Source organism: Bradyrhizobium sp. MI1.4 (assembly GCF_055811315.1).
Genome location: NZ_JBVVPP010000004.1, coordinates 130236 through 186650 on the forward strand (window position 1 = coordinate 130236; position 56415 = coordinate 186650).

Annotated in this window: 54 protein-coding genes and 1 tRNA gene (2 of these 55 running past the window's edge); 37 read left to right on the forward strand and 18 right to left on the reverse strand. The window is 63.3% G+C overall.

All coding sequences use genetic code 11. The features are described from left to right. The 5 genes in view from dctA to AC0L23_RS06610 are tightly spaced (at most 39 nt apart) and all read left to right on the forward strand, a layout consistent with a single transcriptional unit that may run on beyond the window. Positions 1-1294, forward strand: the 3' portion of a protein-coding gene (gene dctA, locus AC0L23_RS06590) for a C4-dicarboxylate transporter DctA (protein WP_018459298.1). It extends 8 nt beyond the left edge of the window; 1294 of the gene's 1302 nt are visible here — the last part of the coding sequence; the start codon falls outside the window, past its left edge; it ends in the stop codon at positions 1292-1294. Positions 1295-1333: 39 nt separating this feature from the next. Further along, positions 1334-2047 (forward strand): PIG-L deacetylase family protein, encoded by a 714-nt coding sequence (locus AC0L23_RS06595; protein WP_018459297.1) that lies wholly within the window; start codon positions 1334-1336, stop codon positions 2045-2047. Next, positions 2044-2727, forward strand: a complete 684-nt coding sequence (locus AC0L23_RS06600; protein ID WP_085352765.1) for a 4-carboxy-4-hydroxy-2-oxoadipate aldolase/oxaloacetate decarboxylase — start codon at positions 2044-2046, stop codon at positions 2725-2727. The genes AC0L23_RS06595 and AC0L23_RS06600 overlap by 4 nt, the downstream gene beginning before the upstream one ends. 21 nt (positions 2728-2748) lie before the next feature. Further along, a complete protein-coding gene (locus AC0L23_RS06605) occupies positions 2749-3618 on the forward strand; it encodes an ABC transporter substrate-binding protein (RefSeq protein WP_018459295.1) in 870 nt (289 codons plus the stop codon). Further along, positions 3618-4541, forward strand: a complete 924-nt coding sequence (locus AC0L23_RS06610; protein WP_085352766.1) for an NAD(P)-dependent oxidoreductase — start codon at positions 3618-3620, stop codon at positions 4539-4541. Before AC0L23_RS06605 ends, AC0L23_RS06610 begins: the two co-directional genes overlap by 1 nt. A gap of 12 nt (positions 4542-4553) precedes the next feature. Here AC0L23_RS06610 and AC0L23_RS06615 read toward each other — a convergent pair whose 3' ends face one another. Together AC0L23_RS06615 and AC0L23_RS06620 are read right to left on the reverse strand one after the other, a co-directional pair. After that, positions 4554-4865 (reverse strand): hypothetical protein, encoded by a 312-nt coding sequence (locus tag AC0L23_RS06615; RefSeq protein WP_085352767.1) that lies wholly within the window; start codon positions 4863-4865, stop codon positions 4554-4556. A 213-nt stretch (positions 4866-5078) separates the two neighbouring features. Continuing rightward, on the reverse strand, positions 5079-6320 hold the full coding sequence (locus AC0L23_RS06620; RefSeq protein WP_085352768.1) for an amidohydrolase family protein: 1242 nt from the start codon (positions 6318-6320) through the stop codon (positions 5079-5081). Positions 6321-6463: 143 nt separating this feature from the next. Between AC0L23_RS06620 and AC0L23_RS06625 the strand changes: the two genes are divergently transcribed. Beyond that, on the forward strand, positions 6464-6883 hold the full coding sequence (locus AC0L23_RS06625) for a nuclear transport factor 2 family protein (protein WP_018459291.1): 420 nt from the start codon (positions 6464-6466) through the stop codon (positions 6881-6883). Positions 6884-7061: 178 nt separating this feature from the next. Beyond that, positions 7062-7970, forward strand: coding sequence for an amino acid ABC transporter substrate-binding protein (locus tag AC0L23_RS06630; protein WP_085352769.1), 909 nt, complete (start codon positions 7062-7064; stop codon positions 7968-7970). Positions 7971-8181: 211 nt separating this feature from the next. On the opposite strand, the gene AC0L23_RS06635 is transcribed toward AC0L23_RS06630, so the two are convergent. Further along, a complete protein-coding gene (locus tag AC0L23_RS06635; protein ID WP_085353044.1) occupies positions 8182-9393 on the reverse strand; it encodes an acyl-CoA dehydrogenase family protein in 1212 nt (403 codons plus the stop codon). 41 nt (positions 9394-9434) lie between these two features. Next, positions 9435-11060, reverse strand: coding sequence for a long-chain fatty acid--CoA ligase (locus AC0L23_RS06640; protein WP_085353045.1), 1626 nt, complete (start codon positions 11058-11060; stop codon positions 9435-9437). Positions 11061-11238: 178 nt separating this feature from the next. On the opposite strand from AC0L23_RS06640, the gene AC0L23_RS06645 reads away from it, so the two are divergent. The 14 genes from AC0L23_RS06645 to AC0L23_RS06710 all read left to right on the forward strand — a co-directional run bounded on the left by AC0L23_RS06645 (position 11239) and on the right by AC0L23_RS06710 (position 23107). Beyond that, positions 11239-13092, forward strand: coding sequence for a flavin-containing monooxygenase (locus AC0L23_RS06645; protein ID WP_085352770.1), 1854 nt, complete (start codon positions 11239-11241; stop codon positions 13090-13092). A gap of 38 nt (positions 13093-13130) precedes the next feature. Continuing rightward, positions 13131-13949 carry a lytic murein transglycosylase gene (locus AC0L23_RS06650; RefSeq protein ID WP_085352771.1) on the forward strand — a complete coding sequence of 273 codons (819 nt, stop codon included), beginning with the start codon at positions 13131-13133 and terminating at the stop codon, positions 13947-13949. 196 nt (positions 13950-14145) lie between these two features. Beyond that, the gene (locus tag AC0L23_RS06655; protein ID WP_085352772.1) at positions 14146-14367 is read left to right on the forward strand and encodes a hypothetical protein; all 222 of its coding nucleotides are present in this window, start codon (positions 14146-14148) and stop codon (positions 14365-14367) included. A 12-nt stretch (positions 14368-14379) separates the two neighbouring features. Next, a complete protein-coding gene (locus AC0L23_RS06660) occupies positions 14380-14802 on the forward strand; it encodes a hypothetical protein (RefSeq protein WP_018459285.1) in 423 nt (140 codons plus the stop codon). Between the two features lie 370 nt (positions 14803-15172). After that, positions 15173-15622, forward strand: coding sequence for a MaoC family dehydratase (locus AC0L23_RS06665; RefSeq protein ID WP_085352773.1), 450 nt, complete (start codon positions 15173-15175; stop codon positions 15620-15622). 62 nt (positions 15623-15684) lie between these two features. Continuing rightward, positions 15685-16197 carry a hypothetical protein gene (locus AC0L23_RS06670; protein WP_085352774.1) on the forward strand — a complete coding sequence of 171 codons (513 nt, stop codon included), beginning with the start codon at positions 15685-15687 and terminating at the stop codon, positions 16195-16197. 320 nt (positions 16198-16517) lie between these two features. Beyond that, the gene (locus AC0L23_RS06675; protein ID WP_085352775.1) at positions 16518-17675 is read left to right on the forward strand and encodes a helix-turn-helix transcriptional regulator; all 1158 of its coding nucleotides are present in this window, start codon (positions 16518-16520) and stop codon (positions 17673-17675) included. A gap of 229 nt (positions 17676-17904) precedes the next feature. Continuing rightward, positions 17905-18876: a helix-turn-helix transcriptional regulator gene (locus tag AC0L23_RS06680; protein WP_085352776.1), complete on the forward strand. Its 972-nt coding sequence runs from the start codon at positions 17905-17907 to the stop codon at positions 18874-18876. Positions 18877-18957: 81 nt separating this feature from the next. Beyond that, positions 18958-19206: a DUF6894 family protein gene (locus tag AC0L23_RS06685; RefSeq protein WP_085352777.1), complete on the forward strand. Its 249-nt coding sequence runs from the start codon at positions 18958-18960 to the stop codon at positions 19204-19206. Between the two features lie 150 nt (positions 19207-19356). Beyond that, positions 19357-20475: a helix-turn-helix transcriptional regulator gene (locus AC0L23_RS06690; protein WP_085352778.1), complete on the forward strand. Its 1119-nt coding sequence runs from the start codon at positions 19357-19359 to the stop codon at positions 20473-20475. 113 nt (positions 20476-20588) lie between these two features. Next, positions 20589-21707: a helix-turn-helix transcriptional regulator gene (locus AC0L23_RS06695; protein ID WP_085352779.1), complete on the forward strand. Its 1119-nt coding sequence runs from the start codon at positions 20589-20591 to the stop codon at positions 21705-21707. Between the two features lie 230 nt (positions 21708-21937). Further along, entirely contained in the window at positions 21938-22195 is a 258-nt protein-coding gene (locus AC0L23_RS06700) for a hypothetical protein (protein WP_085352780.1), read from the forward strand. Next, on the forward strand, positions 22188-22364 hold the full coding sequence (locus AC0L23_RS06705) for a hypothetical protein (protein WP_240543388.1): 177 nt from the start codon (positions 22188-22190) through the stop codon (positions 22362-22364). Before AC0L23_RS06700 ends, AC0L23_RS06705 begins: the two co-directional genes overlap by 8 nt. A gap of 14 nt (positions 22365-22378) precedes the next feature. Beyond that, entirely contained in the window at positions 22379-23107 is a 729-nt protein-coding gene (locus AC0L23_RS06710; RefSeq protein WP_085352782.1) for a sulfite exporter TauE/SafE family protein, read from the forward strand. On the opposite strand, the gene AC0L23_RS06715 is transcribed toward AC0L23_RS06710, so the two are convergent. Both AC0L23_RS06715 and AC0L23_RS06720 read right to left on the reverse strand, forming a co-directional pair. After that, positions 23104-26292, reverse strand: coding sequence for an efflux RND transporter permease subunit (locus AC0L23_RS06715; RefSeq protein ID WP_085352783.1), 3189 nt, complete (start codon positions 26290-26292; stop codon positions 23104-23106). The genes AC0L23_RS06710 and AC0L23_RS06715 overlap by 4 nt on opposite strands. Before the next feature lie 150 nt (positions 26293-26442). After that, complete coding sequence (locus tag AC0L23_RS06720; protein ID WP_085352784.1) at positions 26443-27684, reverse strand: efflux RND transporter periplasmic adaptor subunit; 1242 nt, start codon at positions 27682-27684, stop codon at positions 26443-26445. Positions 27685-27883: 199 nt separating this feature from the next. Between AC0L23_RS06720 and AC0L23_RS06725 the strand changes: the two genes are divergently transcribed. After that, entirely contained in the window at positions 27884-28489 is a 606-nt protein-coding gene (locus AC0L23_RS06725) for a TetR/AcrR family transcriptional regulator (RefSeq protein ID WP_018459270.1), read from the forward strand. A 24-nt stretch (positions 28490-28513) separates the two neighbouring features. On the opposite strand, the gene AC0L23_RS06730 is transcribed toward AC0L23_RS06725, so the two are convergent. Next, a complete protein-coding gene (locus AC0L23_RS06730; protein WP_094183362.1) occupies positions 28514-30016 on the reverse strand; it encodes an amidase in 1503 nt (500 codons plus the stop codon). Between the two features lie 264 nt (positions 30017-30280). Here AC0L23_RS06730 and rnz point away from each other — a divergent pair, with 264 nt between their 5' ends. Then, positions 30281-31183 carry a ribonuclease Z gene (gene rnz / locus AC0L23_RS06735; RefSeq protein ID WP_085352786.1) on the forward strand — a complete coding sequence of 301 codons (903 nt, stop codon included), beginning with the start codon at positions 30281-30283 and terminating at the stop codon, positions 31181-31183. 61 nt (positions 31184-31244) lie between these two features. Here rnz and AC0L23_RS06740 read toward each other — a convergent pair. Beyond that, positions 31245-31318: transfer RNA gene (locus AC0L23_RS06740), tRNA-Gln, on the reverse strand. A 299-nt stretch (positions 31319-31617) separates the two neighbouring features. Here AC0L23_RS06740 and AC0L23_RS06745 point away from each other — a divergent pair. From AC0L23_RS06745 to AC0L23_RS06770, 6 genes are all read left to right on the forward strand, one after another. Then, the gene (locus AC0L23_RS06745) at positions 31618-31980 is read left to right on the forward strand and encodes a DUF1428 domain-containing protein (protein WP_085385621.1); all 363 of its coding nucleotides are present in this window, start codon (positions 31618-31620) and stop codon (positions 31978-31980) included. Positions 31981-32160: 180 nt separating this feature from the next. After that, positions 32161-33414, forward strand: a complete 1254-nt coding sequence (locus AC0L23_RS06750; protein ID WP_085352788.1) for an ABC transporter substrate-binding protein — start codon at positions 32161-32163, stop codon at positions 33412-33414. A 64-nt stretch (positions 33415-33478) separates the two neighbouring features. Then, positions 33479-34342 carry a branched-chain amino acid ABC transporter permease gene (locus AC0L23_RS06755; RefSeq protein WP_473356803.1) on the forward strand — a complete coding sequence of 288 codons (864 nt, stop codon included), beginning with the start codon at positions 33479-33481 and terminating at the stop codon, positions 34340-34342. A 13-nt stretch (positions 34343-34355) separates the two neighbouring features. Beyond that, positions 34356-35327, forward strand: a complete 972-nt coding sequence (locus AC0L23_RS06760; RefSeq protein ID WP_085352789.1) for a branched-chain amino acid ABC transporter permease — start codon at positions 34356-34358, stop codon at positions 35325-35327. Next, on the forward strand, positions 35317-36084 hold the full coding sequence (locus AC0L23_RS06765) for an ABC transporter ATP-binding protein (protein ID WP_018459263.1): 768 nt from the start codon (positions 35317-35319) through the stop codon (positions 36082-36084). The genes AC0L23_RS06760 and AC0L23_RS06765 overlap by 11 nt, the downstream gene beginning before the upstream one ends. Beyond that, entirely contained in the window at positions 36081-36800 is a 720-nt protein-coding gene (locus AC0L23_RS06770) for an ABC transporter ATP-binding protein (RefSeq protein ID WP_085352790.1), read from the forward strand. Before AC0L23_RS06765 ends, AC0L23_RS06770 begins: the two co-directional genes overlap by 4 nt. Positions 36801-36879: 79 nt before the next feature. Here the strand turns inward: AC0L23_RS06770 and AC0L23_RS06775 are convergent, their stop codons facing one another. The 3 genes from AC0L23_RS06775 to AC0L23_RS06785 form a co-directional block, all read right to left on the reverse strand. Beyond that, entirely contained in the window at positions 36880-37452 is a 573-nt protein-coding gene (locus tag AC0L23_RS06775) for an invasion associated locus B family protein (protein ID WP_085385622.1), read from the reverse strand. A 66-nt stretch (positions 37453-37518) separates the two neighbouring features. Continuing rightward, on the reverse strand, positions 37519-40665 hold the full coding sequence (locus AC0L23_RS06780) for an efflux RND transporter permease subunit (RefSeq protein ID WP_018459260.1): 3147 nt from the start codon (positions 40663-40665) through the stop codon (positions 37519-37521). Next, on the reverse strand, positions 40662-41834 hold the full coding sequence (locus tag AC0L23_RS06785; RefSeq protein WP_085352791.1) for an efflux RND transporter periplasmic adaptor subunit: 1173 nt from the start codon (positions 41832-41834) through the stop codon (positions 40662-40664). Before AC0L23_RS06785 ends, AC0L23_RS06780 begins: the two co-directional genes overlap by 4 nt. A 374-nt stretch (positions 41835-42208) precedes the next feature. Between AC0L23_RS06785 and AC0L23_RS06790 the strand changes: the two genes are divergently transcribed. From AC0L23_RS06790 to AC0L23_RS06815, 6 genes are all read left to right on the forward strand, one after another. Further along, entirely contained in the window at positions 42209-42448 is a 240-nt protein-coding gene (locus AC0L23_RS06790) for a hypothetical protein (RefSeq protein ID WP_085352792.1), read from the forward strand. Between the two features lie 228 nt (positions 42449-42676). Continuing rightward, positions 42677-45070, forward strand: a complete 2394-nt coding sequence (locus AC0L23_RS06795; protein ID WP_085362163.1) for a TonB-dependent receptor — start codon at positions 42677-42679, stop codon at positions 45068-45070. A 2-nt stretch (positions 45071-45072) separates the two neighbouring features. Continuing rightward, on the forward strand, positions 45073-45762 hold the full coding sequence (locus AC0L23_RS06800; RefSeq protein ID WP_085352794.1) for a Fe2+-dependent dioxygenase: 690 nt from the start codon (positions 45073-45075) through the stop codon (positions 45760-45762). After that, a complete protein-coding gene (exbB, locus tag AC0L23_RS06805) occupies positions 45759-46679 on the forward strand; it encodes a tonB-system energizer ExbB (protein WP_085352795.1) in 921 nt (306 codons plus the stop codon). The genes AC0L23_RS06800 and exbB overlap by 4 nt, the downstream gene beginning before the upstream one ends. Positions 46680-46682: 3 nt before the next feature. Further along, the gene (gene exbD / locus AC0L23_RS06810) at positions 46683-47138 is read left to right on the forward strand and encodes a TonB system transport protein ExbD (protein WP_018459254.1); all 456 of its coding nucleotides are present in this window, start codon (positions 46683-46685) and stop codon (positions 47136-47138) included. A 9-nt stretch (positions 47139-47147) separates the two neighbouring features. After that, positions 47148-47963: an energy transducer TonB gene (locus tag AC0L23_RS06815; RefSeq protein ID WP_085352796.1), complete on the forward strand. Its 816-nt coding sequence runs from the start codon at positions 47148-47150 to the stop codon at positions 47961-47963. Here the strand turns inward: AC0L23_RS06815 and AC0L23_RS06820 are convergent. From AC0L23_RS06820 to gntR, 7 genes are all read right to left on the reverse strand, one after another. Further along, complete coding sequence (locus AC0L23_RS06820) at positions 47951-48373, reverse strand: hypothetical protein (RefSeq protein ID WP_085352797.1); 423 nt, start codon at positions 48371-48373, stop codon at positions 47951-47953. The two genes, AC0L23_RS06815 and AC0L23_RS06820, sit on opposite strands and share 13 nt — an antisense overlap. 62 nt (positions 48374-48435) lie before the next feature. Beyond that, complete coding sequence (locus tag AC0L23_RS06825; protein WP_026233763.1) at positions 48436-49116, reverse strand: site-2 protease family protein; 681 nt, start codon at positions 49114-49116, stop codon at positions 48436-48438. 161 nt (positions 49117-49277) lie between these two features. Beyond that, complete coding sequence (locus AC0L23_RS06830; protein ID WP_085362164.1) at positions 49278-49670, reverse strand: GFA family protein; 393 nt, start codon at positions 49668-49670, stop codon at positions 49278-49280. 7 nt (positions 49671-49677) lie between these two features. Beyond that, positions 49678-50424 (reverse strand): SDR family NAD(P)-dependent oxidoreductase, encoded by a 747-nt coding sequence (locus tag AC0L23_RS06835; protein WP_018459249.1) that lies wholly within the window; start codon positions 50422-50424, stop codon positions 49678-49680. Between the two features lie 15 nt (positions 50425-50439). Next, positions 50440-51171 carry an SDR family oxidoreductase gene (locus AC0L23_RS06840; RefSeq protein WP_018459248.1) on the reverse strand — a complete coding sequence of 244 codons (732 nt, stop codon included), beginning with the start codon at positions 51169-51171 and terminating at the stop codon, positions 50440-50442. Positions 51172-51284: 113 nt separating this feature from the next. Further along, positions 51285-53114, reverse strand: a complete 1830-nt coding sequence (locus tag AC0L23_RS06845; protein ID WP_085352800.1) for an IlvD/Edd family dehydratase — start codon at positions 53112-53114, stop codon at positions 51285-51287. A 122-nt stretch (positions 53115-53236) separates the two neighbouring features. Continuing rightward, positions 53237-54337 (reverse strand): HTH-type transcriptional regulator GntR, encoded by a 1101-nt coding sequence (gntR, locus tag AC0L23_RS06850; protein WP_085352801.1) that lies wholly within the window; start codon positions 54335-54337, stop codon positions 53237-53239. A gap of 201 nt (positions 54338-54538) precedes the next feature. On the opposite strand from gntR, the gene AC0L23_RS06855 reads away from it, so the two are divergent. Next, positions 54539-55600: an ABC transporter ATP-binding protein gene (locus AC0L23_RS06855; protein ID WP_007592328.1), complete on the forward strand. Its 1062-nt coding sequence runs from the start codon at positions 54539-54541 to the stop codon at positions 55598-55600. A gap of 78 nt (positions 55601-55678) precedes the next feature. Next, positions 55679-56415 carry the 5' portion of an ABC transporter substrate-binding protein gene (locus AC0L23_RS06860; protein ID WP_018459245.1) on the forward strand. The gene runs 577 nt beyond the window's last position, so only the first 737 of its 1314 coding nucleotides appear in the window; the start codon lies at positions 55679-55681; the stop codon falls past the right edge of the window.

Consider the following 56415-nt stretch of genomic DNA (forward strand, 5'->3'; position numbering starts at 1 on the left):
GCTAGCGATCGACAAGCCGCGCGGCCGCGCCTGGTGGAAGGAGCTCTGGATCCAGGTGCTCATCGCCATGGCGGCCGGAATCGCGCTTGGGATCGTCAATCCCGAGGGGGGCGCCAGGATGCAGCCGCTTGGCGACGCCTTCATCAAGGCGATCCGGATGCTGATCGCGCCGATCATCTTCTGCACGGTCGTCAATGGCATCGCGCATATGGCCGATATGGCCCGTGTCGGGCGCGTCGCCGTCAAGGCGATCGTCTATTTCGAGATCATGACCACGATCGCGCTGATCATCGGTCTCATTGCGGTGAACTTGCTCAAGCCCGGCGTCGGCATGAACATCGATCCCGCCAGCATCAATGCCAGCGCGATCGAGCCCTATGTCAAGCAGTCGGGCGTGATCGGCTTTGTGCCGTTCCTGATAAACATTGTGCCCGCGACGTTCGTCGGCGCCTTTGCCGAGGGCAACATCCTCCAGGTGCTCTTCATCGCCGTACTGTGCGGATTTGCGCTGGTGCAGCTCGGCGAGCGCGCCGCGCCGCTGGTCCATCTCATCGACATCGCCGCCAAGATGGTATTCACCATCGTCGGATTCGTGATGTGGGCTGCGCCGATCGGCGCCTTCGGCGCCATCGCCTTCACGGTCGGCAAGTTCGGCGTCGGCTCGCTGGCCTCGCTGGGCAAGCTCCTCGGCGGCTTTTATCTCACCTGCGTGATCTTCATCATCGTGGCGCTCGGCCCGGTCGCGCGTCTGTGTGGCTTCTCGCTGCTCAAGCTGATCCGCTACATCTGGGAAGAGCTCTTGATCTGCATCGCCACGACATCGTCCGAGACGGTGCTGCCGCGGATGCTAACCAAGCTGGAGCAGGCCGGCTGCGAGCGCAGCGTCGTTGGGCTGGTGATCCCGACCGGCTATTCCTTCAATCTCGACGGCACCTGCCTCTACCTTGCCGCCGCCTCGGTGTTCCTGGCACAGGCGACCAACACGCCGTTTGGGCTCGCCGAGCAGATCGAGCTGCTTCTGATCCTGCTCGTGACCTCCAAGGGCGCGGCGGGAATCGCGGGCGCCGCCTTCGTCGTGCTGGCGGCAACGTTGTCCGCCACCGGCAGCATTCCGGTGACGAGCGTGGCGCTCGTGCTCGGCATCCACCGCCTGATGTCGCAGGGGCTGACGCCAACTAATCTGATCGGGAACGCGGTCGCGACGATCGCGATTGCCAAATGGGAAGGCGCACTCGATGCCGACCGCCTGAGGCGCGTGCTCGACGGCGAGGAATCCGCTGTCGCGACTCGATGAACCGATGACGTTGACGAACGATAGAGGGGAGTTTGTCCCATGAAAACAGGTCTCGTGATCACGGCCCATCCGGGCGATTTCGTCTGGCGCGCCGGCGGCGCCATCGCGCTGCATGCGAAGAAGGGCTACCGCATGAAGATCGTCTGCTTGTCTTTCGGCGAGCGCGGCGAGAGCCAGTTCGCCTGGAAGGAGAAGGGTGCGACGCTGGAATCGGTCAAGGCCGGCCGCAAGGACGAGGCGGAGCGGGCGGCCAAGCTGCTCGGCGCCGAGATCGAGTTCTTCGATTGCGGCGACTATCCGCTGAAGCTCGCCGAGGCCCATTTCGACCGCATGGTCGACATCTACCGCGAGCTCAATCCGCGCTTCGTGCTGACGCACGCGCTGGAGGATCCCTATAATTTCGACCATCCGAACGCGGCGCATTTCGCGCAGGAAACCCGCGTGGTCGCGCAGGCGATGGGCCACAAGCCCGGCGCGCAGTACAAATATTCGGCCCCGCCGGTGTTTTTGTTCGAGCCGCACCAGCCGGAGCAATGCAACTACAAGCCGGACCTGCTCCTCAAGATCGACGAGGTCTGGAAGGAGAAGTACGAGGCGTTCCAGATCCTCGCCGCGCAGAAGCACCTGTGGGGATATTACGAGCGCGTCGCGCTCAACCGCGGCATCCAGGGCAGCCGCAACACCGGCGTGTCCATGACCTATGGCGAGGCCTATCAGCGGCTGTTTCCGACGGTTGCGGAGGAGCTGGCATGAAGCCGGTCGTCGTTCGCAACATCAAGCGTGCCGATCCCGCTGGGATGGCGGAGTACGGCGTCTCGACCGTGCACGAGGCCTATGATCGGCTCGGACTGATGAAGCCGTATCTGCGGCCGGTCTGGGCCGGCGCGGCGATCGCCGGCCCCGCCGTCACCGTGCTGGCGCAGCCCGGCGACAACTGGATGATTCATGTCGCGGTCGAGCAGTGCACGAAGGGCGACATCCTCGTCGTGGGCTGCACCACCGACAACACCGACGGCATGTTCGGCGAGCTGCTCGCAACCTCGCTGCAGGCGCGCGGCGTGCAGGGATTGATCATCGATGCCGGCTGCCGCGACATCAGGGCACTGCACGAGATGAACTTTCCGGTGTGGTCGCGCGCGGTCTCGGCCAAGGGCACGGTGAAGGCGACGCTCGGCTCGGTCAATGTCCCCGTGGTCTGCGCCGGCGTCAACGTCGATCCCGGCGACATCATCGTGGCCGATGACGACGGCGTCGTGGCGGTGCCGAAGCGCTACGCGGCCGAGGTCGCCGAGAAGGCGAGGAAGCGCAACGCGGACGAAGGCGGCAAACGCAAGCGGCTGGCTTCGGGCGAGCTGGGCCTCGACATGTACAGCATGCGCGAGGCCTTGGCGAAGGCCGGGCTCGTCTATGTCGACAATCCCGAGGACGTCTAAAACAATCAGCGGAGTGGGCCGATGGATCGTCTCAAGCTGAAGGCCGTGCTCGGCAGTCACCCCCATGTCCAGGCGGTGAAGAGCGGCGAGCTCCGCTCCAACCGCTTCGACCTCGACTTCATCGAATACACGCCGACCAACACTGCGTTCAAACCGATGGTGCGCGAGCAAGCGTTCGACGTCTGCGAGATGGCGATCGTCACCTATCTGATGGCAAAGGCGCAAGGCAAGCCCTTGGTGCTGCTGCCTGCCACAATGCTCGGCCGCTTCCAGCATTCCTACGCGCTCTATAGTCCTGCGCAGGGAACCCTCGGGCCGTCCGATCTCGAAGGCAAGCGCGTCGGCATCCGTTCGTTCACGACTACGACCGGCGCCTGGATCAGGGGCATCCTCGCCAACGACTACGGCGTCAACCTCGACAAGATCCGCTGGGTCACGTTCGAAGACCCGCATGTCGCCGAATATGTCGACACCACCGAGCGCGCGCCGAAGCACAAGAAGATACTTCAGATGCTGCTCGACGGCGAGCTCGACGTCGTCCTTGGTGAGGCCTCGAACGATCCCAAGCTGAGGCCGCTGTTCCCCGATCCGGCCGCGGAAGCCGCCATATGGTACGCGCGCCGCGGCGTCGTGCCGGTCAACCATCTCGTGGTCGTGACCGAGCAGCTAGCGAAATCGCGTCCTGACGTAGTTTCGGGCATTTATGATCTCCTCAAGCAAAATAAGGCGCAGGCGGGGCCTGCGGCAACGCCGGACCTGGTTCCGTTCGGAATCGAAGCGAACAGAAGGTCGCTGGAGTTGATCGTCGACTACGCGTTCCAGCAGGCGCTGATCCCGCGCCGCTATGCGGTTGAGGACCTGTTCGACGCAACAACGCGAGGACTGAACTGATGGCGGGCGATCCCAAGCGATGGCAGGTCGGGCTGGTCGGTTATGGCGAGGTCGGCAGGATTCTGGCCGAGGATTTGCGCCAGCAGGACATCAAGGTCACAGCCTTTGACATCAAGCTCGCGGGCGAGCAGGGTGGTTCGCTGCACGAGCATGCTGAAAAAGTCGGTGTGGGGCTCGCAGCCTCGCACGCCGAGCTGACCGCCAAGTCCGATTTCATCATCTCCGCGGTCACCGCGAGCCAGGCCGTGCCGGTGGCAAAGGCCTGCGCGGCCGCGATCAATCAGGGCACCTGGTTCCTGGATTTCAATTCGGCGTCTCCCGCCGCCAAGCAGCGCGCTGCCGCGCTGATTGATGGCGCCGCCGGACGTTATGTCGAGGGCGCGGTTATGACGTCGGTGCCGCCTTATCGCATCAAGGTGCCGCTGCTGCTCGGCGGTCCCGGGGCCAGGGAGCTGGAGCCGCTTTTGAACGCGATGGGTTTTGCGGCCAAGGTTGCGAGCGACAAGCTCGGTGTTTCATCGGCGGTGAAGATGTGTCGCAGCATCATGATCAAGGGGCTGGAGGCCATGGTCATCGAAAGCTTCACCACCGCGCGCGCCCATGGCGTCGAGGATGCGGTGCTGGCTTCACTGGCGGAAACCTTTCCCACGATCGATTGGGAGAAGCAGGGTGCTTATTGCTTCCAGCGTGTGATCGAGCATGGCCGCCGCCGCGCCGAGGAAGTACGCGAGGTCGCCGAGACCGTGCGTGAAGCGGGGCTGACGCCGTGGTCCGCGCAGGGCACCGCCGAGCGGCAGGCCTGGGTGGCGGACCTCGCCGACGAGGGCCTGTTCGGAACGAAGGGTACCAAGGAGTTCGCTCGCAACGCTGACTGGCGCATCGAGGCGGACCGAATCCTGGCGAAGATCAATCGCGAGAAATAGGGCGGCTCTTGCTCAGGATTTTACGGTGCAACAGCCCGTGAACTCGTCGCGGACGTGTTCGATCAACGCCATCAGGTCTTCGGACTTGCGGGCCAGCCGATCGTTCGCGACTTGGGTCCGGAATTCCGCGCGGATCACCCGAATGCACTTGTCGGCGGTGTCGAGCGTCAGGAGCATGCGCGTCAAGTCATCTTGGGTCCGGATGCTCGCCAGATCGAGGTTTGACAGGACATGCCCGATGCCGTCGAGCCGTTTTATAGCGGCATCGCCGGGCGTTCTCGCTCGAATGGCGCGATGGTCGATGCTGCTGAATGCGCTGAACATGTCGATGCTTCCCCGTTGAATGCAGACTTCAGTGCAGGTTCTGCTTTGAACGGCACCGCGGGACTGGCAATACGCTCAGCTATCGGCAATCAGCGCGGATCGACTATCCGGTATTCTACCGGATTCGGAATATGAGAGCGATCGACGGTAACATCTAACGGAAATAACGCGGCAATTCGCCCCGCTTCAATGCAGATATGCGTCCAGAGCGGCTCAGGAGCCGGGGCGGAACACAGTGGGCCGTTGCCGCGCAAAAGTCTGCCGGCCGCTCTTGAAGCCCATTACGACATCCGGCAGCTCGGCGACGGCGAAGCGGCTGTCTTGCGTATCGAGCACGATGAGATCGGCGGGGTTTCCGACCTTGATGCCGTAATCCCCAAGGTTCATCAGCCGCGCCGGCAGCTCGGTCACGAGATCAAGGCAGGTATCGAAGTCGTTCACCGAGGCATGCGCGACGTTGGCGTAGAAATTCGCCATTCGCAGCAGTGAGGCATCGCCGAACGGCGTGAAGGGATTGAGCACGTTGTTGGTCGCGATCGAGCACAGCACGCCGTCGGCGGCGAGCTTGTGGGCGAGCGTCAGCCCGCGTGGCGCGTTGTGGGTCGCTTCGCGCCCCATCAGGTACAGATCGGTTGCCGGCAGCACGGTGACGGCAACGCCAGCCTTGGCCAGCTGCGCGGTGGCGGCCCTCAGCCGCTCCGGTGGCAGTACGGAGAGTTTCGTGGCGTGGCCGATTGCCACGCGCCCCCCATAGTTGCGCCGCTCGGTCTGCCGGCAGACCTCGTCGAGGTGCCACCAGGAGGGATCGAGATCGAAATCGAGATGGAGATCGACGTCCAGGTCGAACGCCTCGGCGAGGTCGAAGATGCGTGCGAGATGGGCGTTCGGGTCGGTGTCCGTGTAGGGGCAGCCGCCGATCACCTCCCCACCATCGCGCAGCGCCTGGATCAGAAGCTCCTCGCTGCCGGGATCGTTGGTGAGGCCTTCCTGCGGAAAGACACAGAGCGACAGGTCGATCGCCCAGGCATAGTCACGCTTCAGCGCCTTCACCGCCTCGAAGCCGCGCAATCCGATGCGGGGATCGATCTCGACGTGGGTTCGCATGCGCGTGGTGCCGTGGACGATAGCACGTTCGAGTACCCGGGCGCCGCGCGCGTAGACGTCCTCGACCGAGAAACCCTTCTTCATCTCGGAGACGGCGCGGATCGCTTCGGAGACGCTGCCGTGATCATGCCCGCAGCGGCCGAGCAGGCAGGCCTTGTCGAGATGGATGTGGCTGTCGACGAAGCCGGGCAGGGCGAGGCGTCCGCCGACATCGACTTCGGCGGCCTCGCAAGCGAGCGTCGGTTCGATGGCGGTGATCCGGCCGCGCGTGACGCCGATGTCCATCGGGTCGGCGGCACCACGCAGCAAGGCGTTGCGAAAGATAAGGTCAAAGGCGGATTGGGCGGTCATGGCTCTTGCGGAAGGAATTTAGTGCATTCGGCCGCGTTTGGCGGCTCCAGATTGTCGGCAGTGTAGCGACGGAAATGTTCAAAATATATGCACGTATTCCCCGAGAGCGGCGTTAGTATTCCGCAAGCCCTGGAGAATGAGCCATGTCCGCTGCCGCAAAAGCCGAAGCCGGTCCGTCGTCCGACGCCGAGATCGTGGAAGCCTATCTCACGGCGTCGATGATCCCCGATCCGGACGCCGCGGCTGCCTATATGGCGCCGGGCACGGTGATCACCTTTACCGGTGGGCGCGAGTTCGATCATCCGCGCGGCCCGACCGCTTTCAACGCCAAGCGCTACCGCTGGGTCAAGAAGAAGATGGACCGTTTCGACGTCTGCCCCGGCGACGGCGAGACCGTGGTCTATAGCGTCGGCACGCTCTACGGCGAATGGATGGATGGGTCCGCGTTCGAGGGCAACCGCTATGTCGACCGCTTCGTGGTGCGGAATGGCCAGATCACCAAGATGGACGTCTGGAACGACAGCGCCGAGCGGATCCTGGTCCAGCGCGGCATCGACGCGTAACAGCCATCCTGGCGCTTGAGCGCCCCGACTCCAGGGGGACAAAAGGCCGGTCCACCATATCGCAAGCCGCGATACCTGATAGATGCAAGCTCGTGTGGCGGCTGCCGCGCGCCTGCGCTATCAACGGTGCGATTGCTGCGCCCGGCATGGGGGCGCAAGCCTCCTCGAGGAGTTCCCGATGCGTTTACCCACCGTTGTCCTGGCCCTCACATGCCTTGCAACTGCCGCCTCCGCCGAAGACCTGTCGGGTACGCTTCAGAAGGTCAAAGAGACCAAGAAGATCACGCTGGGCTACCAGGAGGCCTCGGTCCCGTTCAGCTATCTCGACGGCAACCAGAAGCCGGTCGGCTTTGCCATGGATATCTGCCTCAGGATCGTGGATGCCGTGAAGAAGCAGCTCGGTATGCCCGACATCGCCGTCGACACCCTCGCCGTGACGTCGTCGAACCGGATTCCGCTAATGGTCAACGGGACGCTCGACCTGCATTGCTCGGCGACCACCAACAATGCCGATCGCCAGAAGCAGGTCGCCTTCACCAACACGCACTTCCTCAGCGCAACGCGATTTGCGGCCAAGAAAGCCGCAAAGATCAACACCATCGACGATCTCAAGGGCAGAGCGGTGACGGCGGTGGCCGGCTCGGTCAACCTGACACAGCTCGCCAAGGTCAACACCGAGCGCAATCTGGGCATCAATGTGATGCCGGCCAAGGACCAGGCCGAAGCCTTCCTGCTGCTGGAAACCGATCGCGCCCAGGCCTACGCGCTCGACGACGTGCAGCTCGCGGTGGCGATCGCGCGCTCGAAGGAACCACAGCTCTTCATGATCAGTGAGGAGACGTTCTCGAAGCCCGAGCCTTACGGGATCATGTTGCGGCGAGAGGACGCTCCATTCAAGGCGCTCGCCGATCGCGCGACTGCGGAGCTGTACGCCAGCCAGGAGATCGAGGTCCTCTACAAGAAGTGGCTGGAATCGCCGACTCCGCCGAACGGCCTCAACTACAACGTCCCGATGTCGGGCGCCTTGCGCAACGCCTTCAAGAAGCCGAGCTCCAGCTTCGATCCCGATGTGTACGTGGTGAATTGAGTGAGGGCGCCACGGCGCTGGTTGTAATCGGGCTGCGTGTCAGCGTGCCCTCGCCCCTTGCGGGAGAGGGCAGCTCCGCTGGTTGATGCAGACTCACTGGGGTGAGGGGTTTGTCTCCGCGGAAGCAGACCCCTCATCCGGCGCTTCGCGCCACCTTCTCCCGCAAGGGGAGAAGGAAAGAGAGCGAGCCGCACGAGCGGAATGCTTCGTCCTACGCATTCGAATATTTCTTCAGCTCGAACCGCGCAATCTGGTTCCTGTGCACCTCGTCCGGCCCATCCGCAAGCCGCAGCAAGCGCGCGGTCGCATAGGCCTGGGTTAATCCGAAATCGTTCGACGTGCCGCCGCCGCCGTGGGCCTGGATCGCCCAGTCGATGATCTGGCAGGCCATGTTGGGCACGGCGACCTTGATCATCGCGATCTCCGCTGTCGCCACCTTGTTGCCGACGGTGTCCATCGCGTATGCAGCGTTGAGCGTCAGCAGCCGGGCCTGCTCGATCATGATGCGGGCCTCTGCGATGCGCTCCTGCGTCACCGTCTGCTCGGAAACCGGCTTGCCAAAGGCGACGCGGCTGCGCACCCTCCGGCACATCTTCTCCAGCGTGCGTTCGGAAAGCCCGATCAGCCGCATGCAATGGTGGATGCGGCCGGGGCCGAGGCGGCCCTGCGCGATCTCGAAACCGCGGCCTTCGCCCAGCAGCATGTTCTCCTTGGGGACACGCACGTTGGTGAAGACGACCTCGGAGGCACGGTCGGGCACGCCGTAGAAGCCGAACACGGGCAGGGCACGCTTGACCTCGACGCCCGCTGTGTCCATCGGCACCAGGATCATGGATTGCTGCTTGTGGCGGTCCGCATTGTCGGGATCGGTCTTGCCCATGAAGATGCAGATCTTGCAGCGCGGGTCGGTCGCGTTGGTGGTATACCATTTGCGGCCGTTGATGACGTAATGGTCGCCCTCGCGAACGATCGAGCTTTCGATGTTGGTCGCATCGGATGAGGCGACGGCAGGCTCGGTCATGGCGAAGCAGGAGCGGATTTCGCCTGCGAGGAGCGGCTTCAGCCAGCGCTCCTTGTCCTCCTTCGTGCCATAGCGCTCCAGCACCTCCATGTTGCCCGTGTCGGGCGCCGAACAGTTGAAGACTTCGGGTGCGAGATGCGAGCGGCCCATGACCTCGCAGAGCGGGGCATATTCGAGATTGGTCAAGCCGGCACCGTGGCTGGAGTCCGGCAGGAACAGATTCCAGAGGCCTTCGGCACGTGCCAGCGGCTTCAGCTCCTCGACGACCGGATAGACCTTCCAAGGCCCCAGCTCCTCCGCCTCGCGATAAAAGCGTTCCTCGTTCGGATAGATGTGCCGGTCCATGAAACTGTCGAGCCTGCGCTTGAGCTCGACGACTTTGGGCGACATCGGGTAGAGCATCTTTGTCTCCTTGGTCGATGGACAGGCCGGGCGCAATCGGCTCAGGCGACGCGATACCCTTTAAATTTCTCGCGCAACGCTGATTTGAGCACCTTGCCGGTGCCGGTCATCGGGAACTCGTCCATGAACTCAACGGCGTCGGGCATCCACCAGCTCGCGATCTTCGGACGCATGTGGTCGAGCAACGTCTTGCCGTCGACGGTCGCGCCCTTTTTGCGGACGACGAGGAGCAGCGGCCGCTCCTGCCATTTCTCATGGTTGATCGCGACCACGGCGGCTTGCAGCACATCGGGGTGAGACAAGGCCACGTCCTCGAGTTGGATCGAGGAGATCCATTCGCCGCCGGACTTGATCACGTCCTTGGAGCGGTCGGTCAGCGTGACGTGGCCCTGGGGGTCGATTACGGCCATGTCGCCGGTGATCAGCCAGCCGTCGCGGTCGAGGCCTTCGTCGAGTTTCATGTAGCCGGACGCAACCCACGGTCCCCGCGCGCGCAGATGGCCGACGCTCTTGCCGTCACGCGGCAGCTCGTTGCCGCCGTCGTCGACGATGCGCAAGGCGGTGCCGAAACAGGCGCGGCCGGACACCTGGCGGCGCTCGAACTTCTCCTTGTCGTCGAGATGCTCGGAGCCAGGCCGCAAGCCCGGCATCGAGCAGCCCAAGGCTTCAGTCATGCCCCAGGCCTGGACGTAGTCGATGTCATATTCGCGCTTGAGCTTCTCGACCATAGCGCGCGGCGGCGCCGAGCCCGACGACAATGTTGCACGAAGTGTCGAGAACCTGTTGCCGGTGCGCCCGAGCCAGTCGAGCAGGATCAGCCAGAAGCTCGGTACGCCCGCCGACAGCGTCACCTTCTCGCCTTCGAGCAGTTCATAAAGCTTGTCGGGCTCGTAATTGCGGCCGGGCAGCACCAGCTTCGAGCCGGTATAGGGCGCGGTGAACGGCATGTTCCAGCCGTTACCGTGGAACAGCGGCGCCATCGGCATCATCACCTCGCGCACGCCTTCCAGGTGCCCGGGCAGGAAGTCGAAATTGCAGGAGACCATGGTCTGCAGGATCGCGGCGCGGTGCGAATAGATCACGCCCTTCGGATTGCCCGTCGTGCCGGAGGTGTAGCAGATGGTGGACGCCGATTTTTCGTCGAACTCCGGCCAGGCGAAGCCGGCGTCGTTCTCGTTCTCCAGCAGCTCCTCGTAGCAATGCACGTTGGCAAGCTTGGTCTGCGGCATCCGCTCGCGCGAGCACATCACGACATAGGCTTCGATCGATGTGAGCTGCGGCGCGATCGCCTCCACGATCGGCAGCGTGGCACGGTCGATGAACAGCAGCCGGTCCTCGGCATGATTGACGATGTAGACGAGTTGTTCGGGAAACAGCCGCGGGTTGATGGTGTGCAGCACATATCCCATGCCCGGCGCGGCGTAGAACATCTCGAAATGCCGGTGCGTATTCCAGGCCAGCGTGCCGACGCGGTCACCGGACATCATGCCGAGCCTCTCGAGCGCCAACGCCATGCGCTTGATGCGCGGATGGGCGTCGGCATAGGTATAGCGATGGATGTCGCCTTCGATCTCGCGAGCGACGACCTCAGCCTCGCCGTGATAGTCGGCGGCATACTGGATCAGGCCGCTGATCAGGAGCGGCATATCCATCATCAATCCCTGCATCGTCTCCTCCGGACCGCCATGTCGCTGCATGACGTACGCTTGTGATGTGCGCTTGAGGTTAGCGGAACGCCACGCGACGTTCACGCAAAAAGCGAGAGACGCGATTGCATGCGTCACTTTTTCAGGGCTAAGTGATGCGAGCTGCCGGCGAAGCAGTGTCCGCCGGGGGAGGAAACGGATGACAGCGGAAAGACACAAGACCGGTGCAGCCGGCGAATCTACAATCGACATTGCCGCACTCCGTGCGCGCTATCGCGACGAGCGCGATCGCCGCCTGCGCGCCGAAGGCAAGGCGCAATATGTCGAAGTGACCGGCGAGTTCGGGCGCTATCTCGACGATCCCTGGGCCAATTCCGGATTTGCCCGCGAGGCCGTCAGCGAACAGACCGAGGTGCTGATCGTGGGCGGCGGCTTCGGCGGCCTTCTGTGCGGCGCGCGACTGCGCGAAGCTGGCATCGATGATTTCCGGGTCGTGGAAAAGGCAGCCGATTTCGGCGGCACCTGGTACTGGAATCGCTACCCTGGCGCGGCCTGCGATACCGAGAGCTACATCTACCTGCCGTTGCTGGAAGAGACCGGCTACATGCCGGTGCGCAAATATGCGCGAGCCCCCGAGATCTACGAGCATTCGGGCCGCATCGGCCGTCATTTCGGCCTCTATGAGCGCGCGCTGTTTCAGACCGTCATCACCCACATGGAATGGCGGGAGCAGGAGGCACGCTGGCTGGTCGAGACAGATCGCGGTGATTGCATCCGCGCGCGCTTCGTCATCCTTGCTGGCGGCCCGCTGAGCCGTCCGAAGCTGCCGGGCATTCCCGGTATCGAAAGCTTCAAGGGACACAGCTTCCACACCAGCCGCTGGGATTACGCCTACACCGGCGGCACGGCCGAAGGTGGTCTTAGTGGTCTTGGCGACAAACGCGTCGGTATCATCGGCACCGGGGCCACCGCCGTGCAATGTGTGCCGCATCTCGGCCGCTCGGCCAAGGAGCTCTACGTCTTCCAGCGTACGCCGTCGGCGATCGGCGTGCGCGACGACGGCCCGACGGATCAGAGCTGGGCGCAGGGGCTCAGGCCCGGCTGGCAGCGCGAACGCATGGACAATTTCACCGCCGTGATCTCGGGCGAGCCATTCGAACAGGATCTGGTGCAGGACGGCTGGACCGGCCTGCTCGGCGAGATCCTGCTGGCGCCGCGCCGCCAGCCGCAGCCGGTGACTTCGATCGAGGAGGCGCTCAAGGTCATCGAGCAGGCCGATTATCGCAAGATGGAAGAGATCCGAGCGCGCGTCGATGCGATCGTCAAGGATGAGGCGACGGCTTCGGCGTTGAAACCCTGGTACAAGGCATTCTGCAAACGGCCGTGTTTCCACGACGAATATCTCGACACCTTCAATCGTCCCAACGTGCATCTCGTCGACACCAGGGGACAGGGCGTCGAGCGCATCACCGAGAACGCGGTCGTGGTCGACGGCAGGGCTTATGAGCTCGACTGCCTGATCTATGCCAGCGGCTTCGAGGTCGGCACCGACTACGCCCGCCGCATGGGCTTTGAGGTCTACGGCCGTGACGGCGTGAGCCTGTCGGCGCGCTGGCGCGATGGCGTCAAGACGCTGCACGGCTTCTACAGTCGCGGCTTCCCGAATTGCTTCCTGATCGTCATGGTGCAGGCCGGCCAGAGCGCCAACTTCCCGCACATCATCGACGAGCAGTCGCAGCACATCGCCTATGTGATAGCCGAGGCGCGCAAGCGCAAAGCCCGGACGCTGGAGCCGACGCTCGATGCCGAGAACGCCTGGGTCGAGGAGGTGGTCAAAGCTGCGCTCGGCCGCCAGACCTATCTCGCCGAATGCACGCCCGGCTATTACAACAATGAAGGCGTGTTCGATCCGATCGCGGCGAGAAACAGCCAGTATTGGCGCGGGCCGGTGGCATTCCTGCGGCTGCTGGACAAGTGGCGCCAGGAGGGCAATTTGGATGGACTGGAACTGTCGTATGATCACGCCATGGAGTCGGCGCCTTCGTCCGGGTAAGCTCGGGCATTGGATCACCCAGGGAGAGGACGTCGGACATGATCAGGGGCAGAACTGTAGCTGCGGCGGTTTTTGGGGCGATGACGCTGCTCGGCTGCCTGGCGCCCGCCGCCCACGCCGCGCAATGCGGCAGTTCGTCGGCCGGCTTCGAGGCCTGGAAGCGCGAGTTCAGCGCGGAGGCGCAGGGCAAGGGCGTCGGCCAGACTGCGCTCTCGGCGCTGATGCAGACCAATTACGCCAGTGCCACCATCGCGGCCGACCGTGGCCAGCGCAGCTTCTCGCTGACGCTCGACCAGTTCCTCGCCAAGCGCGGCGCCACCACCATCGTTGCCAAGGGTCGCCAGCTCAAGCAGTCGCAAGCCGCCTTGTTCACCTCGATCCAGCAGCGCTATGGCGTCCCGCCGGGGCCGCTGATCGCGATCTGGGGCATGGAGACCGGGTTCGGCAGCCAGCGCGGCAACCAGAACATGCTCTCTTCGATCGCGACGCTCGCCTATGACTGCCGCCGTCCCGAATTCTTCACTGAGCAGCTCTATGCGGCGCTGAAGCTGATCGATCGCGGCACGCTGTCGGGGGCAACCCGCGGCTCGATGCACGGCGAAGTCGGTCAGACCCAGTTCATGCCCAAGAACATCCTGGCCTACGGCACCGGCAATCTCGAAGTTGCCGCCAATGCGCTGAACTCGACGGCGAATTTCCTCAAGGCCCATGGCTGGCGTGCAGGAGCGGGTTACCAGCCGGGCGAGCCGAATTTCGCTGCCATCGAAGCCTGGAATGCCGCCGGCGTTTATCAGAAAGCGATCGCCCTGATGGGACGGCAGATCGACGAGGGCGGAGGTACGGCCGCCTCGCGCTGACCAGAGCCGCGTTTCGAAGGGGCTCAAGCTTCTTGGTTTTGGCGCGTTTGCTTTATGCGAACCGGCATCCACTTCGCTTGAGAACGCTCCTGCTCAGCAAGGCGTGATGCGCCGGCAAGAGAAAGTTGTTGCCAACTGGAACCGACGGCACGAGGTTTGCTTTGATCGAACAGGGCTGGGCATGAGGAGACTCAACATGGCAACCCAGATCGTGATGGACCAGACTGGCGACACGCGCCACGAGTTTGATCCTGGCAATGCCGAAGCGCTGGCGCGAGCCGAGCGGCGCTTTCGGGAGCTGACCGGAGCGGGCTTCACCGCCGCGCTGCGAACCGGACCTGGCGAAGTCACCCGGATCCGATCGTTTGACTCGACCGCGCAGGAAACGCTGTTCTATCCCCGCCTGGTTGGCGGTTGATCTGAGCTGCTCATGATCGCGGCAGTTTGGCTCCGTGGGCCGGCGCGTGCGCGTCTGCATGCGCTCCGCGAACTCTATCGGCGCTTTTTCGGCGAGAACACGCCGGATGCTCGCGGTCGCCGGCTCCTGGCCGAATGGCTGTCACCGGCGCAGCGCGCCCAATTCGAGCAGCACCGGTATTTCGATGTCGTCGGCGGCGATACCGGCAAGACCTATCGCATCCATTATGGCACCGCCGCCAACGTCCATGAGATCGACGAGGCCGGAAATGCGACGATGGGGTGGTGCTTCGTCCCGTCAGGCTTTCTCGTTCCCGGCGACGTGATGCTCGCACAGAAGATCGCGCTCGAAACCGACGAAAGGGGAGCTCTCGCGCTCGCCAACAGGTTTCCGCCAGCGACGCATTCGGAGCACTTCTACCGCCGGCCGTTCTAGGGCGTGGCTATCAGTAATGGGTGGAGCGATAGGCATCCACCGCGTGCGCTGCAAAAACGCCGACGCTGCAAAGCGCGAGCAAGGCTGAGATCAGCTCGATCGTAACTCGTCCTCCTGCGGCGGCAGGGAGACGAGGTGCTGACAGCAGGAATAATCCCAGATCAGGTTGAGGAAGAATTGCATGGTGGCCGTCCCTGTATGCTTTTGACAACGAGATAACCGACCATGTGTTTCAGGCGTGTTTCGTCGCATCTGGAAACGGGTTTCTTGGGGAACCCCGGGCTGGTTTGTGCGCTGCGGAGCCGCTACATCCCGCTCTTGCTCAATCCCATTAGCCGCGAGGCGGCGCATCACATTGCGAGGCGAAATCATGGCGCAGGTCGAGTGGTTCGACGATCTCACCATTGGAATGCAGTTCAAATCCCCCGAAGTTCACGTCACCGAGGCCGACATCAAGCGGTTCGCGGCCGAGTTCGATCCGCAGCCGATGCATCTCGACCACGAAGCCGCCAAGCAGACCCTGTTCAGGGGTCTCGCTGCCTCGGGATGGCACACCGCCGCGATTGCCATGAGCCTCGCGATCCAGACCCGCCCGTTCGGCCCGCATCCGTTGATCGGCGCCGGCGTCGACGGGCTGCGCTGGACCATCCCGGTACGGCCCGATGACCGCCTGCATCTGGTCGGGGAGGTCATGAGCCTGACGCCGTCGAAGTCGAAGCCGCAGGGTATCGCACTGGTGAAATGGACCATGTTCAACCAGAACGGCGAGGAGGTTTACACCTTCACCCCGATCGCGATCGTGCCGCGGCGAACCGCCTGAAGCCCTTGCGGGTCACCGGCAGAGGTGGTCATCTCAGTCCGGGGAACACGCTGGAGGCTGACATGAAACGATATCTTCTCGCCGCCGGGCTCCTGGCAGGCGCCTTGAGCGCAGTCGCTTTGACCGCAGGACCGGTGCAGGCGCAACAATCCAAGGTCGGCGACTGGACCATCGAAAAGCGTATGCAGGACGCGCATTGCAATGCGAGCCGCGGCTACAAGGACAAGGAAGACGAGAACCGGGACTACGTCATCGTCATCACCTATTCCGAGAAGGCGATCGTGATCGTGATGATCTATGACGGTTGGGAGTGGGACAAGGTCGGCGAGATCCTCCGGGCCGATGTCGGCACCGACGACGCCGATATCATGAAGAAGGCGAAGTGGGAGGTCATGGACAAAACTACCGTGCGCGGCATCTTCGAATACGAGCAGTCCATGATGGACCGGCTGTCCAAGGCCAAGCGTCTCTCGCTCGATTTCGAGGACGATGACGACGACAGCATCGAGATGCAGGTGCCGCGTGCCGGTGAAGCGCTGGCGGCATTGAAATTCTGCGAGGAGAATCGCAAGTAAACTGCCGGAGCCGAATGCGAGGCCGGCGGGATCGGTGGCGACAGGGTTCTGCGGTGCGCGCGCTGCCTGACGCATCGCACGCGTGACTCATCGCACACAGTCCGCGCGCTGTTCGCATTTATCCTAGTCTTTGGCGAAAACGTCCAAGCCGCATCCTGCGGTTGACGTTACGCAAGGACGATGTTCGATATTCCAGCATTTCGTTGCAACGTTTTCTCCCCGTCGAAGGCGGCCATTGAACGGCCCGTCTCCTTCGCCAGTCCCCGGATCGCGATCTTTCTCGCACGCCCGAGCCATACGCAGATTGCGTCGTCCGGCCGATGACAATCCTCCACGCAAATCGATTCTCGTCCCTTGTCGGCGAGATCTACGACGCCGCGGTCGATCCCGCACTGCGCAGCGGGGTGCTGGAACAGGTTTCGCATTTCGTCGGCGGATGTGCCGCGACCATCCTGTCCAGGGACAGAGCCAGGCTCTCGATCGAGATCCACGAGCATTTTGGCACCGAATCCCGCTTCCGCCAGCTTTATCGCGACCGATATGTGGAGCTGGACCCTCTACTCGATCGCCATTTTACGCTCGCGGCGGAGCAGACGATCGGCGTAGCCGACATCATGCCTCAGGCGGATTTTCTGGCAACGAGCTTCTATCGCGAGTGGGTGGAACCGCAAGGAGCGATAGACCTTGCAACCGTTGCCCTCGAGAAGTCGGACACGCGCACCACAATCCTGCAGGTGTTGCGCCACCGGTCGCGCGGAATGGTTGACGAGCCGATGCGTGAGCGCATGCGGCTGCTGGCTCCGCACCTTCAGCGCTCCAGGATCATGGGCCGACAGATCAGGGCACGCTCGCATACCGTGGACGACCTTGCCGAGGTCTTGGATGGGCTGAGCACGGCGATCTGCCTGCTCGACGCAGATGGCCGCGTCGTGCATGCCAACGCAGCATGCCGCGGGCTGTTCGCCGATGCCAGCCTGCTCGCAATGGTCGGCGACCGGATCGTGGCCCGCAACACCCAGACTGATAAAATATTCCGCGGCCTGTGCGAAATCGATTCAGGCAGCGAAACTCGTTCCGCTGCCCGCCGCCAGATCGAGCTTGCGACATCAGTTGATGGACAGCACTATCTGCTCCACGCCTTTCCCTTGAAGCGCTGTCGCACTCCATCGCGAGATGCTGCAGCCACGGTGCTGTTCGTTCAGAAGGCATCGGCGGCGACATGGCTCGCGGCTGATGCGATTGCGGCGGCCTTCAGGCTGACACCGTCCGAACTGCGCGTTTTAATGGCCATCATCGAGATTGGCGGTGTTCCCGACATTGCGGCAAAGCTCGGCATCGCCGAAACGACGGTGAAGACGCATCTCGGTCGCCTGTTCGAGAAGACCGGCACCGGCAGGCAGGCCGACTTGGTCAAGATCGCCACCGGCTTTGCCGTTCCATTCGCGCATCGAACGAATGGCGGTGACGACGCCGTGTGATCCATTTCACAAGGCTCGCCGATACGTGCCGCGATCTCAATGCATTGTGATGAGCCGAGCTCCCGTGTCCTCCGAATGCAGGACGCGAGTCATTTGATACTTTCGTATATCGCGCTCCAGAAAAGTGAAGAGCAGCAAGCGCCACGAAGAGATGCGACGACGGCGTCAAACGCGAGTGTGAGGAAACGACAGCGCACGGCCGGACCTGCTCGTCGGTTGGAGGATTGCAGTGAGCCAGTTTGATTTTTCCATTATTAATGTTTCGACGAACGAAATTCCCGAAAACGAGCGTATCCCGCTGCTTCGCGATTTCTACTGCCGCGGGGTGTTGAAGGCGGAGGTCGAGGCGAGAGAAGGAAAGCCGGCTACGGCGAGCTTCACGTCCCACGTCTTGCCGGAAGCCCAATTGCTGATCGGAGGATTGTGCGGAGCGCGCGTCAGTCGCACCAAACACCTGGTTGCCGATGGCGACGACAGCCTGGCCCTGATCGTGAATCGATCTGGCGTACTTGGAATATCCGAGCGGGGACACGATCTGAGCCTTCGTGCAGGGGAGGCGGTCCTGACCAGCGCGGAGGACGTCACGACGTTCGAGCGATTGTCGCTGGGCAGCTGCTTCTCCCTACGCGTGCCGAGACGCGTGCTGGCGCCGATGATCGTGGATGTCGATGACGCCGTAATGCGTGTCATGCCGGAGAGCTCGACAGGACTTCGATTGCTGGTCAACTATGCGGAGACACTGGTGCGAGAGAAGGCGTTCGCGACGCCAAATTTGCGCCAGCTCGGGGTCGGGCATCTGCACGATCTTCTGGCAATCGTTCTCGGTGCCACCAACGAGCCCCGGGAGCTGGCCGGGCGGCGCGCCGTGAAGGCGGCACGGCTGCAGAAGGCCAAAGTCTCCATCGCCAACAATTGCTGGCGGCAGGACCTGTCGGTGGCCACAGTCGCCCAGGAGCTCGGCGTGACGCCGCGTTATCTCCAGCGCCTGTTCGAGGCCGACGGCAAGACGTTCTCGTCCTTCGTGATCGAACAACGCGTCAAGCGCGCCCATCGCATGTTGCGGGAACCCGGATACGCCGAGCGGACGGTCAGCTCGATCGCCTACGATGTCGGCTTCGGCGATCTCTCCTATTTTAACCGCTGCTTCCGTCGAACTTATGGCGCCACGCCCAGTAACGTCAGGAGCGGCGAAATGTCGTGACCGCGCACGACTGAATTTCAAGTCAAATGCCGCTTGGAGACAGCACGGGCGGGCGTGCGCCGCCCCCAGTTGGAGTGTTGCATGCGCCGTTTTTTCTTTGACCTTATGATCGGCAATATCGTGAAGATCGATCCGGGCGGCATGGTGTTCGAATGCCCCGAAGCGACATTCGTGGTGGCCAACGAGATGGCAAGCCACTTGTTCGTCTGGCGCGACGATTTGCGCGACCGCGATGCCTGCATCCGGGTCAGAAATGCCGACGGGCGCGAGATCTATCGCGCCGCGGTCTGGTCGGAGAATATGGCGAAGGTCGGCTGGGACGAGATGTGAGCGTCCCGGTACGGTATCGCGACTCTGCATCAGTAGCACCCGAAACGAATATCCGCTCGTTGCCGGGCGACGCCTCATCCGATCGGAGGATGCCGCATGCTGTGGTTGTGGTATGCTTGGTGATATTGATCACCCAGGCCATTTATAGCCATGCACGGACCACGGAAACTGCCCGACCTGGTCGAGGCCATCTACGATGCCGGGCTCGATCCCTCGCTGTGGAATAACGTCGTCACCGGCATCCGCGACTTCGTCGGCGGCCAGGCCTGCGGGTTGTTTTCCAAGGACTCGATCAGCAAATTCGGCGTCACGCACTATTATTGCGGGGCGGACCCGCACTACATCCGGCTCTATTCCGAGACGCATTCGAAGTTCGATCCGCTGACGGTCCTGCCGCCGCATGGCCAGATCGTCAGCATCCCGGATCTCGTCAACTTCGATGAATATCGGCGAGGACGCTTTTACCAGGAATGGATGCGGCCGCAGGGTTGCAGCGATGCGGCTAACGTCGTGCTCGAGAATTCGAATGCGAGCTGCACCGTGATGATGACGGTGCTGTCGGGTCGCCGGATGGTGGATCCGGTGATGAAGCACCGCCTCTCGCTGATCGTCCCGCACGCCAGCCGTGCGTTGCTGATCAACCGCGCCATGGCCTCGCAGCTGACGCTGGCGACGGCGCTGGCAGAGGTCCCGGACAATCTGGCCTGCGGCATCTTCCTGCTCGATGGATTCTGCCGGGTGGTGCACGCGAATTCCGCGGGGCACGACTTGCTTGCGGCGGAGGATCTGGTTCGGTCCGTTGCCGGGCAATTGGTGACCAGCAGTGCGGAGGCCAATCAGACGCTGCGGGAAGCGTTCGCGACCCGCCATGAAATTGCGCTGCTTGCCGCAAAGGGGCACGCGTTTTCGCTGCTTTCGCCATCGGGCGAGCTCTACGTCGCGCACATCCTGCCGCTGTCGTCCGTCCTGCGGGACGGCAGCGAGCGGGTGGTCGATGCCGTCGGTGCGCTGCTGCTGCGTAAGGTATCGCTCGGCGGACAGTCCTACGGCGAATTGATCGCGCAGACCTTCGACCTTACACCGGCCGAGTTGCGCGTGTTCCTGTCGATCGTCGAGGTTGGCGGCATCCCGGAGACGGCGGTCGCGCTCGGTATCGCGGAAACGACGGCGAAGACGCATCTGCATCGCGTGTTCGCCAAGACGGGCGTTTCGCGTCAGGCCGATCTCGTTAAGCTCGCGGCAGGATTCTCCAATCCGCTTGTGAACTAGACTGTTGAATTTTGCCTTCACGATTGAACCTTTCGCTCCCGCGAAAGACTCACGGAAGCCGCCAGGCATGAAGAACATTTCGCCATCTCCATGTGTCACCATTGGCTCTTCCGATGCCCCGACCTCCAAAACCGTCCGAGTTGATCGAGACTATCTATGACGCGGGTCTCCACCCGGAGTTGTGGAGCGAGGTCGTTGTCAAACTCAATGCCTTCATTGGCAGCCAAGCCTGTGGTCTGATTTCGAAGGACCCGGTCAGCAAATCAGGCGCGACGCATTATTATTGCGGGGTCGATCCGTACTACATTCAGCTCTATGCGGAGACCTACTCCCGATACGACCCGCTTGCTCGGCTTCCGCGCTATGGCGAGGTGCGCAATATCCCTGATCTCGTGGATTTCGACGAATACCGCCGCGGCCGCTTCTACCAGGAATGGCTGCGCCCCCAGGGCTGCGTCGACGTCGCCAACGTGGTGCTGGAGCAGTCGAAGTCGCCGTGTCCGATGCTGATGACCGTGATCCCGGGCAGGGAGATGCTCGGCGCGGAACAGCGGGCGCGAATGCAGTTCCTGGCTCCGCATGCGAGCCGGGCGCTGTTGATCAACCGGGCGATCGAGCGGAAGCAGCAGCGCGCGGTCGCGCTTGCCGACGTCGTGGACCGACTGAATGCCGGTGTCATCCTGCTCGATTCGACCTGTCATATCATCCACAGCAATCCGGCCGCGGCGACGATCCTAGACGTCGACGATGTCCTGCGGTCTGTCTCGGGCAGGCTGGTGGCAAGATCTTCCGCTGCCAATTCAGCCTTGCGCGATATTTTCCGTGACACCAGCGAGGTCGCGTTGGCGGCATCTTCGGGACGGAAAATTCCGTTGATGTCGCATGACGGTTCCTACTACGTCGCGCAAATCATCGCGCTGCCATCATTGCTGCGCGACGGGGTGGCCGAGCGCAGTTCGGCAGTGGGAGCCCTGTTCATCTGGAAAGCGGAACTCGACGGCCGCTCGTGTGCCGGGCTCATTGACCGCACCTTCGAGCTCACGCCTGCCGAACTGAGGGTCTTGCAGTCAATCGTCGATGTCGGCGGCGTGCCGGAGACGGCGGTTGCGCTCGGTATCGCCGAGACGACGGTGAAGACGCATCTGCATCGCGTGTTCGCCAAGACCGGCGTTTCTCGTCAGGCCGATCTCGTCAAGCTCGCAGCTGGATTTTCCAATCCGCTCGTGCACTGAGACGCGTTCAAAAACGCAGGCGAGTCGCCGTAGCTCGCAATAGGTTCAATCACAAGCATCATTAGAAAGTTATCGCACGTCGTTCGATCGAATGACGCGATTTTCCGCGTTGTCTTCTACTAGACGTCACACGATCTGTCGTTCGACCTACCAGACATTTTTGTGAAGCAACTCACTGCGAGCGGAAACGAATTCCGTCAATCTCTCGTGCAGGTTGAGAGGAGATTGTCATGCGGACGGCGTCACCAGTTCTGACAGGAAGATTCCGCGATATCGTCGCCCGCATGGGCGCGGTACTCCGCGCGCAGCGGGAAATCGACGCGGAGCGCGTGTTGCGGCGCTATCGCCACCTGCTGGACCAGCCGCACGAAGCGCCGTGTTTGAATGAAATTATTCCCGTTTCCCGTGAAGAGGATATCTTTGAAAATGCCAACGGAGTTGATCCGCGCGAGCGCACGAGCGACCACCCCAAATTCGAACGTGCGTAACGCCAGCATCGTCGCAATCGCGCTGACGGCAGCGCTCGTCGCTCTCCAACTGGTCGGCCTCGCGATGCTGGAGCGATCTCATGCTTACGCGCAGCCGTCGGTTCCACTCGTGCCGACCGTTTGCACCGAGAGCGCCGATGTCCCCGTCTCGCAAATTCCCTACGATTGATCGGAGGGCAAATTGTGCCTGATGTCACGACTCTGATGCTGCTCAGCGTTGCCGTGTTCGCCGGCGCCTTTGTCTCCGGACTCTCGGGATTTGCCTTTTCCGCGGTAGCGGGTGCCATCCTGCTCCGGGTGTTTCAGCCGCTCGAAGCCGTACCGCTGATGATGGCGTGCAGCATCGGCGTGCAGGCCACCAATCTGTGGTCGCTTCGGCGCAATATCCGCTGGGAAGGCAGTCTGCTGCTGATCGTCGGCGGCTTGATCGGCGTTCCCATCGCGGTGTCGCTGCTCCAGAGCACCGATACGCATCTGCTCCGGCGCGGCTTCGGCATTATCGTTGCGCTCTATGCGGCCTACATGCTGCTGCGGCCGACGCTGGTGACGGCCGGCGAGGCGGTCGGGCGGCACTGGGTCGCGTTGATCGGGTTCGGTGGAGGACTGGTCGGCGGACTGACCGCGATGCCGGGCGCGATCCCGACGATCTGGTGCGACATGCGCGGCATGCCCAAGAGCGAGCAGCGCGGCCTGGTGCAGCCGTTCATCGCCGCGATGCAGCTGTTCGCGATCGCGCTGCTGTTCGGACATCAGGATCTGTCGTCAAAGGTCTTCGTCGATCTCGCGGTTAGCCTGCCGGCGCTGTTCGCAGGCTCCGCGCTGGGCGTGATCGCGTTCCACAGGGTCAACGAGACGGTCTTTCGCAAGACCGTGCTCGTTTTGTTGTTGCTGTCGGGGATTTCCCTGATCTAGTGCCCGACGGGTTGCACCGGCGCCGCGCTGGTGTCGCTGCCGTGATGCGTCAGCGGCTTCATGCCAGTGACGGTCCGCAGCAGCACATAGAACACCGGCGTCAGGAACAGGCCGAATACGGTGACGCCGATCATGCCGGAGAACACGGCGACGCCCATGGCGCGCCGCATCTCCGAGCCGGCCCCGGTCGAGAGCACCAGCGGCAGCACGCCCATGATGAACGCCATCGACGTCATCAGGATCGGGCGCAACCGCAGCCGGCTCGCCTCGATTGCGGCCCGGATCGGGGTGCGGCCTGCGAATTCGAGCTCGCGCGCGAATTCGACGATCAGGATCGCGTTCTTGGCCGAGAGTCCCACCAGCACGATCAAGCCGATCTGGGTGAAGACGTTGTTGTCGCCCTTGGAGATCCAGACACCGAACATAGCAGCCAGCAGACCCATCGGCACGATCATGATGATCGAGAGCGGCAAGGTCAGGCTCTCATAGAGCGCGGCCAGCACCAGGAACACCAGGAGGATCGCCAGCGGAAACACCCACAGTCCGGAATTGCCGGCGATGAACTCCTGATAGGTCAGGTCGGTCCATTCGAAGGCAAAGCCGGGCGGCAGCGTCTCCGCCGCGATCCGCGTCGCGACCTCCTGCGCCTGTCCGGAGGAGAAGCCGGGAGCAGCCGCCGCGTTGATATCGGAGGACAGGAAGCCGTTGTAGCGGATCGCCCGCTCGGGTCCCGCGCTCTGGCGAACGCTCAAGAGCGCCGAGAGCGGCACCATGTCGCCCGAGGACGAGCGCACCTTCAACTGCCGGATGTCGTCGGCGCGGGCGCGGAACGGCGCGTCGGCCTGCACCCGGACCGAATAGGTGCGGCCAAACTTGTTGAAGTCGTTGACGTAGTAGGAGCCCAGGTAAATCTGCAGCGTGTTGAACACCTCCGTCACGGGCACGCCCAATTGGAGCGCCTTGGTGCGATCGATGTCGGCGAACAGCTGGGGCACGTTGACCTGGAAGCTCGAGAACACGCCGGCGATCTCCGGCGCCTTCTGCATCGCGGCCATGAACGCCTTGGTCGCCTCGTTCAGCGCCTCATAACCGAGACCGGCACGGTCCTCGATCTGCAGCTTGAAGCCGCCGATGGTGCCAAGGCCGTTGACCGGCGGCGGCGGGAACATGGCGATGAAGGCTTCCTGGATGCCGGCATATTTCTTGTTCAGCTCGGCCGCCAGCGCGGGGCCGCTGAGAGAAGGATCCTTGCGCTCGTCGAACGGCTTGAGCGTGGAGAACACGATGCCGGCATTGGAGGAGTTGGTGAAGCCGGCGATCGACAGGCCCGGAAAGGCGACCGAACTCTCGACACCTGGCTGGGTCAGCGCGATGTCGCTCATCTTGCGGATCACCTCTTCAGTGCGATCGAGCGCTGCGCCGTCGGGCAGCCGCGAGAAGCCGACCAGATACTGTTTGTCCTGGCCCGGCACGAAGCCGCTCGGCACCTGCTGGAACAGAAGCGCGGTCACGCCGATCAACACCACATACAGTCCCATCACTGCGGCCTTGCCTGATATCACCTTGGTGACGGTGCCGCTGTAATTCTCCGACGAGCGTGTGAACACCTTGTTGAAGCCACGGAAGAACCAGCCAAGGCCCTTTTCCATGATGATCGTCAGCCGGTCCTTCGGCTCATTGTGTCCCTTGAGCAGCAGCGCCGACAACGCAGGCGACAGCGTCAGCGAATTGATGGCGGAGATCACGGTCGAGATCGCGATCGTCAGCGCGAACTGCTTGTAGAACTGCCCGGTGAGGCCGGAGATGAAGGCGAGCGGCACGAACACCGCGATCAGCACCATCGCAATCGCGATGATCGGCCCCGACACTTCGCGCATCGCCTGGTAGGTGGCGTCGCGCGGCGACAGCCCTCCCTCGATGTTGCGTTCGACGTTCTCGACTACGACGATGGCGTCGTCGACGACGATGCCGATTGCGAGCACGAGCCCGAACAGGCTGAGCGCGTTGATCGAGAAGCCGAACACGTGCATGACCGCGAATGTGCCGACGATCGACACGGGCACCGCCAGCAGCGGAATGATCGAGGCGCGCCAGGTCTGCAGGAACAGGATCACCACCAGCACCACCAGCGCGATCGCCTCCAGCAGCGTGTGAATGACGGCCTCGATCGAGGAGCGCACGAACTGGGTGGGATCGTAAACGATCTGGTAGGACACGCCTTCCGGCATATTCTTCTTGATCTCGGCCATGGTGGCACGGACATGATCGGAGATCTCCAGCGCGTTGGAGCCGGGCGCCTGGAAGATCGGAATCGCCACTGCCTGCTTGTTGTCGAGTAGCGAGCGCAGGCCGTATTCGGACGCGCCGAGCTCGATGCGGGCGACGTCGCGCAAGCGCACGACTTCGCCACGCGTACCGGTCTTGACCACGATGTCGCCGAATTGCTCTTCGTTCGCAAGCCGCCCTTCCGCGTTGACGGACAGCTGCAGGTCGATGCCCTTGACATTCGGGGAGGAGCCGACCACGCCGGCAGCGGCCTCGACGTTCTGCGCCTGGATCGCCTTGACGATGTCGCTTGCGGTGAGCCCGTGTTCGGCAGCCTTCTGCGGATCGACCCAGACCCGCATCGAATAGTCGCCGGCGCCATAGAGCTGGACGTCGCCGACGCCGTCGATCCGTGCAAGACGGTCCTTGACATTGAGCACGGCGTAATTGCGCAAATACGTCATGTCGTAGCGGCCGGTGGGCGACAACAGATGCACGACCATGGTGAGGTCGGGCGACGACTTCTTGGTGATGATGCCGAGCTGCCGCACCACGGCGGGCAGGCGCGGCTCGGCCTGCTGCACACGGTTCTGCACCAGCTGCGTCGCCTTGTCAGGATCGGTGCCGAGCCGGAATGTCACCGTCAGCGTCATCGCGCCATCGGTGGTCGCCTGGCTTGACATGTACAGCATGCCTTCGACGCCGTTGATCTGCTCTTCGATGGGAGTCGCCACCGTCTCGGCGATCACCTTGGGATTGGCCCCGGGATAGGTCGCGCGCACGAGGACGGAGGGCGGCACGACATCGGGATATTCCGAGATCGGCATCGCGAACAGCGAGATCAGGCCGGCGAGGAAGATCAGGACCGAGAGCACACCGGCAAAAATCGGACGATCGATGAAGAACTTCGAGAGATTCATGGCTTTGCCCCTGCGCGAGAGACGACCCTCCCGCCATTCCCGGGCGCGGGAAAAGCCCGCAAATCCGGAAATCCAGAAGTGATGTCTTGGTAGTTCAACAAATTCGACATTCCGGCTCGCGCTGCCCGCGCGCTCCGGAAGCGGAGAATGCTAGCGTTGCACCACGTCCTGTTTGCTGTGGTTGGAGGCCTGCTGCGGCCCGCGCGCGCCCATCGACGCGATCTCCGTCTTGAGCAGGGCGCCGGGACGCACGCGCTGGAGGCCGTTGACGATAATGCGATCGCCGGTCTTCAGTCCCGTCGTCACGATACGCAACCCGTCGACCGAGCCGCCGAGGGTGATCGGCCGGTAGACCGCGCGGCTGTCGTCGCCGACCGCCATCACGAACTTCTTGTCCTGGTCGGTACCGATCGCGCGCTCGTCGATCATGACCAGCGATTGCTGCTTGGGCTGGCCCATGCGCACGCGGGCGAACTGGCCGGGGATGAGACGCCCGTCCTCGTTTCTGAACACCGCGCGGACACGGATGGTGCCGCTCTGGCCGTTGACCTGGTTGTCGATGAGCTGGATGTGGCCCTTGGCCGAGAGGCCGCCTGAGGTCGTCATCTCCACCGGGATCTGGTCCAAATTGCCGCGCTTGCCGGAGACATCTGCGATCGAGTTCAGCGCCCGCAGCACCACCTCCTCATCCGCATCGAACGACGCGTAGATCGGATTGACCGAGACCAGCGAGGTCAGCACGGGGGAGGCGGTGCCGGCGGCGACGAGATTGCCGACGGTGATTTCGATCTTGCCGACGCGGCCGTCCACGGGTGCACGTACCTCGGTGTAGTCGAGATTAAGCTTTGCGGTCTGGAGCGTCGCCTCGGCTGCCTTCACGTTGGCGATGGCCTCGCGGTTGGCGTTGTCGCGCTGGTCGTAGTCGCGCCGCGTCACCACGGCGTTGCCGACCAGCTGCGCGCCGCGCTCAAGTTCATTCTGCGTGAACACGACGCGCGCTTTCGCAGCTTCGAGCTGGGCCGCGGCCTTGTCGACCTCGGCTGCGTAGGGCGCCGGGTCGATCTTGAACAGGATGTCACCAGCCTTCACCAGCGCGCCTTCGATGAAGTTGGCCGACAGGATCGCGCCGGCCACGCGCGGGCGAAGCTCGACGCGTTGAATGGCCTCGAGCCGACCGGAGAAATCGTCCCACAGCACGGTCTGCTTTGGTTCGATCAGCGCGACCGTGACAGGGACGGCTTGCTCGGCCGCGGCGGTCGCGGTCGCCTGCGCGGCACGAAAGTAATGGCCGGTCGCGATCGAGCCGGCTACGGCGAGAGCGCCCACGATGGCGACGCCGCTCAGAAGGCGGCGGACATGGCCGGGGCGAGTGGTATTTTGGGAGGGGGGCATTTGCGCTCCAGATATGTAGTGTTCACTACAGATGTGGAGCTGGATACCGCAGCGCAAGATACTTATGTACCATTCGCTAAGAAAATTGTAGCCGCTTACCGCAAGTATTGGCAAGTGGAAGAGAAAATAAAGCGAGAACAAAGAGATAGGATCCGGCGTTAGGGTCAGGGACGACGCCGATTTCGAGGAGAACAGGCAAATGGGCATGGGACGCCCCCGCGAATTCGACGCCGAAACGGCGTTGGACCAGGCGATGGAAGTGTTTTGGCGCCATGGTTATGAGGGTGCCACGATCGCTCAGTTGACCGAGGCCATGGGGATCAATCCGCCCAGCCTCTACGCCTGTTTTGGCAACAAGGAAGGGCTGCTGAAGGCCGCGCTCGACCGCTATACCAAACTGCGCACCGTCTGGATGGACGAGGTCGTGGCAGCGCCGACTGCCCGCGACGTCGCCGAACGGATGCTGATGGGCATCGCCGACAAGCAGACCGATCCCGCCAACCCGCCCGGTTGCCTGCTCGTGCAGGGCGGCATTGCATGCGGCACCGGATCAGAAAGCGTCCCCTTCGAACTCGCCGCTCGGCGCGCCCAGAACGAGGACCAGCTTCGCGATCGTTTTGTTCGCGCCAAGGCCGAAGGCGATCTCAAGCCGACCTCGGATCCCGCGGCACTCGCGCGCTACGTTTCGGCCGTCTCGGTCGGCATGGGCGTGATGGCGTCCTCAGGCTCCGACCGCGAGGCATTGCAGCAGGTCGCGAGCGTGGCGGTGCAGGCGGTCGAGGCGCAGTCGACTGCAAGAACATGACGAGCGTTGTCGTCTTCGCCTCTATCATCTCACCGATTGCGTGGCAGACAGCGACGGCGGCGGGACGAAGCCGCCGAACGCGCGTTCGATCAGTCCGGCGAGCGCAATCGGTGTGCGGTCCTCGAGATAAGGCCCGATGATCTGGACGCCGATCGGCAGGCCCGATGGCGTGCGCTCGATCGGAACGGCCGTTGCAGGCAGTCCGCAGGTCGAAGCGGGGTCTGCCCAGATGAAGCACGCATCGGCATAGGGATAGAGCTGTCCATCGATATCGAGTTGCCGCGCGTCGAACGGCTCGGACTGGTCCTGGGGAAAGGCCGGTACGGCGGCGGCCGGGTAGATTACTGCGTCGAACTCGCGGAACAGCTCCTGCCATCGTTGTTGCAGCCGCAGGCGCGCCGCGTCGGTCGCCAGCCATTCGCGATGGACCATCGCCCAGCCGCGCGCGCGCTCGGCCTGCAGGCTGCGGTCGTCGGGCGAGAGTTCTGCGGCAACTCCTTGCGCCTCTGCGAGGGCGGCCGGTGTCAGGCGTGGACTTCGCGCTGCGTTCAACAGCTTCATGTAAAGGCGGGCGGATTCGGCGAGATCGGGCAGAGACGCACTCGAGCGCGCGACGCGTGCGCCTGATCGTTCGAGCCGTTCCGACAACCGCCCGATGGCGGAACGCACGGCATCGCCTGTCGGCATCAACGGATGCGTATCGATCACGAGAATCCTGAAACCCCTGAGCTGGTCGTGTCGTGAGGCCGGCAACGCAAGACGATAGCCGATCCCGTCGCGCGTCTCGTCGGGGCCGGCGATCACGTCGAGCGCGAGTGCGAGATCCGAGGCAGTGCGCGTCATTGGTCCAACGACGGCGAGATCACCCTGGCCGGCAACGGGCGGTGCCGGCGGAAGGCTGTATCCGCGTAGCGGGACGAGGCCGAGGCTCGGCTTGTGTCCGAACACACCGCAGAAATGCGCGGGCACCCGGATCGAGCCGCCAATATCCGAGCCGATCGACAGCGGTCCGAATCCCGCAGCCAGCGCCGCTCCTGATCCGCCTGAAGAGCCGCCGGGCGATCGGCCGAGATCCCACGGATTGTTCGTCGTACCGTAGATGTCATTGTAGCTCTGGAAATCTCTGAGGCCGATCGGGATATTGGTCTTGCCGATGATGACAGCACCCGCCGCCTTCAACCGCGAGACGACAAGGGCGTCCTCCGCGGGTTGGAAATCTTTGAAATGCGGAAAGCCCCACGTCGTCGGCAGGCCGGCGACGTTGAACGGTTCTTTCAACGTCAAGGGGATGCCGAGCAATGGCTGCCGCTCGCCGCGACCAAGTGCGGTATCGGCGGCGCGCGCGGCGTCTCGTGCGCGATCGAAATCGCGAACGATGACGGCATTGATCTGCCCGTCCAGCGCCTCGATGCGCGCGATCGTATGCTCGATCAACTCGGACGCAGAAAGCTTGCGCGCGTGCAGGGCGCTCAGCAATGTGCTGATCGAGCCGTAGTCCCAGTCAGTGGCGGTCAATCCGGGCGGCATCACGATCTCCATTGTCTTGCATCGCCGCGTCGATGTCGCTCGGCTGCAAATCGATCCGAGTATCGAGCATGCAATTTGGCGGATGGTATGAGGAGGCCACGCAACGGGAACCAGATCTGTCCGCCGGTCGGGGGCCGGAGGCGGCGCCTGGCCATCAGATCGCGGGATACCCACTGCTTGCCGCGGTCTATGCGCGATCGAGGGCTCTGTACGGGCTGCTGCTCACGTGGCATTGGGGGCGGCGAAGCCTGGATACTGACGACCATGTTCGCCCTGACATTCCTTGGGACCTCCGCCAGCGTTCCGTCGGCGGAGCGCAACCATCCGGCTCTCCTGGTGGAGGCCACGGGCAAGCGCGTCCTCATCGATTGCGGCGAGGGCACGCAGCGCCAGTTGCTGCGCAGCGGCGCGGGCTTTCGACGGCTTGACCGCATTCTGCTGACGCATGCCCATCTCGATCACGTGCTCGGTATCCCCGGTCTCTTCTCGACGCTGGGGTTGCGTCAGCAATCGGACGCGATGACCGTCTATGGAGGCCAGGGCACGCTCGACATCGTCATCCGCATGCTTGCCGGCCTGTGGGGCGCGGGCAGGGCGCCGATCCCGGTGGAGTTCGCACCGCTGACCGAAGGACAGGTTATCGACGCCGGCGACTTCACCATCGATTGCTTTCCGGTTCGTCACCGCGACACCGACAGCTTTGGTTTTTGCTTCCAGAGTCCGGCACGCCGCCATCTTGAGCGGGAGCGCCTCGCCGAGCTCGGTGTTCCCGATGGGCCGCTGCGCGGAGAACTGGCCGCGGCACGACCAGTCGTGATCGCCGGCCGCACGATCTATCCCGAAGACGTCATGGGGCCGCCGAGCGGCGGCAGGAAGATTGTGGTCATCGGCGACACCGAAACCACTGACGGGCTGTCCAGGCATGTCGCCGACGCCGATCTGCTGGTGATCGAGGCGACCTTCCTCGATCGCGACGCCGCGACCGCCCGGGACTATGGTCATCTCACCGCGCGCGAGGCGGCTTCATTTGCCGCCGCGAACAACGTCAGGCAACTCGTGCTGAATCACATGTCGGGGCGTTATCGCGACGAAGAGATTCTGGCCGAAGCGACAGCGATTTTTCCAAACACGCGGATCGCCGCCGACTTCGATCGCGTCGTGATTTAGCGGCACCGCTCAAAGAGAGCGCAATCTCTGACGGTCTGTTTGTGAGCTGCTTAACCTGCGGTGGCTGGGGAACTAGGATTCGAACCTAGACAAACAGAGTCAGAGTCTGTTGTGCTACCGTTACACCATTCCCCAACGGAATAGCCGAACAAATTCAATGACTTGTTGATTTGTCCGGCTGTGGCCGATGGCACTTATCGCGCAAATCACGGCTCAAGCGTGGAGGGTTTCTACCCGCTCGGCTGTGGGCTGGCAAGCGCTGCGACGCAGGGATGTTTTGCGGTCCACATGGGACGTGCGGGCCGCGGCATCATGGGCTCCGGCGGAGCGCCGCGGCGGTGCGCGACCGTTTGCCTCATCCGAAAATCACGTTTCCTGGTCGGATCGTCACGCACCGCATCGTCCTTCGGACACACAACCCAAGGAGATCCGTGATGCCCTATGTCGATGGTTTCGTGCTGGCCGTGCCGAAGGACAACATCGAGGCTTACAAGGCGCTGGCGAAAACGGCCTGCGCGATCTGGATGGAGCACGGTGCGCTCGATTATGTCGAATGCATCGGCGACGACGTGCCCTACGGCGAGCTGACTTCGTTTCCGCGCGCGGTGATGGCGAAGGAGGACGAGATCGTGGTGTTCGCCTGGATCGTCTATCGCGACCGGGAGACTCGCGACACCGTCAACAAGAAGGTGATGGCGGACCCGCGGCTGAAGTTGGATGGTATGCCGTTCGACGGCAAGCGCATGATCTACGGCGGCTTCACGACGCTGCTGCGGGCGAGCGACGTGATGGGGTAAGGGCGCTGACCCGGCCCACACGTCGGTGCTTGTCCATGCAGCGTCGTGGCAAGCCGTTTTACTTGCCGGTACGGGGCCAGCATGCCATCCTCTCATCGCCAGGCATAAACAACCGGAAGCGGGCGCTTAGCCGAGCTTCCAAAAAAACTGGTTGGGGAAACCCTTGGGAGGTTTGATTTCATGAGATTGAAGCACGTCACCGGGCTGCTTTGCGCGGCCGCGATGTCCCTTGCGCTCGCTTCAGCCGCGCAGGCCCAGGACAAGGTCGTCAAGATCGGCGCGATCCTGCCGATGTCCGGCGGCACCGCCTCGATCGGGGCGCACGCCAAGGCGGCGCTCGAGGTCGCAATGGACATCATCAACAACGCTCATCCCGAGCTCGGCACTCTGCCGCTGGCCAAGAACGCAGGCCTTGCGGGCCTCGGCGGCGCCAAGATCGAGATCGTGTTCGCCGACAACCAGGGCAACCCGGCGACAGGCCAGAACCAGGCGCTGCGCCTGATCACGGAAGACAAGGTAGCCGCCGTGTTCGGCTCGTATCAGTCCGGCGTCACGCTGACCTCGAGCGCCATCGCTGAAAAATACGGCATTCCCTTTCTGAACTCCGAGTCGGTCGCCGCCAATCTCACCGAGCGCGGCTTCAAATGGTTCTTCCGCACCACGCCGATCGCCACCGACTTCGCCAAGGCCTATGTCGATTTCCTCGCCGACATCAAGGCGCAGGGCGCCAAGACCGATGCAATCGCGCTGGTTCACGACAACACCGAATACGGCACCTCGGTCGCCAACACGATCAGCGCCGCCTTCAAGGAGAAGGGCCAAGTCATCGCAGTTGACGTCGCCTATCCCGTCAATGCGACTGACGTTCAGGGCCAGGTGCTCCAGCTCAAGGAGAAGAAGCCCGACGTGATCATCATGATCAGCTACACGTCGGATGCGATCCTGTTCGCCAAGACCATGCAGTCGCTTGACTACAAGCCGGCGGTTCTTTTGGCCGATGACGCCGGCTATTCCGATCCCTCCTTCATCAAGGCGGTCGGCAAGATATCGCAAGGCGTCTTCAACCGTTCGTCATGGTCGGTGGGGCCGGCCGGCTCACCATCGGCCATCATCGCCGACATGTACAAGAAGAAGAGCGGCGAGGAGATGGACGACACCGTCGGCCGTCAGATGCAGGGCTTCTTCGTGCTGGCCGACGCGATCGACCGCGCCGGCTCGACCGACCCGGCAAAGATCCAGGCCGCGTTGAAGACGACCGATCTGAAGCCCGAGCAATTGATGATGGGTTACAAGGGCGTGAAGTTTGACGACAAGGGCCAGAATATCCTCGCCTCCGGGCTCATCATCCAGCTCCAGGATGGCGAGAACTACACCGCGGTATGGCCGAAGGCAAACGCCGCGAAGGCGCCGGTGCTGCCCTACAAGGGCTGGTGAGATTGAAGGCGGGGCTGCGCGCCCCGCCATTTCCGAAATGATTTGATCAGAGCAACGCTGGCTCATGTCCTTTGTACTCGTGCAGGTGATCGTCGGCGGACTTCTGCTTGGCGCTGTCTATGCCCTGTTTTCCTCAGGCCTCACGCTGGTGTGGGGCATGATGAACATCGTCAATTTCGCGCATGGCGATTTCGTCATGCTCGGCATGTACGTCGCCTATGTCGTCTACACGCTGTTGGGAGGAGGGCCGATCCTCGGCGCGCCGCTGGCAACCCTGGTGCTCGCGACCGTCGGCGTCGTGGTCTATTTCGCCCTGATCCGCGATATCATGAAGGGACCGATGCTGGCGCAGATCCTCGGCACTTTCGGGCTTGCGCTATTGCTGCGTTATTCCGTGTTCTGGTGGTTCGGGGCCAACTTCCTGTCGATGCCTCCGGACATCGTGGGCGGCACTTATGCGTTCGCGGGCCTGCGCATCGAGGCCTCGCGGCTGCTTGCCGGCGTGGTCGCGCTGCTGGTCACGCTCGGGCTGCATCTGCTGCTCACGCGGACCTCGCTCGGCTCGAAAATGCTGGCGGTGGCGGAGGATCAAACAGCGGCCCAGCTCATGGGCATCCGTCCCGATACCATGCAGGCGATCGCCTGGGCGATTGCGGCCGGTGCCACCGGACTTGCCGGCGCGCTGATTGCGAACTTCTTCTACATCGTGCCGACCGTCGGCGAGACGCTTGGCATCGTCGCCTTCGTCACGGTGTCGCTCGGCGGTTTTGGCAGTGTGCCGGGCGCCCTTGTCGCAGGCCTGCTGATCGGCATGATCGAATCGCTGTCGGGCTATCTGATCGGCGCGATCTACAAGGACATCGTCGTCTATGCCCTGTTCCTGCTCTTCCTCTGGTTCCGGCCGCAAGGCCTGATGGGCAAGACCTGATGGGAAGGCTGTGATGCGGCGCTTGATCTGGCTCTCGGTCGTCGCAGCGTTCGCGATCTGCTATCCGCTGCTGCTGTCCTCGCCGTTCCAGCAGCGTCTGGGCGCGCTGGTGCTGCTTTATGCGATTGCAGCGTCCGCGTGGAATATCGTCGGCGGCTATGCCGGCCAGGTCTCGGTCGGCCACGTCGTCTTTTTCGGCTGCGGTGCTTATGCCGCGATGGGATCCTACGCAAAGTTCGGCCTGTCGCCCCTGTTCGGCATCCCCGGCGGGATCGTGCTCGCCGTGGGCTTGGCCGCGATCATCGGCGTGCCGACGCTGCGTCTGTCGGGCCATTATTTCAGTATGGCGACCATCGCGGTCGCCGAGACGATGCGGCTGATCGTGACCAACACCGACTGGCTCGGTGCGGCCGTCGGGCTCTCAGGGCCGACCGTGCCGCGCAACATCTTCGATCTCTCGTTCCTGTCGTCGCTGCCGTATTACTATCTCTTCCTCGCAATCCTCGTGATCACGCTGTTGATCACCTGGTGGATGACCAACAGCCGCATGGGATTTTACCTGCGCGCGATCAAGGACTCCGAGCGCGCGGCGCGCTCGCTCGGCGCGCCCGCCAGTCGCACCAAGCTCCACGCCTACATGCTGAGTGCGGCGCTGACGAGCGTCGCCGGCGCGCTCTATGCCATGATGTTCGGCTTCGTCGACCCCGAGTCCGGGTTCGGGATCCTGATTTCGGTGAAAATCCTGATCATGGCGGCGCTGGGCGGGGCAGGGCTGTTGTTCGGGCCCCTGGTCGGTGCCGCGATCCTGGTGCCGCTGGAGGAGATCTCGAACAGCTGGCTCGGCGGCAAGGGCGCCGGGCTCACCTTCGTGCTCTATGGCGCGATCATCGTGGTGATCGCGCGCTTCCAGCCCGGCGGTCTGCTCAGCCTGTTCACTCGGCGCAGCAAGCCGACGAAGGACACGGGAGCTGGCCATGCTCCTTGAGGCACGCGAAATTACGAAGGCGTTCGGAAGCTTCAAGGCGGTGGACGATGCCTCCGTGACCTTGGAGCAAGGCGACATCCTCGGCCTGATCGGCCCGAATGGCGCGGGCAAGTCCACCTTCTTCAATTGCCTGACTGGCGATCTCAAGACCACTTCGGGCTGCGTCCTGTTCGAGGGCCGTGACATCACCGACTTCGCGCCGGAGCTGCGCGCCGGGCTTGGGCTCGCTCGAACCTTCCAGGTGCCGCAGACATTTGAGGGCATGACGGTGCTGGAGAACGTCATGATCGGCGCATTCCTGCGCACCTCGCATCGCAAGGACGCCGAGACCAGGGCGCGCGCGGTGCTCGAGCGCGTCGGCATGATCAGGCTTGCGGATGCGCCGGCGCGCTCGCTCGGCACCCCCGGTCGCAAGCGGCTGGAGATCGCGCGGGCGCTGGCAACCGAACCGAAGGTGCTTCTGCTCGACGAAGCCATGGCCGGCCTCAACGCCCATGAGGTGAGGCTCGCCATCGACCTCGTGCGCGACATCCATCGTTCCGGCATCACCCTCGTGATCGTCGAGCACATCATGGAAGTGATCATGTCACTCGCCAGCCGCGTGATGGTGTTCCACCAGGGCAAGGAGATCGCCCGCGGATCGCCGCGCGAGGTCACATCCAACCCGGCGGTGATCGAGGCCTATCTCGGCAAGCGTGCAGCCAAGGCAGCGGCCGGCCACACGCCGGTCGAACTGATGGGCGGGCCGGACCTATGAGCGGGCCGTTGCTGCGGATCGAGCACCTCGAGGTGCGCTACGGCGATCTCATCGGCGTGTCCGACGTCTCGCTGGAGGTTCCTGAAGGCAGCGTCGTGGCGCTACTCGGCTCCAATGGCGGCGGCAAGACCACGACGCTGAACGCGATCGCCGGCCTCATTCCCGTGCATTCCGGATCGATCCGCTTTCGCGGCGAGGATATCGCCGGCGAGAGAGCCTTTGCGATCGTGCGCAAGGGGCTGGCGCTGTCGCCAGAAGGCTGGCGGCTGTTCGTGCAGCAGAGCGTCGAGAACAATTTGATGCTTGGCGCAACGCCGCTGCGCGACAAGTCGCGCCAGGCCACGCTGCTCGAACGTGTCTACGAGATCTTTCCGCGCCTGAAGGAGCGCCGCAACCAGCGTGCCGGCACCATGTCCGGTGGCGAACGGCAGATGCTCGCGGTCGGGCGCGCGCTGATGAGCGACCCGAAGCTGTTGATGCTGGATGAACCTTCGCTCGGTCTCGCGCCGGCGGTGGTCGAGTCCATGTACGAGACCTTCGGCCGCCTGCATCGCGAGGGCCTGACCATTCTGCTCGCCGAGCAGTCGATCGAGCTCGCACTGGAGGTCTCGGATTTCGCCACGGTGCTCCAGGTCGGCAAGAGCGTGCTATCAGGCACGGCGGCGGCGCTCGCGGAGGATCCGCAGGTGCAGAAGGCTTATCTGGGCGTGGACTGACCGATTTCCGCCTGGAGGCGCCCGGTATCGGGGGCGTTGGGCTGCAATATGGATATGCAACAGTAACGGCGAGGCGTCGCTACTTGATCTTGTCGTAGGCCGCCGCGAAATCGCCGAGCGGCATCGGGATCGCGATCGTTTCCTTCGCCATGTTCTGGAAGGAGACCTTGAGCTGCTTGCCCGACCGCAAAGTCGCAAGCAGGTCCGGCGCGATCGGCGAGGAGGCGTAGCAGCCGCGGTTCTCGCAGGTCTGGATCTGGAGATCGACCGTCTTGCCCTCGTCAACCTGGAGCTTGGCGCCGATGGGAAGGTTGAGGCCAAGCGGCAATTGCAGCAGCGCCACCGGTGTGCGGGTGTCGGGCGCGATGCGGATGTTGATCAGAACGATGGTCTGGCCGGTCTTGGTCAGCACCGCGTTCTGCTCCATCGCGCATTCGAGCGGTGCGTCGCGGCTGACGCTGGTGCAGCGCACGACCCAGCCGGGCTGCTGCGCCGCAGCGCCGTCAGCCTGCGGCTGCGTCGGAGCCGGTGCGGGCTGTGCCGCCGGGGCAGACGGAGCTGCGTTCTTCTTGGCGCCTTGCTGGGCATGCGCGGCACCCGCCGACACCAGGAGAGCGGCTGCTAAGGCGACAAGTCTGGATTGCAAGGGCATGGCAAGACCGCGTTGACGTGAACCGAAGGCCTCGCTGTAACGTCGTGAGGCGCGCGGTGCAAGCTGCTACTCGGCAGCTTCCTTAACGGTGCCGTGCTCGACCGTCTCGTCGCCTTCGCCGCCACCCTTGCGGCCCCAGCCCGAGAACCAGTTGTTGAGCTCGTCGAGATAGAGATAGACGACCGGGGTGGTGAACAGCGTCAGCGCCTGGCTGACGATCAGACCGCCGACCATGGCGTAGCCGAGCGGCTGGCGAATCTCGGCGCCGGTGCCGTGGCCGAGCATCAGCGGCACGCCGCCGAGCAGGGCAGCCATCGTCGTCATCATGATCGGACGGAAGCGCAACAGCGCTGCCTGCCGGATCGATTCCGCCGGCGTCTTGTGCTCGTCGCGCTCCGCGGCGATGGCGAAGTCCACCATCATGATGCCGTTCTTCTTCACGATGCCGATCAGCAGAATGACTCCAATCAAAGCAATGAGGCTGAACTCGAAGCCCGCCGCCATCAGGATCGCGAGCGCGCCGACGCCGGCCGAGGGCAGAGTCGACAGAATCGTGATCGGATGGATGTAGCTCTCGTAGAGGATGCCGAGGATCAGATAGACCACGACCAGCGCGGCGAGGATGAGGAGCGGCACGGTGCCGAGCGACTGCTGGAACGCCTGTGCCGTGCCCTGGAAGCTCGAATTGAGCGTCGGCGGCGCGCCGAGGTCCGCCATCGCCTTCTGCACGGCCTCCGTAGCCTGGCCGAGCGCGACGCCCTGGGCGAGGTTGAAGCTGATCGTGATCGCCGGGAACTGGCCCTGGTGGCTGATCGAGAGCGGGCGAACCGGATCGGTGCTCCAGGTCGCGAAGGTCGACAGCGGCACCTGGTCGCCGGTTAGCGGAGACTTCAGGTAGAGCTTGTTCAGGCTCTCGAGGCTGCCCTGCATCTCCGGCAGGATCTCGAGAATCACCTTGTAGGTGTTGAGCTGGGTGAAATACTGCGTGACTTGGCGCTGTCCGAAGGCGTCGTACAGCGTGTCGTCGATCAGCTGCGGCTGGATGCCGTAACGCGCAGCCGTATCGCGGTTGATCTTGAGCTGAACCGTGGTGCCCTGGGTCTGCTGGTCGGTCGCGACGTCGCGCAGTTGCGGCAAGGTCTGCATCTTGGCGAGAATCTTCGGCGCCCAGTCATTGAGCTCGGCGAGATCGGCGTCCTGCAGGGTGAACTCGAACTGCGTACGCGTCGGCCGGCCGCCGAGCCGGACGTCCTGGGCCGCCTGCATGTAGAGGCGGGCGCCGGACACCTTCTCGAGCTTGGGACGCAGCCGCGCGATGATCTGCTGCGCCGAGGCATTGCGGACGCTGAGCGGCTTCAGCGTGATGAACATGTTGCCGTTGTTGCCGGCGCGGCCACTGCCGCCGATGTTCATCGCGATCGTTGCGACGTCGGGGTCGTCCATTACGATTTTGCCGAGCTCGACCTGGCGGCGCTGCATCTCCGCGAACGAGATGTCCTGGGAGGCTTCCGAGGTCGCCGTGATCAGGCCGACGTCCTGTTGCGGGAAGAAGCCTTTCGGGATCAGCACGAACAGATAGACCGACAGGGCAAGGGTGGCGAAGAAGATCGTGAGCGTGGTGCGGCGCCAGCTCAGGGCATGGTCGAGCACCCATTCGTAGCCGCGCAACATTGCATCGAAGCCGCGCTCGCTCCATTGGTAGAACTTGCCGTGGGTGACCTCGCCATGGGCGCGCAGGAAGCGCGAGGCCATCATCGGCGTCAGGGTCAGCGACACGAACATCGAGACGAAGATTGTCATCGCCAGCACGACGGCGAATTCGCGGAACAGGCGTCCGATGATGCCGCCCATCAGCAGCAGTGGAATCAGCACTGCGACCAGCGAGATGCTGATCGACACGATGGTGAAGCCGATTTCCTTGGAGCCCTTGAAGGCCGCCGCCATCGGCGATTCGCCTTCTTCGATGTAGCGCGTAATGTTCTCGAGCATCACGATAGCGTCGTCGACGACGAATCCGACCGCGATGGTGAGCGCCATCAGCGATAGATTGTCGAGCGAATAGCCGACGACCCACATCAAGGCGCACGCGCCCAGCAGCGCCAGCGGCACTGTGATTGTGGGAATGACAGTCGCCCAAAAACTGCGCAGGAAAATGAAGATGACCATGACCACCAGCGCTATGGTCAGCAGCAGCGTGAACTGGACGTCCTCGACCGCGGCGCGGATCGTCGTGGTGCGGTCGCTGATGAGCTCGATCTTGATCGCGGGCGGGATCGCGGCGACGAGGCGAGGCAGGGTGGCCTTGATCCGGTCGACGGTTTCGATAACGTTGGCGCCCGGCTGCTTGAAGATCACCAGGAACACGCCGCGCTTGCCGTTGGCCCAGGCCGCCTGCTTGGCGTCCTCGGCGCCGCTGACCGCTTGGCCGACATCGCGGATTCGCAAGGGACCGCCATTGCGATAAGCGATGATGACGTCGTTCCAGTCCTTGGCCTGCGTGAGCTGGTCGTTGGCGTAGATCGTGTAGGCGCGCTTCGGGCCGTCGATGTTGCCCTTGGGGCTGTCGACCGTGGTGATCGCGATCTGGCTGCGCACGTCCTCCATCGACAGGCCCTTGGCGACGAGTTTGGCCGGGTCGATCTGGATGCGGATAGACGGTTTCTGCTGGCCCCCGATGAAGACCTGCGCGACGCCGGAGAGCTGGCTGATCTGCTGGGCGAGCTGGGCGTCGACCGCGTCGCTGACGCTGGTCAGCGGCAATGTGTCTGAGGTTGCCGACAGCAGCAGGATCGGCGCGTCGGCCGGGTTGACCTTGCGGTAGGTCGGCGGCGACGGCAGGTTCTTCGGCAGCTGACCGCTCGCGGCGTTGATGGCGCCCTGCACGTCGTTGGCGGCGCCGTCGATGCTGCGGTTGAGGTCGAACTGGATGGTGATCGACGCGGTGCCCAGATAGCTCGTCGAGGTCATCTGGGCGATGCCCGGGATCTGGGCGAATTGCCGTTCGAGCGGCTGGGCCACCGACGAAGCCATGGTCTCTGGGCTGCCGCCCGGCAGATTGGCTGTGATCTGGATGGTCGGGAAGTCTACCTGCGGCAGTGGCGCGACCGGCAGCAGGGGATAGGCGACGAGACCGACGAAGAGAATGCCGGCCATCAGCAGCGAGGTGCCGATGGGATAACGGATGAAAGGTGCCGAAATCCCGCCCGCGTTCATTCCTGTCGGACCTTGTTCTGGGCCGGATCCGTACTCGCCACGGCCGTGGAGACGAGGCTCCCGGGCTGGACCTTGAATTGGCCGCCGGTGATCACTTGCTGCCCGGGCGTCAGCCCTTCGTCGACGACGGAACGTCCGTCGATGCTGTAGCTGACCTTGATCTTGTGCACCTCGGCCTTGTTGTCCTGATTGACAGAATAGGCGTAGAGGCCGTTGGTGGAGTGCTGGACCGCATCATCCGGGACAACGGTCGCATCCTCGAGGGTGCGCACCAGCAGGCGCGTTGACACCGACTGCCCGGGCCACAGCGCGTGGTCCTTGTTGTCGAACACCGCCTTGAGCCGGATCGTGCCGCTGCTGGTGTCGACCTGGTTGTTGATGACCGCGAGTTTGCCCTCGGCCAGCGTCTTCTTGCCGTCGGTGGTGAAGGCGATCACCCTGAGCGCGCCGGCCTTCTGGCCCTCGCTGATATAGGGCAGCTGATCCTCTGGCGCGGTGAAGATCACCGAGATCGGCTCGACCTGCGAGATCGTGACGATGCCGGTCTGCGTCGAGGCGTTGACGATGTTGCCGATGTCGACCTGGCGCAGGCCCGCGACGCCGGTGATCGGCGCCTTGACCTGGGTGTAGTCGAGCTGGGTCTGCGCGTTGGAGATCGCAGCATCATCGGCGGCGATCTGTGCGGTGAGCTGGGCGACCGTGGAGCGCTGGGTGTCGACCCGCTGGGCGGTGGCGAATTCGCCGAGCTTCATGGCGCGCTGGAGCTCGAGATTGGCGTTGGCCAGATTTGCCTCGTCCTGGGCCTTCTTGGCCTTGGCCTGGTCGAGCGTGGCTTGATAGGGACGGGGATCGATCGAGGCGAGAAGCTGGCCCTCCTTGACGATCTGGCCTTCGGTGAAGGCGATCTTGTCGATCTGGCCATCCACCCTGGTCCGGACTTGGACGGTGTTGAAGCCCGCAACCGTGCCCAGACCGGTCAGGTAAACCGGAAAGTCCACCTTCTGAACTGGCGAAACGCTCACGGGGACGGCGGACGGGCGCTGCGGCCCCTTTTGTGCGGTCTGGGTTTTTCCGGCGTCGGGCGAGCCGAATTTCTGCCAACCATAGTAACCTGCGGAGGCCACGGCCGCGATGATCAGAATCCAGAGGATCGGCCGGGACTTTTTCATATCGTCTCGTGTCGGCTCTTATGCCCTAAGCTACGAATTATGAGGCAATCATAGGGTTCCAGGAGGCTTGTATAATACACGCCAAGTTCCAGTGTAAACAGCACTATCGGTTGAGAATCCTAAACAATTGGAAAGCTTTGCACGGGTTAGGCAGCTCCGTGTCACTACGGTGTGCCGTGCTGCATTCCCCCTCAGGAACGATCAGCGTGCAAAGTTTGTGCAATGCTCGAAAACGGTGTGCTCTGGACTGAGCGGCGCCGCGCCTAGGCCGCAAGGCGACGGCTGGCAGGAACGGTTCTAATCGTGCGGAGCTCGTTTCGGTTGTCAGGGAAATCGGCATCGGTCATATCGACGCGCCACAACGGGAGCGCAGCATGGACGAACTGAACGGCAAGCTGATCGCGTGTCAGATCCTGATCACGGGACTGATCGCACGCGTCGCCAACGAGCAGCGTGATCCCTTGCGCTTTCTCACCGAGTTCCGCGACGAGATCAGAGCCGTCGTCAACGGCGTCAACATCGCAGGCATGGACAACAGCGACCGCGTGCGCGCGGTGGCGCGGAAGACCGTCGATGAATTGTTCTCGTTGATGAAGCCGCCAAGCAGCGATTGACCATGCGCCCGCGACCGCCGATTTAGCAGCATTTTCACGCGCTCTTTAGAACGACTCCAATCTCGATTTAGAACGATTTCAAACGGCAGTTTAGAATCGCTTTGATCTGGACTTATTCAAGCGTTCTCGCGGCTTACTCGCATTGACCCGCAATTTTGCGGCCGATACCAACACTCCAATCGCTCATCGAAGTGAATGGGCGAACTGGAATATGGGGCGTGTTTGGTAATGGGGCAGGTGGTCGCACCGAAGTCGTTGCGTTCGGTCGCAGCATTCGATGAAAAGTTCACGAGCGTTTCCGGCAAGAAGGTCTCCGCTGTCGCGGGCCTGATCGCAGCAGCATCGGTGTCGAGCGGCGCGGAGGCGCAGCAGTCGAACCTGCCGCCGGTGACGGTCGATGCGCCGGTCGCGCGTCCGCGCCCGGTGGCTTCGAAGCCGACGGCGGATCAGGTCCGCGCGCGCAATGCGCTTCGCCGCGCCGCGCAGCGGCAGCAGGCGGCGCAGCAGACCGCTCCCACCACGCCGTCCGGCGAGGTTGACCGCAATCCGTATTCGGATCCGGCGGCGCCATACAAGGTCGACCACGTCCAGGCCTCCGGCAAGTTTCCCGAGCCGATGCTGAACACGCCGAAGACCATCACCGTGCTCAGCAAGGAAGTTCTCGAGGACAAGAACGCCACGACGCTGAAGGAGATCGGGCGGTCGACCGCCGGCGTGACGCTGGGTTCGGGGGAGGGGGGCAACGCGTTCGGCGACCGCTTCTTCATCCGCGGCTTCGATGCGCGCAACGACGTCTTCATCGACGGTATCCGCGATCCCGCGGTCTCAATCCGCGAAAACTTCTTCACCGAGCAGATCGAGATCCTGCGGGGCCCCGCCTCGTCCTACGCCGGCCGCGGCACCGCTGGCGGTGCCATCAACATCGTCACCAAGCAGGCGGGCGACGTCAATTTCAAGCGGATGGATACCGAGTTCGGCACCGACAGAACCAAGCGCGTCACGCTCGACGTCAACCAGGTCGTCGATCCGACCTTCTCCGTGCGCGTGGGCGGCCTGTTCCAGGACGCCAACGTCGCCGGCCGCAACTATATCACCGACGATCGCTGGGGTTCTTTCATCTCGACCAAGTACACCCCGACCAATGACATCAAGATCACGACGAACTATGTCCACACCGATCTCAGCGGCTACCCGGATTTCGGCGTGCCCTTCTACAGGCAGGGCAATGTCCCCGTGACGTCGGCGGGCATTCCGCGCGGAAACTGGTACGGCTTTCTCAACCGCGACTTCCAGACGGCGCGGCAGGATTTCGGCACCGGCACGATCGAGTACAAGGTCAACGATGCCATCACGCTGACCAGCAAGGTGCGCGGCGAGCACTCGCTGCTGAATTATATCGGCACGCTGCCGCAGAACCCGATCACGACCAGCCCCAATCCGCTGCTCTGGACCACGACGGCCAGTGCGCAGAGCCGCTACCAGAACGTGGATGTATGGGCCAACCAGAACGAGGCCACATTCAAGCTCAACACCGGCGGGGTCAAGCACACCGCAGTGTTCGGCGTCGAATATGCCAACGAAAACATCTCGATCGACCGTTACACCGGCCTCTCGTCCGAACTGTTCGGCGGCGGCTCGACCAGCAACGGAGCGGTCACGGGGGTCAATCTCTACTCGCCGCAGTACACCTACATTCCCTTCAGCAACACGCCGTCGCTGGTTGGAAATCCGACGCGCTACGGTGTCAACACCAGCAGCGTCTACGTCATGGACACCGCGAACTGGCAGGACACCATCATTGTGAACGGCGGCGTGCGCTACGACGGCTACAGCCAGAGTTCGTCGACCAACGCGGCCTATTTGAAGCAGAATGCCGATCTCGTGAATTACAACGTCGGCGCGGTCTACAAGCCGATGTCGATCGGCAGCCTGTATGCAGCCTATGCGACCTCGGCCAATCCGTTCGGGTCGGAACTTGATGCGACCGCGACCGATTACGGTGGTGTTCCGCCCAACACGGCCGTTTTGCTCGGACCCGAGCGTAACAAGGCGATCGAACTCGGCACCAAATGGGAGCTCGCCGACCGTCACCTGTTGGTAACCGGTGCGCTGTTCCAGACGACCAAGGACAACGCGCGCGAGACCGTCAACAATCTGCTGACCTCGGGCGCTGCCTACAGGATCCAAGGCATCGACATCGAGGCCGAGGGCAAGCTCACCGACCGCTGGAGCATTTTTGGCGGTCTGGTGCTGATGCAGTCGAAGGTCACGCAGAGCGGCGTTGCCTCCAACATCGGTCTGCAGCTCGCCAACATTGCCCACCAGTCGTTCAGCATGCTGACCAAGTACAAGTTCGACGGCGGCTGGGAACTCGGCGGCCAGGCGGTGTACCGCTCGAAGGTCTATGGCGGCACGTTCGCGGCCAACACCAACGAGTTGCCGAGCTACTGGCGTTTCGACGCATTCCTCGAGAAGAAGATCGACCAGAACTGGACCATGAAGTTCTACGCCCAGAACCTGACGAACAAGCTCTATTACGACTCGTTCTATCGCAGTGCCGTGCCCTTCGTGGCGGTCGCGCCAGGGCGGGCATTCTACCTCGTGACGACAGCGAAGTTCTGATCATGCTGACGTGCCTTCCTGGCGTTCTGAGCAAGGATGATGTGGCGGATTTCCGCCGCATCATGGACGTCAGCGAATGGGAGGACGGGCGCTCCACCGCCGGCTCGCAGTCGGCGATGGTCAAGCGCAACGAGCAATTGGCGCCGGACAGCGAGGTCGCGCGCAAGCTCGGCAACCGCATCATTTCGGCGCTGACGTCGAACCCGCGCTTTATCGCGGCCGCGATCCCCCTCCAGATATTCCCGCCGCTGTTCAACCGCTATGCGGCCAGCAGCGGCCACCATTTCGGCCTGCACGTCGACAATGCGATCCGCGGCGACCGCCTGACCGGCCTTCGCATCCGCACAGACCTCTCGGTCACGCTGTTCCTGGCCGAGCCGGAGGAGTACGACGGTGGCGAACTTGTGATCGAGGACAGCTACGGCTCGCACGAAGTCAAGTTGCAAGCCGGGGACTGCGTGCTCTATCCCTCGACCAGCCTCCATCTCGTGACGCCGGTGACCAGGGGAACGCGGGTTGCGTCTTTCTTCTGGCTTCAGAGCATGATACGGGACGATCAAGCCCGGAGCATGATCTTTGACCTCGACACCGCGATACAGGCGCTGGTGGAACGGCTCGGGCGTGACGATCCCGAAACGGTCAAATTGACGGGTATCTATCACAACCTCATTCGCTACTGGGCCGAAGTATGAAGATCATGTCCTTCCAAGCAAGCCTTGCCGCAGCTCTGGTGCTGGCGGCCGCCTGGCTTGCATCCCCCGTTTCTGCCCAGACACAGGCCGCCCCCGCGGCACCCGTCCAGTCGACGGCTCAGCCGTCCGCGGTCAGTCCAGCCCCGGTTGTTGCTCCGCCTATGACGCCCCAAGCTGCCGCGCCCGCGGCTGCAAAGTCCGATACGGCAGCCGGCATCGCGCCCGCCATGAAGGAACTGTCGCCCTGGGTGATGTTCATGTCGGCGGACATCATCGTGAAGGCGGTGATGATCGGGCTCGCCTTTGCATCGCTGATGACCTGGACGGTGCTGATCGCCAAGTCGATCGAATTGTCGATCGCCGCGACCAAGCTTCGCTCGGCGCTGAAGAAGATCGCAGAGGCGCGCTCGCTCGCGGAAGCGCAGATGGCGCTCGGGGCCAAGGAGGGCATCCTGCCGTCCTTCCTGGCGGCGGCGCTGCGGGAGGCGCGGATGTCGGCCGGCCTCTCCAGCGACACCGGCATCAAGGAGCGGGCGGCTTCGAGCTTCTCCGAGATCATGCGTGCGGAGGCGCGGCGCATCCGCGTCGGCATGGGCGTGCTCGCGACCATCGGCTCGACCTCGCCCTTCGTCGGCCTGTTCGGCACGGTGTGGGGCATCATGAACAGCTTCATCGGCATCTCGAAGTCGCAAACCACGAACCTCGCCGTCGTCGCGCCCGGCATCGCCGAGGCGCTGCTCGCCACCGCGATCGGCCTGGTCGCCGCCATTCCCGCGGTCATCATCTACAACTACTTCTCGCGCGTGACGAAGAGCTATCTCGAACTCGTCAGCCGTGCCTCGGGCGCTGCGGGGCGGTTACTCTCGCGCGATCTCGACCGCAGCCACGGCAGCGTGCATTCGCGCGCGGCGGAGTGACCCATGGGCGTCTCGCTCGCAGACAATGATGACGATGACGATTTCGGCGAAACGCATGAAATCAACGTCACGCCGTTCATCGACGTCATCCTGGTGCTGCTGATCATCTTCATGGTGGCAGCGCCGCTGTCGACCGTCGACCTGCCGATCGATCTGCCGACGTCGAGCGCGACACCGCAGAAGAAGCCGGACAAGCCGACCTATCTCAGCATCAAGCCCGATTTGACGCTTGCCATCGGAGAGAACCCGGTCCACCGCGCCGAGTTGATCGGCACCCTCGACGGGCTGTCCGACATGAGCAAGGACAAGTACGTGTTCCTGCGCGCCGATCGCTCGGTGCCGTATGGCGAGTTGATGGGCGTCATGGAGCTGTTGCGCTCAGGCGGCTATTCGCGGGTGAAGCTGGTTGCGCTGGAAGGCGCTCCGGGGGCGCCCGCGGCAGGCGCCGCTCAGCCTTAGAGGCCCGCTATGTCGGACGAGTCCAGACCAGCCCGGACGCTTTGGATTTTGGCAGCGATGGCGGCGCTCGCGCTCCATCTGGGCGGGGCCGCGCTCGCGTTGGCGCACCTGCGGGCCGATGACGCCGATGACGGCCTCGGCGCGGCCGGCGCGGAGTTCGCTGTCGAGATGGCCTCGCCGAAGGCGCCTGACACCGACCTTCCGCCGGGACCGGATAGTGAAGCGATGCAGGAGCAGCAGGCGCTTCCCGAGCAAAAGGCCGAGACCAAGGAAACCGAGCTTCCAAAGGATCAGTCGCAACAGGTCGACGATCCCGATCGGGTCGTCACCGAGAACATTTCGAAGAAGCCGCAGGACGAGGATCCGAAGATTGCGGCGGTCGAAACGCCCGCTGCGGAGGCCTCGCCGAAGTCCGTTGCGACGGCGCGGCAGACGCTCGACGAGGACGCGCGCGAGGCCGAGAAGGCACTGGCGCCCGTGCTGGGCATCGGCAAGGACATTCTAAAGCTCACGGCAGACTGGAATCGCAAGATTAGCGCGCACCTTACGGCCCACAAGGTCAATCCGGAAGGCAAGGAGCCCAACAATCAGAAAGTCAAGGTCAGCTTCGCGATCAACCGACGGGGCAACGTGCTTTCAGTCGACGTTGTCGAGTCGTCCGGGGATGCAGCTTACGATGCGGCCGCGATCTCGATTGTCCGCAAATCCGATCCCATCCCGCAGCCGCCTGCCAGCCTGACCGACGACCGGTTCGAGCGCACCGTCGACATCATCTTCACGCCGCCGGACGCAAGGAAAAAGAAGAAGACGGCTCAGCGCCAGTAGAGCCTGATCCCGACATAGACCACGACCAGGCAGGCGAAGATCAGGGCCACCGGGAGCGGCCGCTTCTGGGTTGCGCCCGCGGTCGCTGCCCGGAAGAAACTGGCCTTCTTCGGCTTCGGTTCGGGGCGGCGGAAAGCGGTAACATTGTCCGCCGCCGGTTCAGCCGCCCGGGGGCGGACGTCAGGTGGAGTTCCCGCGCCGCCCATCTCGGCATAGTAGGCCTTGTAGATGGCGCCGATGGTGGCCTCGGTAGCCTCACCCTCGTTCATCTGCGCCCGCAGGTTCTTGTAGCTCAGGAGGAACTCCTGCGCCTCCGGAGGCAGCGCGGACGACCCGTTGAGCTTGGCCATCATCTTCCAGGTGGCAAAATCGGCGCGAGCGCGGGTATCAGCGCGTCGCGCGATCAGCATATCGGCAGCTTTGACCAAGTCGGCCTCGAGCCCTTCGGCTTGTGTTCGGGTGTGCTGTTCAACTACGTATTGCCGGTCAGAATGAGAACAGCCTGAATCACATAACCGGTCAACGTTCGCAGTATTGCTGAAATAACATCAAGATTTAGACCGAACTGCGAGCCTGCCAGCGGTAGCAGGATCAGCAAGCCGATCAGAATCAGCATCCCGAACGGCTCGAGCCGCGCCAGCGGGAGGGCGAGCGGCCGGGGCAGCAGCCCTACCGCGACGCGCCCGCCGTCGAGCGGCGGGATCGGCATCATGTTGAACACCGCCAGCACCGCGTTGATCAGCAGTGCGTTCTTGAGATTGTCAAAGATCCATTGCGCCGAGTTCGCTGGGGCCCAGGGCAGGGCGTGCAGGGCAAGAGCTGCGGACAGCGCCAGCAGGATGTTGGTGGCGGGCCCGGCCAGCGCCACCCAGACCATGCCGAGTCTGGGGTCGTTGAGCTTGCGGAAATTCACCGGCACAGGCTTGGCATAGCCGAACAGGAATGGCGAATGCGCGAACAGCAGCATCGCCGGCAATATCAGCGTGCCGAACGGGTCGATGTGGCGGAGCGGGTTGAAGCTGACACGGCCGAGCTGCCATGCGGTATCATCACCGAGACGATGTGCGACGAAGGCGTGGGCAGCCTCGTGGAAGGTGATGGCGAGCACCAGCGGCAGCACCCACACCGAGAGGTCATACAAGGAAATGTTCACGGCTCGTCCGTCCCGGTTTGCCTGCGGTCTTGCAGCCGACCCAGCCAACCGGTGGTGCAGCAACGCGTCACCCCAACATAGGGTGGGCGGTCCCGAAATGCCACGCCGCAAATGATCGGCGAGACCAGCGGCCGTGACGTGGAGCCTTGGCGCCGGATGAGCTACGTCGGGATCGTCCCGTCATATCGGATCATGCCGTCCTCGATCGTCACCCAGCCCATCTTTTCGCTGACCCAGATGTGCTCGGTGGGCACAAACGCGTTGCGATCGTCGAAGGTCGCCAGCGCAACGCCAGCCAGCGTGCCGTTGCGCCGCCAGGCGAACAGGCGCGTGCCGCAGCGCTTACAGAACACGCGGTCGATGTTCTCGGACGACGCATAGCGCTCGGTGTCGCCCTCGACAGTCAGTGCGCGCTGGTCGAATTGCGCGCGGGCGAAGTAGGGCGAGCCCATCGCCTTCTGACAGATGCGACAATGGCAGATGCGGACGTTGAGCGGCTCGCCCTCCGCCTTGAACCGCACCGCGCCGCACAGACATCCGCCTTCTCGGATCATGGCTGCCTCAATAGGTTGCCCGCCCACCCGAGATGTCGAACACGGCGCCGGTCGAGAACGCGCAGTCCTCGGATGCGAGCCAGCTCACCATCGCGGCTAGCTCTTCCACCAGCACAAAGCGCGCTTTCGGGATTTTCGACAGCATGAAGTCGATATGCTGCTGCGTCATCTGGTCGAAGATCGCCGTCTTCGCAGCCGCGGGAGTCACCGCATTGACGAGAATGTCGTGTGCGGCCAATTCCTTGCCGAGCGACTTGGTCAGCGCGATCAGGCCGGCCTTGGACGCCGAATAATGCGAGGCGTTGGGATTGCCTTCCTTGCCGGCGATCGAGGCGATGTTGACGATGCGCCCGTACTTCTGCTTGAGCATCCAAGGCACGATCGCCTTGCAGACGATGAAAGGGCCGTCGAGGTTGATGCGCAGAACTTTCCGCCATTCCTCGAGATCGGTCTCCCAGACCGGCTTGTTGACGCCGGCGATGCCGGCATTGTTGACGAGGATGTCGATCTTGCCGAAGGCGGCCAGCGTCGCGTCGCGGGCCTGCTCGACGGCCGCGGTATCGGTGACGTCGACCTTGAAGACGCAGGTGTTATCGCCGATTTCCTTTGCCGTCTTCTCGGCCAGGGCTGCATCAAAATCCCAGATCGCGACCTTGGCGCCGGAGGCGACGAAGCGCTGAACAATGGCGCGGCCAAAGCCCTGCGCGCCGCCGGTGACGATGGCGACACGGCCGTTGAGATCGATCTTGTTCATGCCGGGCCTCTGGCGTCAGAGCATGTAGCCGCCGTCGACCACGAGGTCGACACCGGTGGTGAAGGCGCTCTCGTCGCTGCCGAGATAGACCGCCATGGATGCGATCTCGTCGGCGGTGCCGAGCCGGCCCATCTTCTGGCGGGAGACGAACATCTCCTTGCCCTGCGGCCCTTGCGCTGCGGCACGGTCGAGCATCGAAGGCGTCTCGACGGTGCCCGGGCAGATGCTGTTGCAGCGGATGCCCTTGGTGATGAAGTCGAGCGCGACCGCGCGCGTCAGCAGCGACACCGCTGCCTTCGAAGCGCTGTAGACGTAACGGTTGGCCGGCGGCCGCAGCGCCGCGCAGGAGGAGATGTTGACGATGCTGCCGCCGCCGCCCGCGAGCATGTCCGGCAGGAAGGCCCTGATGGTCCGGTGCATCGACTTGACGTTGAGGTCGAACGAGAAATCAAAATCCTCTTCCGAACACTCCAGGATGGTGCCGTGGTGCACGAAGCCCGCCGCGTTGAGCAGGATGTCGACCTTGCCGACGCGCTTGGCGAAGGCGTTAACGTCGGCGGTGCTGCGCACGTCGAGCTTCGCAGTCTCGGCAATACCTTCCTTAGCCAGGCTCGCGATGCCGCTCTCATTGATGTCGGTGGCGATGACGGTTGCGCCTTCACGCGCGAATGCAATGGCGCATGCGCGCCCGATGCCTGCCGCTGCAGCCGTGATGACGGCGCGCTTTCCCTTGAGGCGGTCTGCCATTTGTATTCTCCTCGATTTTCTCAGTGCCGTAGCCCGGATGAGCGCGCGAGCGCCATATCCGGGAGCGGATGTCCCGGGTGTCGCTCCGCTCACCCGGGCTACGTGTTCCTAACTCAGTGATTATCCCGCGCTACGCCAAATGTGCCGGCGACGTTCTGATAGCGCGTAGCGAGCTCCATGCAGGCACCGGTCGACTGCTGGCCGACGGTGTTGCGATAAAGCTCCTGCCACGGCGTCTGGTTCGGCGGATGCTTGAAGCCGCCATTGGCCTTGAGCTCGGCGTGGCGCTTCTTCACCTCGTCGTCCGAGATGAGAATGTTGGCGCTGCCCTTGTTCAGATCGACGCGCACCTTGTCGCCGTTTCTGAGGATCGCGAGCCCGCCATTGGCGGCGGCTTCCGGCGAAGCATTGAGGATCGAAGGGGAGCCCGAGGTGCCCGACTGGCGGCCGTCGCCGATGCAGGGCAGGGACATGATGCCGCGCTTGATCAGCGCCGCAGGGGGCTGCATGTTCACGACCTCGGCGCCGCCGGGATAGCCGATCGGGCCGGTGCCGCGAATGAACAGCACGCAACGCTCGTCGATCTCGAGTGAGGGATCGTCGATCCGCTCGTGATAGTCCTCGGGACCCTCGAACACGATGGCGCGGCCCTCGAATGCATTGAGATCGGTCGGGTTGCTGAGGTAGCGATCGCGGAACTCCTTGGAGATCACGCTGGTCTTCATGATCGCGGAATCGAACAGATTGCCCTTCAGCACCAGGAAGCCGGCGTCCTTCACCAGCGGCTTGTCGTAAGACCAGATCACGTCGTTGTCGGGTTTTGGCGCATTGGCGCAGTTCTCGCCGATGCCGCGGCCGTTGACCGTGACCGCGTCCTCGTGGATGCGCTTGTGCTTCATCAGTTCGCGCACCACGGCCGGCACGCCGCCGGCGCGGTGGAATTCCTCGCCGAGATAGAAGCCGGCCGGCTGCATGTTCACCAGCAGCGGCACGTCGTGGCCGACCTTCTGCCAGTCGTCGATGGAGAGCTCGACGCCGATGTGGCGCGCCAGCGCGTTAATGTGGATCGGTGCGTTGGTCGAGCCGCCGATCGCCGAATTGATCACGATGCAGTTCTCGAACGCCTTGCGGGTCAGGATGTCCGAAGGCTTGAGGTCTTCCCAGACCATGTCGACGATGCGTTTTCCCGTCTCGTAGGCGATCTGGCCGCGCTCGCGATAGGGGGCGGGGATCGCCGCACAGCCCGGCAGCGAGAAGCCGAGCGCTTCCGCGAGCCCGTTCATGGTCGAAGCGGTGCCCATGGTGTTGCAATGGCCGACCGAGGGAGCCGATGACGCCACGATCTCCATGAATTCTTCATAGTCAATCTCGCCGGCGGCGAGGCGCTCGCGCGATTTCCAGACGATGGTGCCGGAGCCGGTGCGCTCGCCATTGTGCCAGCCGTTCAGCATCGGCCCGCCCGACAGCACGATCGCGGGCAGGTTGACGGTCGCCGCCGCCATCATGCAGGCCGGCGTGGTCTTGTCGCAGCCCGTGGTCAGCACCACGCCATCGAGCGGATAGCCGTAGAGGATTTCGACGAGGCCGAGATAAGCGAGGTTGCGGTCGAGCGCCGCGGTCGGGCGCTTGCCGGTCTCCTGGATCGGATGGGTCGGGAATTCCATCGCAATGCCGCCGGCCTCGCGGATGCCTTCGCGGACGCGATGGGCAAGCTCGATATGATGGCGGTTGCAGGGGGAGAGGTCGTTGCCGGTCTGCGCGATGCCGATGATCGGTTTGCCGGACTGGAGCTCGGCGCGGGTGAGACCGTAGTTCAAATAGCGCTCCATATAGAGCGCGGTCATGCCCGGATTATGCGGATTGTTGAACCATTCCTGCGAGCGGAGGTGGCGGCGAGCGCCGTTGCCGGCGGGGGCATGCCCATTGGTTGGTTTTTTTGTCATTGGTTTCTCCTGCAATGCAAACGCACTGGCGTCCGTTTTATGGTATCGGCTTGTGCGATGCCCAACGGCGCGAGCGACGATTTGCCTGCCCGCTGGCGGGTCGTTTCCTCACAAATCCGATACTAGTCATGGTCACTTGGTAACGCTACCATTTTGTTCGCAACACCCCCGCCTGAAACGGCTGGCCGGTTGTCGGAACGCCGGGCCGACGAGCTTTGCCGCTCGATCACCTTGAAGCCGAGATCGAGCACCGGCTGCTCCGGACGCCGTCCGTCGATCGCGTCGATCAGCATGCTGGCGGCCGTGTTGCCCATCTCGTAGCGGTTGGTGCGCACGCTCGTCAAAGTCGGGACGGCGGAGGCCATGAATTCGAGATCGTTGAAGCCTACGATCGCGATCTGTTCGGGGATCGCGATCTCGCGGCGCCTGCATTCGAACAGCACACCCAGCGCGAGGTCGTCATTGGCGCAGAACACCGCGTCCATGCCGGGCTCCCGCGCCAGGAGATCGGTGAACAGGGCGCCTCCGAGCGTTACCGAGGTCGGAGTCGCCGTGGTGACGACGAGGCGTTGGTCGAACAGTCCGGCGTCTTTCATGGCCGAGACGTATCCGTCGAGCCGGCGCTGCACCCGCGGATCCATCCGTGCGCCGACGAAACCGATCTTGCGGTGACCTTGCGCGAACAGATGCGCAACCGCCGCACGGGCTGCGTCATAGTGCGAAAAGCCGATCATCATGTCGATCGGATTGGGTCCGATCTCCATGATCTGCACGATCGGGCAGTCGGCGGCATCGAGCATTGCGCGCGATTCCGTGGTCTGGTCGATGCCGGTGACGATCAGCCCGGCCGGCTTCTGCGCAAGAAACAGCCGCAGCAGCTTCTCCTCCTGGAGAATACTGTAGCGTGTGTTGGACAACTGGATCGAGTAACGGCTGTTTTCGGAGGCGTCGTAGATGCCGCGTAGCACGTCGGAGAACACGTTATTGGTCAGCGACGGAATCAAGACACCGATCACCTCGGTGCGCTGCGAGGCCAACGCGCGCGCCGCCAGGTTCGGTACATAGCCGAGCTCCCTGGCTGCGCTCTCGACCCGGGTCCGTTTGGCGAGCGACAGCGCCTCGGGATTGCGGAAGAAGCGGGACGCTGTGATCGGGCTGACGCCGGCGAGCTCGGCGACTTCCGCCAGCCGGATTTTGCCTGACTTGGTGCGGTTTCGACCCATTTGCTGCTCTTAACACACTCAATGTCGCAAACAAAGGAACGTTGACAGCGCTACCAGCACGGACTAACCAAAGACAAATTGCCAAAACCGCACAAACTGCCGACAATGTCGCCCGCTAAGGTTGGGCTTCGCTCGGTGAAGTCTGAAAAACAAGACGGTCGCGGCGCGAGATGCGTCGTGGACTTTCGAGGAGGGAGCTAGATGTCGTCTGTGCAAATCCGCGACGTGCGGAAATCGTTCGGCAATTTTGAAGTCCTGCACGGCGTTTCGATTCCGATCGAGGACGGCCAGTTCGTTGTCCTGGTTGGCCCCTCCGGCTGCGGCAAGTCGACGCTTCTGCGCATGCTCGCCGGTCTCGAGAACATCACCTCAGGCACGATCTCGATCGGCGACCGCGTCGTCAACAATGTCCAGCCCAAGGAGCGGGACATTGCGATGGTGTTCCAGAACTACGCGCTCTATCCGCACATGACGGTCGGCGAGAACATGGGCTTCTCGATGAAGCTGCGGGGCGAGAGCACCGAAGAGATCAACAAGCGCGTCAAGCGCGCCGCCGAGATCCTGGCACTGTCGCCGCTGCTCGAACGCTATCCGCGCCAGCTCTCCGGCGGCCAGCGCCAGCGCGTCGCCATGGGCCGCGCCATCGTGCGCGATCCGCAGGTGTTCCTGTTCGACGAGCCCTTGTCGAACCTCGACGCCAAGCTGCGCGTCGCGATGCGCACCGAGATCAAGGAGCTGCACCAGCGGCTGAAGACCACGACGGTCTACGTCACCCACGATCAGATCGAGGCCATGACCATGGCCGATAAAATCGTGGTCATGCATGACGGCATCGTCGAGCAGATGGGTACGCCGCTCGAGCTCTACGACAAGCCCGAGAACCAGTTCGTCGCCGGCTTTATCGGCTCGCCGTCCATGAACTTCCTGAAGGGTCATGTGCGGGTCAACGGCGTTGCGACCTTCGAGGGGCCGAATGGCGTCAAGCTGCCGCTCAGGAACGCGCCGGCGGCGTCCGACGGGCGTCCTGTCGTTTACGGCGTGCGTCCCGAGCATTTCACCATCGCTGACGACGGCGCCGATGCCGAGATCGTCGTGGTCGAGCCGACCGGCTCGGAAACGCAGGTGTTTGCGAAGCTCGGTGGTGAGCAGGTCGTCGCGGTCTTCCGCGAACGTCACCAGTTCAACCCGGGCGACAAGGTCAAGCTGAAGCCCGATCCTTCCGTGATTCATCTGTTCGACGAGGCGACGGGCAAACGCGTATAGCGACGCCAAAGAACTGCCAAGCAGAACTGCCCCAATACAAGACGACCCAATACAAATATAAAATTTAGGGAGAGAACGATGAGCGATTTCGACAGGCGAAGTGTGCTTAAAGTCGGTCTGGGCGGCGCGGCGCTGCTGGCCGGCCCGGGCATTGTCCCGGTACGCGCGGCGGAGTGGACCAACACGCCCGAGCCGAACGCTTCCATCCGCGTCTTGCGCTGGAAGCAGTTCATTCAGGCCGAGTTCGACAAATTCGCCGAGCAGACCAAGGCGTTCTCCGAGAAGACCGGCGTCAAGATCAAGCTCGAGGCCGAGAGCTGGGAGGACATCCGCCCCAAAGCCGCGGTCGCCGCCAATGTCGGCGCCGGTCCCGACCTGATCATCGGAACGCTCGATGATCCCCACAAATTCCCGGAAAAGCTGATCGACATGACTGACGTCGCCGACTATCTCGGCGCGCAGTATGGCGGCTGGTACCCGGTTGCCGAACGCTACGGCAAGAAGGGCAACAGCTGGATCGCCATTCCGCAGGGCGCGACCGGCGGCTGCCTGAACTATCGCGTTAGCCACGTGAAGGCCGCCGGCTTCGATGAATTTCCCAAGGACACTGCCGGCTTCCTCAAGCTCTGCCAGGCGCTGAAGAAGAACAACACGCCGGCCGGCTTCGCGCTCGGCCACGCCACGGGTGACGCCAACGGCTGGTGCCAGTGGGCGCTGTGGGCCTTCGGCGGCAAAGTCGTCAATGAAAAGAACGAGGTCGTGATCGACTCGCCGGAGACGATCGCCGCGCTCGAATACGTCAAGCAGCTCTACGA

Bases quoted from the DNA above. Each gene is read 5' to 3' on its own strand.
- AC0L23_RS06635 (WP_085353044.1), bottom strand. From the start codon at position 9,393: ATGCTCTACCCGATGTCGCCCAAAGTCGTCGAGCTCAAGCGCAGGCTC.
- AC0L23_RS06820 (WP_085352797.1), bottom strand. From the start codon at position 48,373: ATGCTGATCGCGCGACGCGCTGATACCCGCGCTCGCGCCGATTTTGCC.
- AC0L23_RS06610 (WP_085352766.1), top strand. From the start codon at position 3,618: ATGGCGGGCGATCCCAAGCGATGGCAGGTCGGGCTGGTCGGTTATGGC.
- AC0L23_RS06730 (WP_094183362.1), bottom strand. From the start codon at position 30,016: ATGCCGCCCGGATTGACCGCCACTGACTGGGACTACGGCTCGATCAGC.
- AC0L23_RS06655 (WP_085352772.1), top strand. From the start codon at position 14,146: ATGGCAACCCAGATCGTGATGGACCAGACTGGCGACACGCGCCACGAG.
- AC0L23_RS06745 (WP_085385621.1), top strand. From the start codon at position 31,618: ATGCCCTATGTCGATGGTTTCGTGCTGGCCGTGCCGAAGGACAACATC.
- AC0L23_RS06715 (WP_085352783.1), bottom strand. From the start codon at position 26,292: ATGAATCTCTCGAAGTTCTTCATCGATCGTCCGATTTTTGCCGGTGTG.
- AC0L23_RS06775 (WP_085385622.1), bottom strand. From the start codon at position 37,452: ATGCCCTTGCAATCCAGACTTGTCGCCTTAGCAGCCGCTCTCCTGGTG.
- AC0L23_RS06650 (WP_085352771.1), top strand. From the start codon at position 13,131: ATGATCAGGGGCAGAACTGTAGCTGCGGCGGTTTTTGGGGCGATGACG.
- AC0L23_RS06835 (WP_018459249.1), bottom strand. From the start codon at position 50,424: ATGAACAAGATCGATCTCAACGGCCGTGTCGCCATCGTCACCGGCGGC.
- AC0L23_RS06690 (WP_085352778.1), top strand. From the start codon at position 19,357: ATGCACGGACCACGGAAACTGCCCGACCTGGTCGAGGCCATCTACGAT.
- AC0L23_RS06755 (WP_473356803.1), top strand. From the start codon at position 33,479: ATGTCCTTTGTACTCGTGCAGGTGATCGTCGGCGGACTTCTGCTTGGC.
- AC0L23_RS06670 (WP_085352774.1), top strand. From the start codon at position 15,685: ATGAAACGATATCTTCTCGCCGCCGGGCTCCTGGCAGGCGCCTTGAGC.
- AC0L23_RS06685 (WP_085352777.1), top strand. From the start codon at position 18,958: ATGCGCCGTTTTTTCTTTGACCTTATGATCGGCAATATCGTGAAGATC.
- AC0L23_RS06605 (WP_018459295.1), top strand. From the start codon at position 2,749: ATGGATCGTCTCAAGCTGAAGGCCGTGCTCGGCAGTCACCCCCATGTC.
- AC0L23_RS06640 (WP_085353045.1), bottom strand. From the start codon at position 11,060: ATGCAGGGATTGATGATGGATATGCCGCTCCTGATCAGCGGCCTGATC.
- exbB (WP_085352795.1), top strand. From the start codon at position 45,759: ATGAAGATCATGTCCTTCCAAGCAAGCCTTGCCGCAGCTCTGGTGCTG.
- AC0L23_RS06750 (WP_085352788.1), top strand. From the start codon at position 32,161: ATGAGATTGAAGCACGTCACCGGGCTGCTTTGCGCGGCCGCGATGTCC.
- AC0L23_RS06720 (WP_085352784.1), bottom strand. From the start codon at position 27,684: ATGCCCCCCTCCCAAAATACCACTCGCCCCGGCCATGTCCGCCGCCTT.
- AC0L23_RS06785 (WP_085352791.1), bottom strand. From the start codon at position 41,834: ATGAAAAAGTCCCGGCCGATCCTCTGGATTCTGATCATCGCGGCCGTG.
- AC0L23_RS06660 (WP_018459285.1), top strand. From the start codon at position 14,380: ATGATCGCGGCAGTTTGGCTCCGTGGGCCGGCGCGTGCGCGTCTGCAT.
- AC0L23_RS06615 (WP_085352767.1), bottom strand. From the start codon at position 4,865: ATGTTCAGCGCATTCAGCAGCATCGACCATCGCGCCATTCGAGCGAGA.
- AC0L23_RS06790 (WP_085352792.1), top strand. From the start codon at position 42,209: ATGGACGAACTGAACGGCAAGCTGATCGCGTGTCAGATCCTGATCACG.
- AC0L23_RS06830 (WP_085362164.1), bottom strand. From the start codon at position 49,670: ATGATCCGAGAAGGCGGATGTCTGTGCGGCGCGGTGCGGTTCAAGGCG.
- AC0L23_RS06770 (WP_085352790.1), top strand. From the start codon at position 36,081: ATGAGCGGGCCGTTGCTGCGGATCGAGCACCTCGAGGTGCGCTACGGC.
- AC0L23_RS06665 (WP_085352773.1), top strand. From the start codon at position 15,173: ATGGCGCAGGTCGAGTGGTTCGACGATCTCACCATTGGAATGCAGTTC.
- AC0L23_RS06630 (WP_085352769.1), top strand. From the start codon at position 7,062: ATGCGTTTACCCACCGTTGTCCTGGCCCTCACATGCCTTGCAACTGCC.
- AC0L23_RS06595 (WP_018459297.1), top strand. From the start codon at position 1,334: ATGAAAACAGGTCTCGTGATCACGGCCCATCCGGGCGATTTCGTCTGG.
- AC0L23_RS06760 (WP_085352789.1), top strand. From the start codon at position 34,356: ATGCGGCGCTTGATCTGGCTCTCGGTCGTCGCAGCGTTCGCGATCTGC.
- AC0L23_RS06625 (WP_018459291.1), top strand. From the start codon at position 6,464: ATGTCCGCTGCCGCAAAAGCCGAAGCCGGTCCGTCGTCCGACGCCGAG.
- AC0L23_RS06855 (WP_007592328.1), top strand. From the start codon at position 54,539: ATGTCGTCTGTGCAAATCCGCGACGTGCGGAAATCGTTCGGCAATTTT.
- AC0L23_RS06725 (WP_018459270.1), top strand. From the start codon at position 27,884: ATGGGCATGGGACGCCCCCGCGAATTCGACGCCGAAACGGCGTTGGAC.
- AC0L23_RS06675 (WP_085352775.1), top strand. From the start codon at position 16,518: ATGACAATCCTCCACGCAAATCGATTCTCGTCCCTTGTCGGCGAGATC.
- AC0L23_RS06800 (WP_085352794.1), top strand. From the start codon at position 45,073: ATGCTGACGTGCCTTCCTGGCGTTCTGAGCAAGGATGATGTGGCGGAT.
- AC0L23_RS06620 (WP_085352768.1), bottom strand. From the start codon at position 6,320: ATGACCGCCCAATCCGCCTTTGACCTTATCTTTCGCAACGCCTTGCTG.
- AC0L23_RS06795 (WP_085362163.1), top strand. From the start codon at position 42,677: ATGGGGCAGGTGGTCGCACCGAAGTCGTTGCGTTCGGTCGCAGCATTC.
- AC0L23_RS06600 (WP_085352765.1), top strand. From the start codon at position 2,044: ATGAAGCCGGTCGTCGTTCGCAACATCAAGCGTGCCGATCCCGCTGGG.
- rnz (WP_085352786.1), top strand. From the start codon at position 30,281: ATGTTCGCCCTGACATTCCTTGGGACCTCCGCCAGCGTTCCGTCGGCG.
- AC0L23_RS06700 (WP_085352780.1), top strand. From the start codon at position 21,938: ATGCGGACGGCGTCACCAGTTCTGACAGGAAGATTCCGCGATATCGTC.
- AC0L23_RS06645 (WP_085352770.1), top strand. From the start codon at position 11,239: ATGACAGCGGAAAGACACAAGACCGGTGCAGCCGGCGAATCTACAATC.
- AC0L23_RS06840 (WP_018459248.1), bottom strand. From the start codon at position 51,171: ATGGCAGACCGCCTCAAGGGAAAGCGCGCCGTCATCACGGCTGCAGCG.
- AC0L23_RS06845 (WP_085352800.1), bottom strand. From the start codon at position 53,114: ATGACAAAAAAACCAACCAATGGGCATGCCCCCGCCGGCAACGGCGCT.
- AC0L23_RS06780 (WP_018459260.1), bottom strand. From the start codon at position 40,665: ATGAACGCGGGCGGGATTTCGGCACCTTTCATCCGTTATCCCATCGGC.
- gntR (WP_085352801.1), bottom strand. From the start codon at position 54,337: ATGGGTCGAAACCGCACCAAGTCAGGCAAAATCCGGCTGGCGGAAGTC.
- exbD (WP_018459254.1), top strand. From the start codon at position 46,683: ATGGGCGTCTCGCTCGCAGACAATGATGACGATGACGATTTCGGCGAA.
- AC0L23_RS06765 (WP_018459263.1), top strand. From the start codon at position 35,317: ATGCTCCTTGAGGCACGCGAAATTACGAAGGCGTTCGGAAGCTTCAAG.
- AC0L23_RS06695 (WP_085352779.1), top strand. From the start codon at position 20,589: ATGCCCCGACCTCCAAAACCGTCCGAGTTGATCGAGACTATCTATGAC.
- AC0L23_RS06815 (WP_085352796.1), top strand. From the start codon at position 47,148: ATGTCGGACGAGTCCAGACCAGCCCGGACGCTTTGGATTTTGGCAGCG.